Origin of the sequence: Clostridium sp. UBA7791, assembly GCF_002480755.1 — a bacterium.
GTDB lineage: Bacteria > Bacillota > Clostridia > Clostridiales > Clostridiaceae > Clostridium_J > Clostridium_J sulfidigenes.
This window is the reverse complement of the sequence record NZ_DLCT01000003.1, coordinates 703,702-761,372: the sequence shown is the minus strand read 5'-3', so window position 1 is coordinate 761,372 and position 57,671 is coordinate 703,702. Positions and strand designations below refer to the sequence as shown.

41 protein-coding genes, 2 riboswitches and 2 other annotated features (1 of these 45 running past the window's edge) are annotated in these 57,671 nt (G+C 29.1%); of the genes, 13 read left to right on the top strand and 28 right to left on the bottom strand.

Translation table 11 applies throughout. From position 1 onward, the window contains the following. From B3Z56_RS05220 to B3Z56_RS05175, 10 genes are all read right to left on the bottom strand, one after another. Positions 1-465 carry the 5' portion of a GTP pyrophosphokinase gene (locus B3Z56_RS05220; RefSeq protein ID WP_035132458.1) on the bottom strand. Its footprint begins 324 nt before the window's first position, so the window shows 465 of its 789 coding nt (coding positions 1-465); its start codon is at positions 463-465; its stop codon lies beyond the left edge, outside the window. Between the two features lie 102 nt (positions 466-567). Further along, positions 568-1,257 carry a metallophosphoesterase gene (locus B3Z56_RS05215; protein ID WP_346848950.1) on the bottom strand — a complete coding sequence of 230 codons (690 nt, stop codon included), beginning with the start codon at positions 1,255-1,257 and terminating at the stop codon, positions 568-570. A 41-nt stretch (positions 1,258-1,298) separates the two neighbouring features. Then, a complete protein-coding gene (locus B3Z56_RS05210; protein ID WP_346848949.1) occupies positions 1,299-1,565 on the bottom strand; it encodes an EscU/YscU/HrcU family type III secretion system export apparatus switch protein in 267 nt (88 codons plus the stop codon). 16 nt (positions 1,566-1,581) lie between these two features. Next, positions 1,582-3,219 (bottom strand): hypothetical protein, encoded by a 1,638-nt coding sequence (locus B3Z56_RS05205; RefSeq protein ID WP_346878381.1) that lies wholly within the window; start codon positions 3,217-3,219, stop codon positions 1,582-1,584. A 101-nt stretch (positions 3,220-3,320) separates the two neighbouring features. Then, positions 3,321-4,550, bottom strand: coding sequence for a tyrosine--tRNA ligase (gene tyrS, locus B3Z56_RS05200; protein ID WP_346878380.1), 1,230 nt, complete (start codon positions 4,548-4,550; stop codon positions 3,321-3,323). A 103-nt stretch (positions 4,551-4,653) separates the two neighbouring features. Next, positions 4,654-4,878: a binding site (T-box leader), on the bottom strand. A 68-nt stretch (positions 4,879-4,946) separates the two neighbouring features. Further along, positions 4,947-5,357 (bottom strand): hypothetical protein, encoded by a 411-nt coding sequence (locus B3Z56_RS05195; RefSeq protein WP_346848946.1) that lies wholly within the window; start codon positions 5,355-5,357, stop codon positions 4,947-4,949. Between the two features lie 287 nt (positions 5,358-5,644). Next, positions 5,645-5,848: a heavy-metal-associated domain-containing protein gene (locus tag B3Z56_RS05190; RefSeq protein WP_035132469.1), complete on the bottom strand. Its 204-nt coding sequence runs from the start codon at positions 5,846-5,848 to the stop codon at positions 5,645-5,647. 180 nt (positions 5,849-6,028) lie between these two features. Next, a complete protein-coding gene (locus B3Z56_RS05185) occupies positions 6,029-8,464 on the bottom strand; it encodes a heavy metal translocating P-type ATPase (protein ID WP_346848945.1) in 2,436 nt (811 codons plus the stop codon). A gap of 13 nt (positions 8,465-8,477) precedes the next feature. Beyond that, complete coding sequence (locus B3Z56_RS05180; protein ID WP_035132480.1) at positions 8,478-8,744, bottom strand: metal-sensing transcriptional repressor; 267 nt, start codon at positions 8,742-8,744, stop codon at positions 8,478-8,480. Positions 8,745-8,889: 145 nt separating this feature from the next. Then, positions 8,890-9,459 (bottom strand): ECF transporter S component, encoded by a 570-nt coding sequence (locus B3Z56_RS05175; RefSeq protein ID WP_346848944.1) that lies wholly within the window; start codon positions 9,457-9,459, stop codon positions 8,890-8,892. A gap of 248 nt (positions 9,460-9,707) precedes the next feature. Between B3Z56_RS05175 and B3Z56_RS05170 the strand changes: the two genes are divergently transcribed. Continuing rightward, positions 9,708-9,878, top strand: coding sequence for a hypothetical protein (locus B3Z56_RS05170; protein WP_156964319.1), 171 nt, complete (start codon positions 9,708-9,710; stop codon positions 9,876-9,878). A 39-nt stretch (positions 9,879-9,917) separates the two neighbouring features. Here B3Z56_RS05170 and B3Z56_RS05165 read toward each other — a convergent pair whose 3' ends face one another. The 3 genes from B3Z56_RS05165 to trpS all read right to left on the bottom strand — a co-directional run bounded on the left by B3Z56_RS05165 (position 9,918) and on the right by trpS (position 13,714). Next, a complete protein-coding gene (locus B3Z56_RS05165) occupies positions 9,918-11,513 on the bottom strand; it encodes a peptide chain release factor 3 (protein WP_346848943.1) in 1,596 nt (531 codons plus the stop codon). Between the two features lie 290 nt (positions 11,514-11,803). After that, positions 11,804-12,334 carry a hypothetical protein gene (locus tag B3Z56_RS05160; protein ID WP_346848942.1) on the bottom strand — a complete coding sequence of 177 codons (531 nt, stop codon included), beginning with the start codon at positions 12,332-12,334 and terminating at the stop codon, positions 11,804-11,806. Positions 12,335-12,715: 381 nt separating this feature from the next. Continuing rightward, positions 12,716-13,714, bottom strand: a complete 999-nt coding sequence (trpS, locus tag B3Z56_RS05155) for a tryptophan--tRNA ligase (protein ID WP_346848941.1) — start codon at positions 13,712-13,714, stop codon at positions 12,716-12,718. Between the two features lie 67 nt (positions 13,715-13,781). Beyond that, positions 13,782-14,012 (bottom strand) — a binding site (T-box leader). Positions 14,013-14,280: 268 nt separating this feature from the next. Here trpS and B3Z56_RS05150 point away from each other — a divergent pair. After that, positions 14,281-14,547, top strand: a complete 267-nt coding sequence (locus tag B3Z56_RS05150; RefSeq protein WP_051824017.1) for a hypothetical protein — start codon at positions 14,281-14,283, stop codon at positions 14,545-14,547. A gap of 45 nt (positions 14,548-14,592) precedes the next feature. On the opposite strand, the gene B3Z56_RS05145 is transcribed toward B3Z56_RS05150, so the two are convergent. Both B3Z56_RS05145 and B3Z56_RS05140 read right to left on the bottom strand, forming a co-directional pair. Next, positions 14,593-23,208 (bottom strand): GH36-type glycosyl hydrolase domain-containing protein, encoded by an 8,616-nt coding sequence (locus B3Z56_RS05145; RefSeq protein WP_346878379.1) that lies wholly within the window; start codon positions 23,206-23,208, stop codon positions 14,593-14,595. 294 nt (positions 23,209-23,502) lie between these two features. Then, positions 23,503-24,804, bottom strand: coding sequence for a M18 family aminopeptidase (locus tag B3Z56_RS05140; protein ID WP_346848939.1), 1,302 nt, complete (start codon positions 24,802-24,804; stop codon positions 23,503-23,505). 153 nt (positions 24,805-24,957) lie between these two features. Here B3Z56_RS05140 and B3Z56_RS05135 point away from each other — a divergent pair, with 153 nt between their 5' ends. Together B3Z56_RS05135 and B3Z56_RS05130 are read left to right on the top strand one after the other, a co-directional pair. After that, entirely contained in the window at positions 24,958-26,136 is a 1,179-nt protein-coding gene (locus tag B3Z56_RS05135; protein WP_035132558.1) for a cation diffusion facilitator family transporter, read from the top strand. A gap of 75 nt (positions 26,137-26,211) precedes the next feature. Next, positions 26,212-27,300 carry a PRK06851 family protein gene (locus B3Z56_RS05130; RefSeq protein ID WP_346878378.1) on the top strand — a complete coding sequence of 363 codons (1,089 nt, stop codon included), beginning with the start codon at positions 26,212-26,214 and terminating at the stop codon, positions 27,298-27,300. Between the two features lie 46 nt (positions 27,301-27,346). On the opposite strand, the gene B3Z56_RS05125 is transcribed toward B3Z56_RS05130, so the two are convergent. The 5 genes from B3Z56_RS05125 to lepB form a co-directional block, all read right to left on the bottom strand. After that, positions 27,347-29,467: a HelD family protein gene (locus B3Z56_RS05125; RefSeq protein ID WP_346878377.1), complete on the bottom strand. Its 2,121-nt coding sequence runs from the start codon at positions 29,465-29,467 to the stop codon at positions 27,347-27,349. 127 nt (positions 29,468-29,594) lie between these two features. After that, positions 29,595-30,686, bottom strand: coding sequence for a dipeptide epimerase (locus B3Z56_RS05120; RefSeq protein ID WP_035132568.1), 1,092 nt, complete (start codon positions 30,684-30,686; stop codon positions 29,595-29,597). A gap of 247 nt (positions 30,687-30,933) precedes the next feature. Further along, on the bottom strand, positions 30,934-31,308 hold the full coding sequence (locus tag B3Z56_RS05115) for a PqqD family protein (protein WP_346848936.1): 375 nt from the start codon (positions 31,306-31,308) through the stop codon (positions 30,934-30,936). 117 nt (positions 31,309-31,425) lie between these two features. Then, the gene (locus tag B3Z56_RS05110; RefSeq protein ID WP_346878376.1) at positions 31,426-33,351 is read right to left on the bottom strand and encodes an OPT family oligopeptide transporter; all 1,926 of its coding nucleotides are present in this window, start codon (positions 33,349-33,351) and stop codon (positions 31,426-31,428) included. 287 nt (positions 33,352-33,638) lie between these two features. Then, positions 33,639-34,145 (bottom strand): signal peptidase I, encoded by a 507-nt coding sequence (gene lepB, locus B3Z56_RS05105; RefSeq protein ID WP_346848934.1) that lies wholly within the window; start codon positions 34,143-34,145, stop codon positions 33,639-33,641. Positions 34,146-34,400: 255 nt separating this feature from the next. Here lepB and B3Z56_RS05100 point away from each other — a divergent pair, with 255 nt between their 5' ends. Together B3Z56_RS05100 and B3Z56_RS05095 are read left to right on the top strand one after the other, a co-directional pair. Further along, entirely contained in the window at positions 34,401-35,120 is a 720-nt protein-coding gene (locus B3Z56_RS05100; RefSeq protein WP_346878375.1) for a hypothetical protein, read from the top strand. A gap of 205 nt (positions 35,121-35,325) precedes the next feature. Continuing rightward, entirely contained in the window at positions 35,326-36,291 is a 966-nt protein-coding gene (locus B3Z56_RS05095; protein ID WP_346848932.1) for a hypothetical protein, read from the top strand. Between the two features lie 38 nt (positions 36,292-36,329). Here B3Z56_RS05095 and B3Z56_RS05090 read toward each other — a convergent pair whose 3' ends face one another. Next, positions 36,330-37,499, bottom strand: a complete 1,170-nt coding sequence (locus tag B3Z56_RS05090) for a CD0519/CD1768 family membrane protein (RefSeq protein WP_346848931.1) — start codon at positions 37,497-37,499, stop codon at positions 36,330-36,332. A gap of 323 nt (positions 37,500-37,822) precedes the next feature. Continuing rightward, positions 37,823-38,557, bottom strand: coding sequence for an acyl-[acyl-carrier-protein] thioesterase (locus B3Z56_RS05085; protein ID WP_346848930.1), 735 nt, complete (start codon positions 38,555-38,557; stop codon positions 37,823-37,825). Between the two features lie 124 nt (positions 38,558-38,681). Between B3Z56_RS05085 and B3Z56_RS05080 the strand changes: the two genes are divergently transcribed. Beyond that, entirely contained in the window at positions 38,682-39,983 is a 1,302-nt protein-coding gene (locus B3Z56_RS05080) for an ectonucleotide pyrophosphatase/phosphodiesterase (protein WP_346848929.1), read from the top strand. A 72-nt stretch (positions 39,984-40,055) separates the two neighbouring features. Here B3Z56_RS05080 and B3Z56_RS05075 read toward each other — a convergent pair whose 3' ends face one another. Beyond that, positions 40,056-40,571: a phosphatase PAP2 family protein gene (locus tag B3Z56_RS05075; RefSeq protein WP_346848928.1), complete on the bottom strand. Its 516-nt coding sequence runs from the start codon at positions 40,569-40,571 to the stop codon at positions 40,056-40,058. 231 nt (positions 40,572-40,802) lie between these two features. Here B3Z56_RS05075 and B3Z56_RS05070 point away from each other — a divergent pair, with 231 nt between their 5' ends. The 3 genes from B3Z56_RS05070 (at position 40,803) to B3Z56_RS05060 (ending at position 48,061) form a co-directional block, all read left to right on the top strand. Beyond that, positions 40,803-45,656 (top strand): cytidyltransferase, encoded by a 4,854-nt coding sequence (locus B3Z56_RS05070; protein WP_346878374.1) that lies wholly within the window; start codon positions 40,803-40,805, stop codon positions 45,654-45,656. A 14-nt stretch (positions 45,657-45,670) separates the two neighbouring features. Continuing rightward, positions 45,671-46,930, top strand: coding sequence for a lactate/malate family dehydrogenase (locus tag B3Z56_RS05065; RefSeq protein WP_346848926.1), 1,260 nt, complete (start codon positions 45,671-45,673; stop codon positions 46,928-46,930). A gap of 78 nt (positions 46,931-47,008) precedes the next feature. Next, a complete protein-coding gene (locus B3Z56_RS05060) occupies positions 47,009-48,061 on the top strand; it encodes a flavodoxin family protein (RefSeq protein WP_346848997.1) in 1,053 nt (350 codons plus the stop codon). Between the two features lie 71 nt (positions 48,062-48,132). On the opposite strand, the gene B3Z56_RS05055 is transcribed toward B3Z56_RS05060, so the two are convergent. Next, entirely contained in the window at positions 48,133-48,438 is a 306-nt protein-coding gene (locus B3Z56_RS05055; protein WP_051824021.1) for a rhodanese-like domain-containing protein, read from the bottom strand. Between the two features lie 73 nt (positions 48,439-48,511). Then, positions 48,512-49,684: an AI-2E family transporter gene (locus B3Z56_RS05050; RefSeq protein WP_346848925.1), complete on the bottom strand. Its 1,173-nt coding sequence runs from the start codon at positions 49,682-49,684 to the stop codon at positions 48,512-48,514. 235 nt (positions 49,685-49,919) lie between these two features. On the opposite strand from B3Z56_RS05050, the gene B3Z56_RS05045 reads away from it, so the two are divergent. After that, the gene (locus B3Z56_RS05045) at positions 49,920-50,732 is read left to right on the top strand and encodes a DUF368 domain-containing protein (protein ID WP_346848924.1); all 813 of its coding nucleotides are present in this window, start codon (positions 49,920-49,922) and stop codon (positions 50,730-50,732) included. 47 nt (positions 50,733-50,779) lie between these two features. Here B3Z56_RS05045 and B3Z56_RS05040 read toward each other — a convergent pair whose 3' ends face one another. The 3 genes from B3Z56_RS05040 to B3Z56_RS05030 all read right to left on the bottom strand — a co-directional run bounded on the left by B3Z56_RS05040 (position 50,780) and on the right by B3Z56_RS05030 (position 54,039). After that, positions 50,780-51,505, bottom strand: a complete 726-nt coding sequence (locus tag B3Z56_RS05040) for a hypothetical protein (protein ID WP_346878373.1) — start codon at positions 51,503-51,505, stop codon at positions 50,780-50,782. A gap of 280 nt (positions 51,506-51,785) precedes the next feature. Next, entirely contained in the window at positions 51,786-52,949 is a 1,164-nt protein-coding gene (locus tag B3Z56_RS05035; RefSeq protein ID WP_346848922.1) for an iron-containing alcohol dehydrogenase, read from the bottom strand. Positions 52,950-53,034: 85 nt separating this feature from the next. Continuing rightward, positions 53,035-54,039 carry a M42 family metallopeptidase gene (locus tag B3Z56_RS05030; protein ID WP_346878372.1) on the bottom strand — a complete coding sequence of 335 codons (1,005 nt, stop codon included), beginning with the start codon at positions 54,037-54,039 and terminating at the stop codon, positions 53,035-53,037. 161 nt (positions 54,040-54,200) lie between these two features. Then, positions 54,201-54,258, top strand: a riboswitch (Fluoride riboswitch). Between the two features lie 145 nt (positions 54,259-54,403). On the opposite strand from B3Z56_RS05030, the gene B3Z56_RS05025 reads away from it, so the two are divergent. Beyond that, complete coding sequence (locus tag B3Z56_RS05025; RefSeq protein WP_346848920.1) at positions 54,404-55,588, top strand: cation:proton antiporter; 1,185 nt, start codon at positions 54,404-54,406, stop codon at positions 55,586-55,588. Positions 55,589-55,730: 142 nt separating this feature from the next. Continuing rightward, a riboswitch (M-box (ykoK) riboswitch) is annotated at positions 55,731-55,890 on the top strand. Between the two features lie 406 nt (positions 55,891-56,296). Continuing rightward, on the top strand, positions 56,297-57,634 hold the full coding sequence (gene mgtE, locus B3Z56_RS05020) for a magnesium transporter (protein WP_346848919.1): 1,338 nt from the start codon (positions 56,297-56,299) through the stop codon (positions 57,632-57,634). Positions 57,635-57,671: the final 37 nt, after the last annotated feature.

The following is a 57,671-nucleotide window of genomic DNA, read 5'->3' as shown; positions in this document are numbered from 1 at the left end:
TTCCACTGTAGCCCAGAAGTTCATTGCCAAAGTTCTTATTTGAAATTCAGCAAGCACTTCACACATTCCAGATGCCATATTTACTGGATACTTTATAATCATATGATAACTTCTATAACCACTAGATTTTACATTAGTAACATAATCTTTTTCATAAATTATATGCATGTCTTTTCTTTCACGTATTATATTTACTACTTTATCTATATCATCTACAAATTGGCACATGATTCTCAGTCCAGCAATGTCTTCCATTTCATACTGGATTCTATCTAAAGGTATATCAAATTTATTAGCTTTCTCTAGTATACTGGAAACCTCTTTAACCCTACCCGTTACAAATTCAATAGGTGAGTATTCATTTTTCTTTCTTAATTCTCTTCTTATACTTCTAAACTTTACTTTTAATTCCTCTACTGCTTGGTCGTATGGAATTAAAAAACTCTTCCACTCAATAACTGCCATATATGTCATTCCTTTACTAACCAATTCTATTAATCCGTATTTAATTATATCATATAATGGTATTTTTTATGGTATTTTATATGACTTTTATTGAATTTTTTATTAATCTAAAATCTTAATAGGAGCAAAATCTATATAATCACAGGATGTTAAAATATACTCAACCCCATCTTTTTCTCCTTCAAAGACATTTAAAAGTCCTCCACCATGAAGATGTCCATAGATTACCTTATCCACGTTATATTCCTTAAACATTTCTAAAAATTCATTTTCTTGCATATTAGGAAATATAGGTGGATAATGAATCATACATATTATTTTTTTAAAACCACTTTTTATTGCTGCATCTATGGAAAATCTTAATCTTATAAGTTCTCTATCATAGATTTTTTTATCGTGAGAATTAAATTTGGGATTATTCTTTAAAATCCATCCCCGACTTCCACATATAGCATAATCCTCATATACGAAAAAATTATTTTGGATAAACTCCATCCTCTGAAACATAGAATTAAGCTTAGTAATTCCAGTCCACCAATAGTCATGGTTTCCCCTAACAAATATTTTTCTCCCCGGAAGATTATTTATAAATTCTAAATCAGCCTTGCCATTTTCCATATTCATAGACCATGAAATATCCCCTGCTACTAATACTGTATCTTCATCTTTCACAATTCTAATCCAATTTTCTTTTATTTTTTCATCATGATTGCTCCATTTTTCCCCAAATATATCCATAGGCTTTTCTCCTGTGGAGGCTAGATGAAGATCTGAAATTGCATATAATGCCACTTAACCACCTACTATCTATTTCATAATCTTTTTATTTAAATTTATTTGTACTTATTATCTATCTCCATAACATAGGCTATAACCTTTGCCACTACATCATAAAGCTCATAAGGAATTTCACTATCTATATCCACTTTAGTAAGCATATCTGCAAGTTCATCATTATATACAATAGGTACATCACTTTTTTCTGCTTCTTCAAGGATTTTATCAGCTACATTACCCATACCTGCTGCTGTAACCTTTGGAGCATTCTGCCCATATTCATATTTTAAAGCTGCTGCTTTTTTTCTCTTTCTATCTTCCATATAAGCACACTCCTAGCTAAACTCTAGTATTAATTGTAGTGAAATCATCATCTTCAAAGAAACTTCTGCAATTTGAAAAAGAAAAATCATGTTTTTTCTCTTTTATAAAAATATTAAACATATACTTACTATCCATTAAGTCGTTAATTAACTTTCCCTTAAATCTTTCTAATATCTTTACATATGTGGCTTCACTCTCTATTTCAATAGTGGCTGAATTTTTATTAACGGTTAAATAAGCATCTACCTTTTCCATATTTACAGTGGCTACACTAGCCGCTATTTTAATATTTTCAGTATCTAACTTTTTTCCTTTACTTCTTTCATCCTTAATAATCAGCTTACAATCATATTCCTTATCTTTCATATCCAGTGGAACATTAAGAAAATAATAATTATTATTTATTGTATTAAACATTTTAAACTCTTGAAACTTGGTTTCTAAGTTTTGAATCACATTATTAAAAGTACTAGTTTCTTTCTGGGATAACTTAATTAATTCCATTAAATCATTTTTTATAAAGGATATTTTTTCTCTTAATTCATCCTTTACCATATTGCTTGTTATACTTCTATCTACCATGATATCTGATTTAAGCTGCTTAAAGAGTTTATTAGTGCTATCTACTTCGTCATTGCCGTGAGATGCCATTTTCCCCAGTAGATCATCTTCATCATTGACTATTCCTATTGTTCTTTCATTTATAATATCATTAGAATGCTTTACTTCTTTGTTTACCATCTTTTCTGAAGATAATATAGCTTCTTTATTTTCTAAGCTTTCCTTTATTGATACCATAGGTTGAGAACTATCTTTTTCAGAATATATTAATTTATCACCTTCAATGAAAGTTGAATTTCTATTAACAATAGCTTCTCCCTGTGTATCTTTATTAATATTGCCAATAATCTGCTCTTTAATAACATTGGTAGTTTCCTTTATCTCTGGTAAAATACTGTATTCATTAGATATAACCTTTGAAAAAGCTTTGATATTATGTTCATTTAGCTTTATATCTAGAGCTTTCATAACAAATACATCATCTATCTTTAAATTCTTGATTTCATTTAAAACTCTACCTAAAGTTTCTTTTATTTGTTTAGCTTCAGAACTATTATTTTGTATTCCTTTAGCTTCTATAAATTTATCAATGAATTTATTTAACTCCTTAGGAGAATTATTGCTTTGATCTATAAATTCCTTAAGTCCCTTAATTTCTAAAAGATTTTCTTCTGTAATTGGAATATTGTTCTTAAGCATAGATTTTAATATAGGCACATCCTCTTTGCCTACTGGAAAATCTAAATTCTTAAGTAGTTCTTCCATTAATGGATCTTTAATAGCTGAGTCACCATTGTTCCCAAGGCTATCTATAACATTTGATTCTAATATTCTAAGAAGGAATTTTCCTCCTTCAAATCCATCTAGTTGAAATTTAAACATATAATCATCTAAATTTTCTTGAAGTATTTCTCCATCTACCCTTGCCGGAAATACTCTTCCATCAAGTAACTTTATTATAACATCAGTTGTACTTCCCTCTAACCTTAAAATTCTAGCAGAAAATGAATCTCCTTTTTTAAAGGTGAGCTTGTTAAAATCATCTCTTGTTGTATAGTTTTGTACCATATTAATTTTCCATACATTTGACATAGACTTCACCCCCTATTAAACTAATCGTATCATTTTCATTTTAGTGAAGTATATTACAAAAACAATGAGTATACCATTAGGCATACTCATAATTTTTTTTACTAAGCTATCACTAATTTATAGAATTTTTTCTTTCCTCTTTTTATTAAGGCATATCCATCCTTTTCTAGGTAGCTTTCATTAAATATTTCATTAACATCTTCTATTTTTATATCATTTATAGTAAGTCCACCTTGCTCTATAAGTCTTCTTCCTTCTTTCTTAGATGGAACAATACCTGTTTGTGCTATTATATCAAGAATTAAAGCAGATTTCATATCTTCAGCAATTTCTACTGTAGGTACATTGCTCATGTCTACTCCACCACTAAATAGAGCTTCTGCAGCCTTTTTAGCTCCTTCTGCTTCTGCTTCTCCATGGATAAGTTTTGTAACCTCATAAGCAAGAACCTTTTTAGCTTCGTTAATTTCTGCTCCTTCTAAAGCTGAAAGTCTTCTTACTTCATCCATTGGAACAAATGTTAGTAGGCATAGACACTTCTCTACATCTGCATCATCAATGTTTCTCCAGTATTGGTAGAATTCAAATGGTGATGTTTTATTAGGATCAAGCCATACTGCCCCATTGGCTGTTTTACCCATCTTATTTCCTTCACTATTTGTAAGTAGTGAACATGTCATACCATAAGCTGATTTACCTTCTTTTCTTCTGATAAGTTCCATTCCAGCTAAGATATTTGACCACTGATCATCTCCACCTAATTCCATTGTGCAATCATACTTTTTATTCAATACGTAGAAATCATATCCTTGCATTAACATGTAGTTAAACTCTAAGAAGGATAATCCTTTTTCTAATCTTTGTTTAAAGCACTCAGCAGTAAGCATTCTATTAACTGAGAAGTGTGAACCTATATCTCTTATAAAATCCACATAATTTAAATCTAAAAGCCAGTCTGCATTATTTTCTAGGATTGCTTTATCATCACTAAAGTCTATTAGCCTTGAAAGTTGACCTTTTATACAAGATATATTGTGATCAATTTCCTCTTTAGTTAGCATTTTTCTCATATCTGTTCTACCTGATGGATCACCTATCATTGCAGTACCACCACCAACTAAAGCTATGGGTCTATGCCCTGCCTTTTGCATATGAGACATAAACATCATAGCAATAAAATGTCCTATATGAAGACTATCTGCTGTGGGATCAAATCCTATATAAAAAGTTACCTTTTCCTTTGCAAATATTTCTTTCATTTCTTCTTCATGTGTTAATTGCTTTAAAAATCCACGTTCCTTTAAAACGTCATATACATTGTAATTTTCCATAACTTCCTCCAACATCTTATAGTTTTTTTACTTTAATCTTCGGCTATGATTTCAATTTTAACAAATATAATTAAGAAACTAAAAAAGTCCCTAGTATAAAAATACTAGGGACGAAAATTTCCGTGGTACCACCCAAATTTATAATTTAAAATCTTTAAAAACATTTAAATTATTCTCTTCCTTAATAACGTTAGGAAACCGTAACAGCCTACTACTACTTCGACCTAAGACTCTAAAATGTATTTCATTAAAATCCTTTACTGATTTACACCACTCATCAGCTCTCTTTAAAATTCATTTAATTACTTCTTTTCTTCATCGTCTCTTACTATATTCTATTTTAAATACATATTACTATTATTATTATCATTTTTCAAGAGTAAATACTAATTTTCTCTAAACAACATATTTTTTAATAGTATCTGGTATATTATTTTCTTCACAACTAACGTTGGCATAAAAGTCAACTTTAAATTTTTCTGATAAATATTCTAATTTATTTAGTATTGAACCAAAATCATCCGCATCATTACATATGTCACTCAAAATACCGTCTATAAATATACTTTCCACATCATAGTCTTTAGATATTATGCCACATATAAAACCGTAAAAATCTTTGTAATTATGAATATTAAAGTCTTTAGAACATATAAACCTTATGTTCTTATGAATACGTAGGAGTCCTCTTGTGTCATCATCGATATACACTAGATTTCCTTTTGAGCTACTTACCTTTGAATTAGCTAAATTCATTAATGCTTTTGTTTTCCCAGAGCCTTTTTCTTTACAAAATACTTGAATCATTTTAAACGCCCCCAAACTTTTTAATAAAATACATTAACTTTAATAGTTATATTATATAATATTCAGAATATTTAATCAATAGTTCCTATTAACTTATATATTTCTGTTATTTTAATTATATGTGAATAATTATCACATTATTATTATTTTATATACATAATAGATTATTCTTAAATATACCTTCTTAAAACCATAGGTAATAAAAATGCCTTAAAGTTTACTTTCATAAAAATCTAGTAACCTTTAAGACATTTAATTATTTTTCTGTTATATAATTTATGGTAATTTTATTCTATGCCTACTACATCATATCCTTCTTCTTCTATAGTAGCTTTTAAAACATCATTACTTTCAGTAGCTTCTACTAAAGCATATTTCCCCTCTAAATTAACTTCTACTTCTGAAACTCCAGCTAACTCTTCTAGAGCATTTTTTACGTGAGCTACACAGTTTTTACAGCTCATTCCTTCAATTAATATTTTCTTTTTCATCGCTTTCTCCTCCTAAAATATATATTAGTATGATAATTTAATATTATCATTAAAATTATCAAATGCCTTTAAACCCTGATAAACAGAACAAATAGTTTCCTATTTATATAGTTTCCTATTTATATAGTTTCCTATTTATATAGCTTAATATTTATATAGTTTCCTATATAAATAGGAATATTAAGCTTTAAATCTTCTAAGTCTCAATGCATTTAATAATACTGATACTGAACTTAGACTCATAGCTCCTGCAGCTATCATAGGATTTAATAATGGGCCACCAAAAATGTGTAATACTCCCATAGCCACCGGTATTCCTAATACGTTATAACCAAAGGCCCAGAATAAATTTTCCTTTATATTTTTAATAGTTGCTTTGCTTAGTTTTATGGCTGATATTACATCCATTAAATCACTTCTCATAAGAACTATATCTGCTGATTCAATGGCTACATCTGTTCCAGATCCTATTGCTATTCCTATATCAGCCTGGGCAAGGGCTGGAGCATCATTAATACCATCACCAACCATGCCTACTCTATTTCCATCAACTTGAAGCTTTTTCACTTCATTTGCTTTATCCTCTGGTAAAACCTCTGATAATACTATATCTATACCAACTTGTTTTGCAATGGCATCCGCCGTTCTCTTATTATCTCCAGTTATCATAGCTACTTTTATGCCCATTTTGTGCAGACTTTCTATAGCATTTTTACTACTTGCTTTAACAGTATCTGCTACAGCTATAATTCCAGCAGCATTTCCATCTATAGCTATATACATTGGTGTTTTTCCCTCTGAAGCTAATCTATCAGAAGTTTCATCTAAACTTGAAATATTAATGTTTTTTTCCATCATAAGTTTTTTGTTTCCTAGAAGAATAGATTTTTTATCTATTTCTACTTCTATACCATGTCCTGGAATAGCATTAAATTTATCGATTACTTTAAGGCTCAACCCTTTTTCCTCTGCATCTTTAACAATGGCTTCACCAAGTGGATGCTCTGATCCCTTCTCTGCACTAGCTGCTAAAATTAGAATTTCTTCCTCTGATTCACCATTAGTTATAATATCTGTAACCTTAGGTTTTCCCTCTGTTATAGTTCCTGTTTTATCAAATACTATGGTTTTTAATTTATAAGTAGTCTCTAATGGTTCTCCACCTTTAATTAAAACACCATTTTCAGCACCCTTTCCTGTTCCCACCATAATGGCAGTTGGAGTAGCAAGACCTAAAGCACATGGGCAGGCAATAACCAGTACTGCAATAAATATAGTAAGAGAAAATATAGGTGTTTCACCAGCAATCAACCAACCCACTGAAGCAATTACAGCAAGCCCTATAACTACAGGTACAAAGTAGGCTGATATAACATCTGCTAGTTTAGCAATAGGTGCTTTTGAACCTTGAGCATCTTCTACTAGCTTAACTATTTGTGCAAGAGCAGTATCTCTACCAACTCTAGTGGCCTTATACTTAATAAATCCTGTTTTATTAATACTAGCCCCTATTACACTACTTCCCATAGATTTTTCAACGGGTATGCTCTCTCCTGTAAGCATTGATTCATCTATAGATGTATTTCCTTCTATAACTTCTCCATCTACTGGTAACTTTTCACCTGGTTTTACTAGTACTATATCCCCAACTATAACCTCTTCTACAGGTACTACAATTTCTTTGTTATCTCTAATTATAGTTGCTGTTTTAGGAGCTAAACCCATTAAAGCCTTTATAGCTTGAGAGGTTTTACCTTTAGATACCGCTTCTAAATATTTACCTAAGGTTATTAAGGTTAGTATTACTGCAGCAGATTCAAAATATAGATGCATTGCATACTCATGATCCCCTTGCATTATTTTATATATAGCAAATATACCGTATATAAAAGCAGCCAAAGTTCCTATGGATATTAGTGAGTCCATATTAGGACTTAGTTTAACTAAATTTTTAAGTCCTACCTTATAAAACTTATATCCAGCTATCATTACTGGTAAGGTTAGTATCAACTGAATTAATGCAAAGTTTAACGGATTTGTCATAGGATCTATTATAGATGGAAGATGCATCCCTACCATGTGACCCATTGTTATAATTAGTAGTGGAACTGTAAAAATTAGGGAAGATATGAACCTTGTAAGTAATTTACTAGCTTCACTTTTTTCCTCTCCTTGTTTTTCCTTATCTTTTACTTCCTCTTTAATTAACTTATACCCAGCTTTATCTACTGCTGCTTTTATATCACCATAGGATATCTCATCTTCATTTACTTTTATAGTAAGCTTTTCTGTGGCAAAATTTACCGTAGCATTTTCTACTCCATCTAGTTTTTTAGTTACTCTTTCTACTCTATTAGCACAGGCAGAACAAGTCATGCCTTCTACTTTAAAATTGTAGGTTTTTACATTTTTCTTTACGCCATACCCAGCTTTAACTACAGCTTCCTCAATCTTATGAGAATTTAAATTTTCCTTATTAAAATCTACAGTTAAAGTTTCTGTAGCAAAATTTACATTTGCTTTTTCAACCCCCTCTAACTTACTAATTGCTCTCTCTACTCTATTTGCACAAGCAGAACAAGTCATACCTTCTATTTTAAATGATTTATTATCCATGTTTTCACCTTCTTTATTTTGTAATTATCTTTTCTAATATATTATTTATTTCCACAATCTTTTCATCCATATTATTATTTATTGCTGCATCCTTAACACAATGATTTAAGTGTCCTTTTAAAATTTCTAAGTTTGATTTCTTTAATAAAGCTTGTGATGCTAAGATTTGATTAGAAATATCGATACAATACCTCCCCTCTTCTATCATTTTGATAATCCCATCTATCTGACCCCTTGCTGTTTTTAACAATTGCAAAGCTTTTTTTCTTTCTTCACTCATCATTTACCTCCCCTCCCCCCTCAGGGGGTATATCTACATAATAGTACTCCATTTATATATTGTCAATAGGTTAATTTTTTATTTTAATTTAGTTTGCCCCAAAATATAAAAAAATAAAGCACCAACTTTAGTGATGCTCTATCAATTATAAATATTTAGCTAAATATTTTTTTAACGGTATGGAAAGTGGTAATGCTATAGCAATTCCCCCTGCTACTTGAAGTATATTAGCTGGTATATCCTTTAAAGCCACTATAAATCCTTGTCCAATAGTTGGTATTCCATATACAAAGTGATTTAAGCAACCTCCAGCAAAAAAATATCCAAAAATCATAACTATTCCGGCTACAATGAATGCAAATAAGTTATTCCAAACTTTATCTCCTTGATAATCACCTCTATAGGCTATAGCTCCTGCTATATATGCCATAACTCCTTTTATAATAAAGGTAAATGGCGCCCATATATAGTATGGAGAAAACAAATCAAAAAATGTCATACCTATAGCAGCGGCCACAGCTCCTCGTTTTTTTCCTAGTAAGATGGCACATAAAAATAGTACTGCATCACCTATATGTAAAACTGCATTATCTCCCACTGGTATAGCTATAACTGCAGTTGCTATATATGTTAACGCTGCCATAAGTCCTATTTGAACTATTTCAATAATTCTAAAACTATTTCTCGATGCTTTTATTGATGCCTTTTCTTTCATTTTAAGTCCCCCTTTATGATTATGCAATATTGTACCCATACAACAAATTTAGTATCCATACAATTAAATTATACATTAAATCTAAAGAATTTCAACCTTATTTTTTAATATAAAAGAATAATATTAAATATTTTACACAAAATAATTTTAACTTTGACTTTCAGATCTTATAATCCTATATATTTTTGAGAAAATAGTCAAAAGATCTAACTTATTACTTTACTTGGATGTAGAAAGGATTGACATATATGATGTATCTTCGTTGGTTTGGTAGCTTTTTACTATTAGTAGTTTTAATTGGTTTATTTTTTGTTATGGGAGGAAATTTAATTAATTTAATAATTGCAGTAGCTCTTCTAACTATTGCCATGGACTACATAGAAGAATACCTAACTGTAAAAAATAAATTCAATAGTTAAATAAAAAAATTCCTCAAAGAAACTTGAGGAATTTTTCTATTATTCACCTTTACTAATATTAGATAAAACTAAGCCCTTATTGTGATCTAGTGCCCAACTAATACCCCAATCATTTTGGAATATAAGTAAGTCTCTATCTTTAATATCCTTAACAACTTTAGAATCACTTGTTAAACTTAAATCATCAACTTTACCTTCTAAAGCTTCAATCCATCTAATATTTCTATATGGAAGCATATCCATTTTTATATCTACATTATATTCATTTTTTAATCTAAATTCTAAAACTTCAAATTGAAGAACTCCTACAACTCCTACTATAATTTGTTCTGTTCCTATGTGAAGCTCTTTAAATACTTGAATTGCTCCCTCTTGAGCTATCTGTGTTACACCCTTTATAAACTGTTTTCTCTTCATAGTATCTACAGTTCTAACCCTTGCAAAGTGTTCTGGTGCGAAGGTTGGAATTCCTTCAAACTTAAACTTCTTGCTTGGTGAACAAAGTGTATCACCTATACTAAATATACCTGGGTCAAATACTCCTATAATATCTCCAGCATAAGCATTATCAACAATTTCTCTATCTTGAGCTAAAAATTGTTGAGGTTGTGCTAGCTTTATTTTATTTCCACCTTGAACATGATAAACTTCCATACCTTTTTCAAATTGACCTGAACATATTCTCATAAAAGCAATTCTATCTCTATGAGCCTTATTCATATTAGCTTGAATTTTAAATACAAAAGCAGAAAAGTTATCATCTGTTGCCTCTATCTTTCCTATATCAGAATTTCTTCCTAATGGCGCTGTAGTTAACTTTAAGAAGTTCTCTAAAAATGGTTCTACACCAAAATTAGTTAAAGCACTACCGAAAAATACAGGGGTAAGTTCTCCAACTCTCACCTTTTCTTCATCAAAGGCATCTCCAGCTATATCTAATAATTCTATGTCCTCAAGTAATTTTTCATATAGACTATCGGTTATAGCCTCTCTAGCTGCTGATTCATCCTCTAAATCTATAACAGTCTCACTTACTTCTAACTGTCCATGATCTCCAGCTTTAAAAATATGAATTTGTTTATTATTTCTATCATAAACACCTTTAAAGTGCATACCTGTACCTATAGGCCAGTTTATTGGATATGATTTTATACCCAATTCATTTTCTATCTCTTCCATAAGTTCAAAAGGGTCTCTTGTTTCTCTATCCATCTTATTTACAAAAGTAAATATTGGAATATCTCTCATACTACAAACATGAAATAGCTTTCTAGTTTGATCCTCTACCCCTTTTGCTCCATCAATAACCATTACTGCACTATCTGCAGCCATAAGTGTTCTATATGTATCTTCACTAAAGTCCTGGTGTCCTGGAGTATCTAATATGTTTATACAATATCCCTCATATCCAAACTGCATTACTGAAGATGTAACAGAAATTCCTCTCTTCTTCTCAATTTCCATCCAGTCAGAAACAGCATGCTTAGATGTCTTTCTTGCTTTAACAGATCCTGCTAGTCTTATTGCTCCCCCATATAAAAGTAATTTTTCAGTAAGTGTAGTTTTACCTGCATCTGGGTGGGAAATTATAGCAAAGGTTCTTCTTTTCTCTATCTCCTTTATATAATCACTCATTACCTTAACTCCTTTATTTAAATTTAAAATTATCTTCAATTTATATAGTATCTCTTTTTAGCACATTTTATATAATACCATATTAATTAATATAAACACAAATATTATTAATGTTTTTATGTATATCACATTTAAAATTAACACTAAAATTTTAGTTTAAATATCATACTAAATTTATCATTTTCAATTCAATTATACCAAAATAAAGCAGTAAGATATTTGTATCTTACTGCCATTGTAATAAATATTAAAATAATAAAATATAATTCCACAAATATATAATTATAATTTTAGTATGCATAATGGCTTAATAAGCCACTATAAACTACTTGTCCCTTTTCTATTCCATCGAAATCCTCTGGTTTCACTAAAGAAACATCTTTATCAAAGTTTATGATTTTACCTTCTTTTAGTACGTAAGCCACAAATTGTGAGCATAAAAAATGATATCTTCTTTGATAAGGTATGTGTAACATTATAGCTAAAATGCCTAAAAAATTATATTTATATCTATCATGTTCACTTTCAAATCGATCTATAATCTCTTTAACTTCATTATATTCATCTTCTGTAACACTTAATTCATAAACTCTACAGGATGTACTTTTATATAGCTTAAATATTCCTCCATCAATTTGTTCTCTAACAAAACCAGCATGAAGTGGAAAATATATTTTTCTTCTTCCAAAGCTATATAATTGCTTTAATTCTTTATCTAAGGCTATAGATGTATGATTATAATTATATCTAGTATATAGCTTTATAGCTCTTGAAAAAAAAGTTCCTGTCTGTGTCAATACAACATAGATTTTTCTATCCACTTAATCACCCCAATTATTATTATAATAATGTATTAATTCATTATAAATTAAATTATTTAATAAGTATACTATATTTAAAAAATATACTATAGATATATTATAATTTAAAAACCTTACAATTTCATTAAGAAATTATTACAATTTATACATTTTTCCTTTATTTCATTTTAACCATATATGATAATCCAATCTTTTGTTCCTTTGAAAAAGAGGATGCTTCTTAAGATTTTACAAAGGATATACATAGACAAGCTTCTACTATCTTAACCATAAATACTGATGTAGTAACAGATATTAACTTCAAAAAAATTAAAAGATACTTTATATAAACTAATAAATAATAGTTTATATAAAGTACCTTTAGTATTAATACTGATAATATTAATACTGAACTAATCCTATTTTCTTTTGCATCTTTCTTAAAGTCTTTGTAGCTACATAATTTGCCTTTTCTGCCCCAGCTTTGAAGATTTCTTCTAGCTTACCTTTATTATCTAAAAGCTCTTTAACTCTCTTTTGAACTGGTTCAAGCTCCTTAACTACAGCCTCTGCTACATCTAATTTAAATTGGGCATAACCTTGCCCCTTATATCTTTCTTCTATTTCTTCCATAGATATGCCCTCAATAGTGCTTAAAATTGTCATTAAATTTTTAACTCCTGGTTGTTCATCACAGAATTTAACTTCTCCTACACTATCAGTTACAGCTCTGGATATTTTTTTTCTTATGACTTCTGGTGGATCTAATATTAAGATATATCCATTAGGATTTTCTTCCGACTTAGACATCTTCTTTTCTGGATTTTGAAGGTCCATTATTTTTGCTCCAGCCTTACCTACGTATGGTTCAGGTATTTTAAAGGTTGGACTGTATAATTTATTAAATCTGTCAGCTATATCTCTAGCTAATTCTAAATGCTGTACTTGATCTATTCCAACTGGCACTACATCTGTTTGATATAATAATACATCAGCAGCCATTATAACTGGATAACTAAATAATCCTGCCCCTATACTTTCTCCACTATTTTTAGATTTATCCTTATACTGAGTCATTCTACTTAGTTCTCCCATATAGCTATGGCAAGTTAAAAGCCATGCAGCTTCAGAATGAGCTGGTACATGAGATTGTACGAATAGAGTATTTTTTTCTGTATCTATTCCTGCAGCAATATAAATTGCTAGTACTTCTAAAGTTCTCTTTCTAAGTTCAGTTGGTATCTGTCTTACTGTAATTGCATGCAAATCTGCAATAAAGAAATAACATTCATATTCATTTTGTAGTTTCACCCAATTTTTTATAGCTCCTAAATAATTTCCTAGTGTTAAATCCCCAGAAGGCTTAATTCCACTTAACATAACTTTTTTCTTATCTTCCATGTTTTTTCTCCTTTCAATCCGTAAAATTATTCCATTTAGTTATAAATAAAAGCCCTATGGAATAAATCCATAGGGCATAAATCACGCGGTACCACCTATTTTGAGATAATAAAATCTCACCTCTTTCAGATACAAACATATCCTAGCTCTATAACGTGAGCATCCGTGCTAGACTACTTTAAATTCACCCAACATCTCAGCGACCCATTCATATCAAGCATAATTGCGATAATCTCACCATCTATCACTCTCTGAAAATCTGTTTTTAATACTACTTACTTCGCCTCACCGATCAATTAATAATAAAGTTGTTTAATATTACATTAAAGTTATTATAATTCTAATATTATATTATGTCAATATTAGAAATTGTTATTCTATTTTTTAGTTTATCTATCTCTAACCTTACTATATGATTATTTTTATTTAAATTAGAACTATATAAAAGCCCATAAATTTCTAGTATTTATTTACTGTATTGAAGCAAACTAAACATATTAAATACATTTCAGTATTTTAATATAATTTTAAAATATATCACCACTTACTTTAAGGAGGTATTTTATATGGATTCAAAAAACAATTCTAGTAAGTCTAATGGTGCAAAACCTTATGGTCCTAATGAAAGAGACTTTTTAGATGCTAGTACCAAACCTGTAAAAGCACATTCTCTTGAAGACTATGTACTGCTTCCAAATCATGTTGTAGATCCAATTGTGGCAAACAACATCTCTAATGCAGAATTTGATTATACCTATAACGAGGAATCGGATCTTCTAGGTTTTGAAGATCAACCCTTAGCATCAATAAATAAAAACACTCCAACTAAATAGTAAAAAATATAGGAATTGCTTTAATGGCAATTCCTATATTTTTTATTAAATATTTATTTTTACTTCATGTTCTCCATCAGAGGTAACAGGTATTATATCTCCTTCTATAACATTTCCATCTAAAGTTATGGTAGAATTACCACTTCTAATTACTTTGATATGATATACAGCATTTCCATATACATAGTCTATAGAGTATTCTTTAAAGTCTTTAGGTACACATGGTTTAATTTTAAACCCTTTTCCCTCTATTAATCTAAAACCCAATATGTGTTCTAATGCGATAGTATACATCCAACCTGAGCTTCCAGTATACCAACTCCATCCGCCTCTTCCTTCATGAGGTTCCACCGAATATATATCTGCAGCCATAACATAAGGCTCTGTCTTAAATACATTTGCTTCCTCTATGTTTAAACTATGATTTATAGGATTTAGCATGGAATATATGTTATATGCTTCTTCTCCTCTTCCTAGTTTTGCAAGAGCTAAAGCTACCCACGCAACTCCATGGGTATATTGTCCTCCATTTTCCCTTACTCCAGGTACATATCCTTTTATATATCCTGGTTTTAAATCTGATTTATCAAAAGGTGGGCTCAATAGTAATATAATTTTTTCTTTAGGCTTTACTAAATATTTTTCTAAAGAACTCATAGCTATATTAGCTCTTTCCTTATCTCCTGCTTCTGATATTACAGACCAACATTGTGATAGGGCATCTATTTTACATTCCTGATTTTCATGAGATCCTAGTGGAGTGCCATCATCAAAGTAAGCACGTTTATACCAACTTCCATCCCATCCATGAATCTCTAGATTTTCTTTAATAAAATCCATAGTCTTAATATATTTTTCATAATTATCCTCATCCCTTTTATATATGCATAGATCCTTAAAATCTTTTAATATAGCATATAGGAACCAGCCAAGCCAGATACTCTCTCCCTTACCTTTATTTCCTACAGTGCTCATTCCATCATTCCAATCTCCACTTCCCATGAGAGGAATATTATGGGAACCAAACTTTAAGCTTCTATTTATAGCTCTTATACAGTGATTGTATAAGGACTCTTTTAAATCTGATTTTGATGATACATTATACCTTTCATCTTCTCCTTCTCTTAAAGGCTCATCCTTTAAATATCCAATCTCTTCATCTAAAATCTTATAATCTCCAGTGGTTTTAACATATATACAAGTAACATAAGGTAACCATAATAAATCATCACTAAATCTAGTTCTTATTCCACTATTTACAACTGGATGCCACCAATGTTGCACATCTCCTTCTTCAAATTGTCTAGTAGCACTATAAAGAATTTGATTTCTAGCAATTTCAGGCTGTATATAAATCATTGGAATGGAGTCTTGTAATTGATCTCTAAATCCATAAGCTCCTCCACATTGATAAAATGCTGTTCTTGAAAATAATCTACAACTGATAGTTTCATAAGGAAGCCAACCATTAATCATGAAATCTAAAGCTTTATCCTCTGTTTTTATCTTTATCTTAGTTAAAAGCCTTTCCCAATAGCCTTTTACCATTTCTAACTCTTTCTCAACTCTAGTTATATCTGAAAACTCTTCAAGGGAATTTTGAATTCCTTCAATACTGTCTTCTGCTCCTAAGACAATTACCAGTGATTTTTCTTCATTAGCTCCTAATCTTAAGTAAACTTTCTCACTAAGTACTGGTTCTAATCCTGAACCACACCTTCCTGATAAGCTTATAGTGTTCTGTTCAGGTAAAGAATCCATATATTCTTTACTTACAATAAAATCTCTTTCATCTCCACTAAAACTTTCATTTTTTCCTCCACTTATTTTTAAATAAACATGACTAGATGAAAAATCACTACTATATGGATTGATTCCATATATGTATTTGTTTTCTTTATCTATTACAGTGTAAATCTTCTTATAATTGTTTTCTCTTAAATCTCCTAGACACAATCTTGCAATATAAGTAATTGCTATATTTCTCTCCTTATCTACTAAGTTATTTAAGCTAACCTTAATAAGCTTTGCACTTCTCTCCTTTGAAGGAAATACAGTAATTTCCCCCAGTATTCCACTTTTACAATGAGTAAATTTGGAATATCCAAATCCATGAGTTATTACATACTCTCCTTTATCTCTTATTGGTTCAGGAGTTATTGACCAAAGTTTATCCCCTTCTTCTAGGTATAAAACTTCACTAGGGGTATCTTCAATGAAATCATTATTCCAAGGAGTAATTTTAAATTCTCTACTATTTTTATACCAAGTATAGCTACTACCAGACTCACTTATATTAAATCCAAATCTATTATTATTGGCTATAACATTTATCCAAGGAGCTGGTGTAGACATTCCGTCCTTTAGTATAATTGTATATTCTCCCTCATTATTAAAACCTCCATATCCATTAAAAAAACTTAACTCTGAAGTTTCTACTTTAGGGATATTACTATCACTATAACTTAAATTAGCTTCTTTTAGTTCACTCATTTCCCAGATATACTTTCTTGAGTCATATGGATAATCTTCATTTTTCATGGCTTTTTCAATTTGTTTTAATAAAGGCCCTTCTGATCCGTCTACGATTATTGCTGCAATAGAATAAAGCAAATTCAAATCTTCTTTAGACATTTTTTCATTATTAATTATAAATATGCCACCTGAAGTATTTTCTCGTCCATTTAAAGAGCTATTCAATATTATTCTTTTTAGTGCATTATCTAGAGGCTTTTCATAGCTTATTTCCTCTTCATTAATGACTACAATATCAAACTTTAATCCCTTTTCTTCTAAATATCCATGGCAATTTATAAGCTGTCTTAAGATATCACTTTCCTTTTCCTTGTTAATAGTTAACAATACAATAGGTAAATCTCCTGAAATTCCATAGGCCCAGAGATTTCTTTGACTTCTACTTAGATTAATTAGGTTGTTTATTCTCTTTGTATAACTAAAGTTATTAAATAATATACTACTTGCAAACCGCTCATAAATAATCCCTTGTGTTGGTTTTATTCCTTTATTAATAAGACTTTTTTCTACACTTAAAGCAGATCTTAGGGCACTTTCCTCTAGAATATTACTATCTTGATAATTTCTTGAATTATTTAATACATCCTCCCTAGAGTTTCCTGTAATTGTTATATATTTTATAGATTTGCTTTCACCTTTAGGAATTTTTATTATTCTTTTAATTGCAATTATAGGATCTAATACATTGCCTACATTATTTTTTAAAGGTTCATTTTCTTCTAAAGCTATAGGATTTTCTTTTGAATGATTTCTTCCTATAAAACTTAGCCTTGCCGTATCATACTCTGTTTTAAATCCCTCTTCACCTAGTGTACTTTCAAGAGTATATATGTCCCTGTCTTTTTCGCTACGAGGTCTGCGTTTTGCAAGTATTCCACTTAATTCATCTATATACTCTGTAGTAATAAATAAATTCCCAAAAGTAGGATGTGATATATCTCCACTGTATCCTTGTAAAACTACTTCACTATAGCTAATAACTTCTATGATTTTTTCTTCACTACCATTATTTTTTATATCAATAGTCCTAATTTCACAATTATCTTCAGGAATTACTTGAACTATAGTATTTATTTCTAGATCTCTCCAGTATTTTATGAATTCTGCCTTATACAAATAGAAATTAACTTCATATTTATCTCCTTGCTCTTTACAAGGTTCATAGGTAGAAGATGTATATTCATTAGAATTAGTGTCTTTAATATAAAAAAACTTTCCCCAACTACTACGAATCAAATCTTCTTTCCATCTATATACCATTACATTTTTAAACTTAGAGTAGCCACCACCTGCCGTATTTAATAGGATGTTATAATTTTTATTCCCCAGAAGTATGGTTTGGGGATACTTACTTTCTCCAAATTTAAATGTTCTATGGATGGAATATTGCCTTTGCACTTCTTTCACTTCTTGTAAATTATCTTCTTTTCTATCATAGACCACATTCTTACTTATCTTCTCTTGAAGCAATATATCTACAGCTCTGATCATGGGAATTCTATGAAATCTTCTTTGAATAATATTATTATTCATAACATTATCTAAAGCCAACAAACTCATTCCTAAATGATGTATCATATAGCATTTTACTATTTCAAACTTTTTATTTTTTATCCTTTTATCTGTATAATCTATAGCTTCATAAAATCCATATTTTCCATAACATTCAAGTTTTAATAGACTTCTTATATTTGCCATAGACTTAGGTATATTTTCCATAAGCCCCATGATAGTAGAATATGGTGATACTACTAACTCTTCTTCTAATCCTCTTTTTATACCAATTTTAGGTACACCGAAGGCTTTATATTGATAATTTAAATCTACATCAAATTTATAGTAGGCACTTTCTGAAATACCAAAAGGAACCTTCCTCTTATCTCCATATCTTATTTGACCTTCCATTACAGACCTATAAGTTTCATCTAACATAGAATTCCTATAATTTTTCATTAAAATCCTTGGCATAAAGTATTCAAACATGGTTCCACTCCAGCTAGCCAATCCTTTTCTACCATACATTAAAGTTAATGATCTATTTAAAGCAAACCAATGAGATGTTGGAACTATTCCCTTAGCCACTGCAATAAAACTTGTTGTTCTAGCTTCTGATGCCAATAAGTCATAGTAATTACTACTTAATGATTCATTGTCTACATCATAGCCTATATGAAATAACTTTCTTTCATCATTATACAAAAATTTAAAATCTGTATTATCTATAATTCTATTTATTTCGGCTTCAATTTTTGTAAATTGTTTTAATAGTGTTCCTACTCTTTCTTTACATAAATCTATATTCTTATTTATTCTTTCTAATTGAAATTCATTTAAATTATTAGATATAAAATTAAACCCTTTTATAATATCATATATATGCCCTAAACTATCACTACTAATAATTCTAATTATATTTTCATACTTGCTTCTAGGTAATAGCTTTATATCATCTATGAATGGAAATAAAAATTTAATTTCACTTAAATAGTCTTTTATATTATCTAATAGTTTTTTATTCCAATAAGTACTATCTATATTTTCTATATCTTCCTGTACAATATCTTCAAAGTTATTTAACATATTATAAAAAGTTAATATATCTTTTCCTTCTCTTTTTATTCTTTCAATAACATTAAGGTACATATATTTTTTTCTTTCATCTTCCAGCTCTTCCATGGCAAGATAAACAGTATCCTCTATGCCTTCAACTCTATTATTAAAGTAAGGTGTGTTTCTTAATTCTTTTAGTGCTTCTTCTATGGTATATAAATAAGATACTAGATTTCCACTATCTACTGTAGAAACATATTTAGGTAATAGAGGACTAAGTGTCTCCACATCATACCAATTATAAAAATGCCCTTTACAGGTTTCTAGCCTTTTCAAAGTATCTATGGTTTTACCCAAGTTTTCTATACCTTTAACCGTCCCAATGTACCCCATATCTATAGCAACAATATTGGAAATTAAAGTCATACCAATATTAGTAGGAGAAGTTCTCATAGCTAATCCTCTATATGGTTCTTCCTGATAATTATCCCCGCCAAGATAGTTAGTATCCTCAGTGACAAAGTCTTCAAAATATGCCCAAATCCTTCTAGTTAACCTTTTTAAAACCTTATTATCGTCTTCACTTAATTTTACTGTTTCATCATTAATATTCTGACCTATAATATAAGCTATTATTGGACTAATAACCCATATAATACAACTTGGTATCATTACATAAAAGGTATCCAAGCCACTTCTCCATGCTACCACCATAATACATAAAGCTATTACTATCTCTTGCCACATGTATTTAAAATAACTTATAAAGTCTTTTCCTGAAGACCTTTCTGCTTCCTCAGCCGTTTGCCATTGTAATAAGTTTTTTTTACTTATTATTAATCTGTATAGTGTTCTTATAATAGCATCTACCATTAAATATGCTTTAAAAGGAAGAAAAGCATATATAAAAAATACTTGCTTTAAAGCCATTTGGAAATTCTGAACTTTTCCACTTAGACTTATTCCATTTATAGGCGAAACTATATTTTCTGACATATTAAATAGAATAGGTGTTATTAAAGCAATGAAAGCTGACATATACCACTTATCTATACCATCAGGAAGGATTCCTGCTAAAGAGCAAAGTAATAAAATTAACATAGAAGGAGCCATTAAGCTTCTTCTTAAATTATCTATCATCTTCCACTTAGATAATCTATTTAATTTATTTTTCTTTAATATGTATGGTAATAGTTGCCAATCACCTCTCACCCATCTATGAAGTCTTTTACAACTTGCAATAAAGTTAGAAGGATATCCATCTACTAACTCCACATCTGTAAGCAAAGCCGTTCTTGCCAAAGATCCTTCTAATAAATCATGACTTAGAACTTGATTTTCTTCAATTACTCCATGAGTTACCTTTGTAAATACATCCACATCATATATGGCCTTACCAGTAAAAATACCCTCTCCAAATAAGTCTTGATATACATCAGATATTGCAAATGTATATATATCAATACCAGCTTCTCCTGAAAATACTTTAGAAAAATAAGTTTTATTAGCACTTTCTAAATCTATACCAACTTTAGGTTGTATTACTCCATACCCTCTCCAAACAGTTCCATCTTCCTTTGTATAAGCTCTATTTAACGGGTGAAGCATTGCTCCAATTAAAATCTTTGCTGATTCTCTTGGAAGTATGGTATCTCCGTCTAAAGTTATAACATACTTTACTTTAAAAAGTTTTTCCACACCTTCACTTAAAACACTATAAGTGGTATTTTTATCTCCTCTTATAAACTTATTAAACTCTTCTAGTTTTCCTCTTTTTCGCTCCCAACCTAGCCACTTATTCTCCTTTTCATTAAACCTTCTATGTCTGCATAAAAAGAAAAAACGACCACTATCTTCATTATACTTTGTATTTAACTTATTAATTTCTTCTAAACAAAATTTAGATATCACTTCGTCTTCTGCTTCTTTTTCTCTATGACTATCTATAAAATCTCCCAAGATAGCAAAATATAGATTTTCATCATTATTTCCTAAATAATAAGTTTCTAAATTACTCATTAAACTTTCAGCTTTCTCTATACTTTCTATTAGAGTAGGAACTACTACACAGGTGATTCCTTCTTTAGGAATTCTATCGGATATATTAATTTTAGGTAATACATTAGGTGTGCTTAAATTAGTAATACTCCAATTTAAGATGGATACCACAACCTCACTGAGCGGTATAATAGTAACTATTCCAGATAAAATATATTTAGATATTGATATATTTGTATCATTTATATAGCTCCAAGTTATAAATCCTCCCGATAGTATGCCTGTAAGAATAACAATAGTTCCTATATAAATACCAACAGCTCTTCCCTTTATCATATTTTTTAACTTTTCAAATCCTTTAAAATCAATATTCAAAATATGATTTAGCTTTTCTCTACCACTATCAGTTAGATAATATCCCACATGATTTTCAAATTCTTTATCATTATTTACTTCTGCACACTGTAGTACTTTTCTAGCAACAAATGTCTCAGAAATTTTATTTTGTCTAGCTATTTTTTCTAAAACATGTCTATAATAGTCCTTGGAATAAAAATCCATAGTACTATAAACCATAGCAGGATCTTTACTTAATATTTCTTCTACTTTATTGCTAATATTAAATACTTCTTCCCAATTTATATCATCTAAATTTCTTAAGCCATTAATGCTACTACTAATGGCTATAGAATAGATACCATCACTTTTATTAGAATCTATAATAATTTTATCTAAAGTAATTTCATTTTCGCTTAATTTATCTTCTATCCATAAATTTAATTCATCGTAATTTACTCCATTATCTCTTAAAACTCTTATTAATGCATCCGCAAAGTATTCTGTAAATTTAATATTGTTCTCAGATATGAAATCCATAGCTCTCTTCATATTTTCTTCATTATAATACTTAATAATCCTATCAGCTAATCTTTCTCCTCTATGTCTATCATTAGCTTTATCCACTATCAATACTGAGCTTTTTCCTATTATCTCTAAATAGGCTATTTTAAGCATTATAGGTAAAGCCCATAATTCTCCCATGGTTAATATGGTTGTTTCTTGATATCTTTTTAAAAACTTATTAATATTATCCCTAGTTAGCTTATCCCTATAAATTCCCAATATTTCTCTTGATACAGCATAAATTCTAGGATATCCTTTTAATGCTCCACTTTTTAGTATAGGTAGTGATTTTAAATATTTCTTTGATAAATGTTTTTTTATAAATTTATATTCTTTTTCAATAACATAGATATTATCTAATATCCATTGTGTTCCTTTTATCTTGAAATACTCTCTATTTTCATCCACTTTAAACAAATTATGGCACCCCAATATATTATTAAAATGCTTATCTAAATTGGAAATTAAATCATTCCTACTTATTTTTTCAATTTCTCTATGGTCTCTGGCTATATCATCAATAGCATCTTCCAATTTTTCTTTATTTTCTGCTAAAAAACTATTGTCACTAATCTTAATATAGGCTCTTCTCTTATTTCTATTTTTGATTACGTACATAAGAAGAACTATACTTAGTATAAGTATTAAATTTACTAAAATAAATATGTGCTCCATGGTGCTATCCCCTTTCAATGATGCTCAACTATTATTATTACCAAATTAACTTAAATCTATAATAGTAAATATTTTCCTATCCTATAGATTAGCTTTCTCCTATAGCTAAATAAAAGCCATCTAAGAAAAGTAACTTTATATCTTACTTATCTTAAATGGCTTCTTTATATATGCTATTGTGAACTACCTTTAGTTAATCCTCTATAACTACCTGGTTGCACATTAAATTTTACTTCTTTCCCATCACTAGTTTCAATAATTATTCCTTTGTTACAAGGAGTTTCTATAATTATATTATATTTTGTAAAACTCTACAAAGGATTTTGCTACATAACTATGATCCTTAACTCCTGCAAACTCTCTTATAGAATGCATAGCAAGGGTTGGATTTCCAATATCTACAGAACGTATATTCAAATGGGTTGAAGAAATTGGTCCTATGGTTGAACCACCTCTTAAGTCTGAACGATTCACAAACTTTTGTACTGGTACCCCTGCTTTATTACAAATAGATTCATATACAGCAGAAGAATCTGAATCACTAGTATATGCACAATTCGCATTTATCTTTATAACAGGACCTTTATTTACAATTGGTCTATTAGTCGGATCTGCCTTTTCTGGACTATTAGGATGAACTGCGTGAGCATTATCTGCCGAAATAATAAAGGATCTGCTAAGTGCTCTAAAGAACTCTTCTCTCCCTTTTCCAAGACAAAGAGCAATTCTTTCTAAAATATTTGCTAACATATCAGAATCGGCTCCTTGTTTTGTAGAGCTTCCAACTTCTTCATTATCAAAACATACCATTACATTTATGCCCTCAGTTATTGGAGCTTCTTTTAGTGCCTCAATTCCAGCATGAACCATTTGAAGATCATCTAATCTACCTGAAGATATAAATTCATCTTTTAATCCAACAATACATCCCTTTTCAAATTCATAAAGGAATAAATCAAAATCTATAATATCCTCTTTATTTACCTTCATTTCCTCAGCTAATATGTTTATTAATGCATTATCCTTTTCTAATTCTTCAGTTACCATTGCAAGTAGTGGAAGAGTATCTTTTTGTGGATTTAATTCTCCTCCAGAATTGGCTTCCCTATTCATATGAATTGCTAAGCTAGGTATTATTAATATTGGTTTCTTTATGTTAACTAACCTTAACTCTGGATTAAGTAAATTTTCACCTTTTAAAGCAACTCTTCCTGCTACAGCTAGTGGTCTATCCATCCATGTACTTCTTATTAAACCACCATAAACCTCAGTATTTAATTTAATATAATTATTTTCTGATATAATTTCACTATTTGGTTTTATTCTAAATGTAGGTGAATCTGTATGAGCACCTATAATTTTAAATCCATGGTTCTCAACCTCACCATTACCTACAGTAAATGCAATTAATGCAGAACCATTTTTAGTAGTATAATATTTACCACCCTTTTCTAATATCCATTTATCCTCTTCATTTAATTCCTTAAAATCACAACCTTCAAGAGAATCTTTAACATTTTTCACTGCATGAAAAGCAGTAGGGCTTTCATACAAAAAATCTATAAGTTCTTTAGCAAACTTCAATTCTTTTGACATAATTAATCCCCTCCTTAAAACGAAATACTAGTAATAGTATACCAAACTTTTACTACATTTCCTATGAATTTTGTGATTTTCCCTAATTTATAACATGCTCTCGTGTTATACTATAGTTATGAGAAAAAATATATTGATAAAGAGGTGTAATAATTGATTTCTCAAAAACTTATAACAAAATTTATTAAAAATAGTGAAGATATAAAAAATAAAAAAGTCAGAGAACGCTATGGATATCTTGGTGGAGTTGTTGGTATTTTAGTAAATCTAGTTTTATTTTTAATTAAAATCACTGCTGGACTTTTAGTTAATAGTATTGCTGTAATTGCTGATGCTTTTAATAATCTCTCCGATGTTGGTGCTTCATTAGTAACCATCTTTGGCTTTAAACTTTCAAGCAAACCAGCGGATAAAGAACATCCCTTTGGACATGGACGAATTGAGTACATTTCTGGTCTTATAGTTGCATTTTTAGTAATATTAGTTGGCTTTGAATTCATAAAAAGCTCTTTTGAGAGAATTAAAAATCCTGTTCCTGTAGAATTTTCACTACTTCCATTTATTCTTTTAATCATATCTATATCATTTAAAGTATGGTTAAGTAGGTTCTATAGAGGTATAGGTAACAAAATAAATTCTTCCGCTCTTAAAGCTTCTTCTGTAGACTCAATAAGTGATGTAATATCTTCTTCTACTGTAGTTATATCACTACTAATCTCAAAATTCACATCACTTCCTATAGACGGATATATTGGTTTAGTTGTTTCCTTAGTAATTCTTTATGCAGGATATAACCTAATTAAAGATACTTTAAACCCATTACTTGGAGTTGCTCCTGATAATGATTTAGTAGAAGATATTCAAAAAATGTTATTATCCTATGAACATATAGATGGTGTTCATGACTTGCTAGTTCATAATTATGGTCCTGGAAGAATAATTGCTTCTATTCACGCTGAAGTTCCTCTTGATATTTCTGTTGTTGCTGCTCATGAGGTTATAGATAGAGCTGAAAAGGAAATTTCTTCTGAACTGGGTATATATCTGCTAATTCATATGGATCCAGTAACTACAAAGGATGAAGAGATTCTTAGTGCAAAAAGAGAATTGGAAGAAGTTTTAAATAAAATTCCTCATATATCTTCTTTTCATGATTTTAGAGTAGTAGGTGAAGGTGACTATAAAAACCTAATATTTGATGTAGTAGTTAAGGATGATTTTATAATAACTAAAGAATCAGAACTTAAATTACAAAAACAAATAAATGAGGAAATTAAGAAAGTTTCTCCAAATCACAACGCAATAATTACCGTAGATGCATCTTTTATCTAATTAATTTGAATTTTTATTAACCATTTTTAACTTATATAATATTATGATAGTGTAGAAATCATTGGAGGATTAATTATGACTGGAATATCCACTCACTATTTTTTAGGTGGCAATACCGGAAAAGGCTTTTACTCTTACTTTAATTATATTATTTCCCAAAAGGATGCAACTAGAATTATTTGCTTAAAGGGAGGTCCTGGTACAGGAAAATCTTCCCTTATGAAAAAAATTGGAAAACACTACATTGATAGAGGATATGATGTAGAATTTCATCATTGTTCTTCTGATAGTGATTCTTTAGATGGAGTTCTAATTAAAGAATTAAAAGTAGCTATGCTTGATGGCACATCTCCCCATATGATAGACCCTATTACTCCTGGTGCTGTAGATGATATAGTAAATATGGGCATATGTTTAAAAGAAGAGAATTTTAAGAACATAAAATTTAACATTCTAGCTGTGAATAAAGAAATTGGAAATTCCTTTAGAAGAGCTTACAGATTTTTTGCTGCGGCTAAATCTATTTATGATGATTGGTATACCTTTAATAATGAAGCTTTAAATCTTTATGAACTTAATATTTTAAAAGAAAATTTGAAGAATAGAATTCTTCCTAATACATTCTCATCACTGGGTAAAAAACGCCACTTATTTGCAACAGGATTTACTCCAAAGGGAGTTATAACTTATATTCATAATATAGTAGAAGACATGTCCAGTGTTTATGTACTTAAAGGCTCTCCTGGAACTGGCAAAACTCGTGTTCTTGAATATATTGCAGATGAAGCTACTCGAAGGGGTCTAGATGTAGAGATTCTACACACTCCACTAAATCCTGAAAAAATTGAACATTTATTAATTCCTGAATTAAATGTTGCTCTAGTAACATCAAATGAAATTACCAAAATAGAATTTCATGGCGAGGAATATGATATGGATAGTCTATTAGATGCAAATTATATTGAAAAAAAACAAGATGATATAGACGATATTTCTTCCATTTTTTACATCCTACTTCAAAAAGGTCTTGATTGTATAAAAATAGCTAAAGATTTACATGATGAATTAGAGGAATTCTATGTTCCTAATATGGATTTTAATAAGGCTGACCAAATATATGAAGAAGTATTAAATAAAATTCAAGGATATGAAGATAGCTTATAATATATTAAAAATAAAAAGTAATAGCACCCTGTGATGCTATTACTTTTTATTTCTTAATAACTATTAAATTATGAAGTGCTCTTGTACACATTATATACATTAGATTGTCCTTGTATCTTTCTTGGATGTCCTCTTCAATTATAATAGCTCCATCAAATTCTAAGCCTTTTGCATAATAACTAGGCATAATCATAGTTCCCTCAGCAATATGAAGATTCTCTTTATCTATAAGCTTTAATGAAATATCTTCTTTTAACAAATCATATATATACTTAGATTGAGATAAATTTTTAGTTATAATAGCTATATTTTCAAGTTTTTTTTTCTTTAAGCTAGTTGCTAGCTCTATAATATATTCTTTTATCTCTTTCTCATCCTTTACTAATATCTCATTAACAGAATCTCCAGTTCTAACCATAGGTACTATGGAAATATCATCTATATATATATTACTATATTCCATGATTTCTTTAGTTGAACGATAACTTTTATTTAACTTAAACATTTCAACTGAATCCTCACTAAATATATCTTTAATACTACTTAAAGAAGAATTATTTTCAATAGGTATTAATTGCTGATTACTATCTCCAACTATAGTCATCGATTTAGTATTTACAAGTTCTTTTAACACTATAAATTGTAGTGGTGAATAATCTTGAGCCTCGTCGATTACTAAATGTTTAATTTCTCTATTAAGCCTTAAGCCCATGAGTTTAGCTTTTAAGTATAATATAGCAACCAAGTCTTCTTCTGTATATTCTTTATCACCATTAAATTCTTCATATATATTTTCTATATTTTTTCCATCTAAATAACTTAATGTAGCTTTTACTTCTATTACATCTCTTACTAATTCTCTTATTTCTAATTTTCTTTTGAATTCTAAATCATTTATATGAAGTATTAATTCTTCAGGGGTAAACTCTTTCTTTTTCTCTTTATACTTCATTTCAATAAATCTAAATTCTTCATCTCTCGCATCACTAATTCTAGAGAATAAAATTCTTTTAATTTTTTTACTTCTTCTAAATAACGGTAGTGAAGTAAAGTCTTTTGTAAACATGGTTTTTATTTCTTCTTTAGTTGCTATAACTTTATCTCTAAAGAAAACTCCATGGCTAAAATAACTATCTTCTTCTAGTTTAATAACAAGTCTATCTAGATCCTCCATAAACTTTAAGGACCTCTTATAAATAATTTTTTTCTCAAAACCTTTATCTTTATTAAGAATTCTTTCCATAACATCTTTAATATCTATAACATCATCTACATCTACTAAATCTAAAGCTAAATCTAAAAATGTAGTTTGAAACACTCCTGTTTCTCCTAAAGTTGGAAGAACATTTGAAATATAATCTATAAATATTCTATTAGGCCCTAAAATTAAAACCTTATTTTCTAAAAGATTTCTGTAATTATAAATTAAATAAGCAACTCTATGAAGTGCAATAGTAGTTTTACCACTTCCAGCTACACCATCTACAACTAGTATCTTATTCTTATCTTGTCTTATAATCTCATTTTGTTCTTGTTGTATAGTCATAACTATGTCTTTAAGCTTATCTGAAGAGTTTTTGCTTAATACCATTTGAAGAATATCATCTTTTATATCGATATTAGAATTAAATAATCCCTCTAATTTACCTCTCTTTATGATATATTGAACCCTTTCTAAAATAGAAGCTGTAATTTCTCCTTCAGGTGAATTATACTGACCAATATTTCCTGAATTATTATAAAAAAGCGCTGAAATTGGAGCTCTCCAATCTATAATTAGTGGTTCAAAGGTTTCCTCTAAAGTTACTCCAAACCTTCCAATGTATATATCTTCTATCCCATAATCTTCTTCTCTAAAAGTAACCTTACCAAAATAAGGAGAAGATTTTAACACTGTTAGTTCTTTTAATTTTCTATCAGTACTTTTAAAATTTTCTTCTTTTACGTAGTTTTCATGGTCAAAATACTCTATTATCTTATCTTCATCATCTTTAAATTCTTCTAAAACATTTTTTCTGTATTCTAATATGGCATTGGTTATATGCTTTCTTTTCTCTATACACTTAAGAATTTCATCATTTATTATTTTTATAACATGTTCTAATCTTTCTTCTTCTATGGCAACCTCTAACTGTTTCTTTAATTGGTCTTTAAGATCATTTGACATAAAACCACTTCCTTTATTAGATTCTTATAATGAATTTTCATAGTAACTTATTATAAGTTCTATATATTAATCTTAAACCCTTTCATCTATGCAAAATTAATATAATATATAGATGGATAAAGTTTACTTATACTATTTCTTCCCAACCTCTTATATCAGTAATTCCAAGACCAGGTTCATCGGACAAAGTGATTTTATTTCCTTCAAAGATTGCTCCTCCAACTATAGGGTCCTCTGCAAAGTATATCATTGTATCTAAATCTGCTGTTATCATATTTCCTCTTGAAGCTGCAAAGCTTGCTGCTGCTGTGATTCCAATTTTACTCTCTAACATACAACCAACCATACACCTTATACCCATGGTATCTGCCATATTGTAAATTCTTATGGCATTTTGTATTCCTCCACATTTCATCAGTTTTATATTGATTAAGTCACAAGCTCTATTCTGAATTACCTTAAAGGCCTCTGGGGATCCAAACACTGATTCGTCAGCTAAAATCATAGTATCCACATTATCTTTAATAAATTTTAATCCTTCGATATCCCAACCTTTAACTGGTTGTTCTACAAACTCTATGTCTAAATCTAATTGCTCTATCTTCTTAATTATCTTTATTGCATCTTTAGGTGACCAGCCTTGATTACCATCAACTCTTACTTTTATTCCTTTTCTAATAGCACGTCTAATAAATTTCACTTTTTCAAAGTCTGATTCTACATTATTTCCAAGTTTTATCTTTATATTAGTATAGCCATCTCTAGTAGCTTCATAGGCTGCATTTATCATATTTTCCATCTTATCATCATCTTGTATAGTTATATCTGTAAGTACCGTTGAATTGAATCCTCCTAATAACTTATACAAAGGAGTATTTACTCCTTTACTCCAAAGATCATATATAGCAATTTCTACAGCTGCTTTTGCACTATTATTTCCTTTAATGCATTCATCCATAACTTTAAAAATGCATTGAAGACACGTAAGATCCATTCCCTTAATAAATGTAGTAATATGTTTAATAGCACCTACAATTGAACTTTCTGTCTCCCCTGTCACTCTTGGTGCTGGAGCTGCACTTCCTATTCCCACATCTCCATTTTCCGTAAAAATCTTTACAACTACTTCGTTAGAATAATTATAAACTCCGTTTTTAGTTACGAATGGTTTTTTTAATGGCATTGTAATTCTACCAACTTTAACATCTGCAATAATCATCTTTATACCCCTACTACTTATAAATTTATATTTTTAATATTATTAATCTATCCGAATTTTATTCATATAAAATATGCTTAAAATAAAATATGATAGATTTTTTACATTTCCGTAAAAATTTCTATCTAGTCAAGTCATAATTATACACCAAAGCCTAAAGTAGTCAAGCTATATAGTAGGTTGTTTTTGTTCAATTTATTTATTTAAATAGTAGATATTACTCTCAATGTCTACATATTTCCTAATATCAACCCTGGTTATGTTTTATTCCTATGAATTTTATCCACCTTTTTTTAGCAATATATCTTATGTACATTACAAGCCTCTCTATAGCTACTTCTTCCGTATCACCTAATCTCCTTGCCATCTCAAGTGCAATGTCATATATACTTCTTTTACCATCTATTAAAGCCCACGCCAGCGATGATTTATCATCAAAAACTATATCACTAAGATTATTTTTTTTCACTAACCATCTTGCGAACTTTTCTATAGGTTTGTTATGTTCAAAGTATAAAGTAACTATATTATTATCATTAATTTTATAGTTATCATGTTCAATTTGGGGAATATATAAAAGAAAATTCTTTTCTTCTTTATTTTGTGTTTTTTTACCTTTCATACAAATCACCTACAAATTAGTTAAGAGCCTCAATGGCTCTTAACTTTAATATTATTCATAATTATATCCATATTTTTTAATATTATAAGAAATATTATCAATAATCATAATTTACCTTTAAGTTCTTTCATTATCTCCACTACAAGAAATAAGATAAATAATTACTCCAAGAATTATAAATATACCTGTTGAGAATATAGAATTTTGGGTTAACCCTTCAAAATTAAGTCCAAAGGCCACATTAAGTCCTAAAGTAGCAAACCCTGCAACTACTATACCCATTAATGCATCTCCAGCAACTAATCCAGAAGATATAAGAATACCTCTCTCTACTTTTTCTTTCATAAGGGATTCATTTTTCTTAAATTTCTTCTCAACAAATATTCTAATTATACCACCTGATAATATACCTGCATTTAAATGTATAGGTAAGTATAAACCAAGCGCAACTGGTAGTACTGGTAGACCAGATATTTCTGAAAATATAGCTATAGATACTCCCACAAACACAAGTACCCAAGGTAATTCACCAGTCATAACACCTTCTATAACCATTGACATAAGAGTAGCTTGTGGTGCTGGCACTGCTTCTGAACCAATTCCATATGTATTATGAAGCATTAATAATACATACCCAGAAACTACAGCACCAAATATTAACCCTAAATACATTCCAATTTGTACTTTCTTTGGAGAACCACCAATTACAAATGTAGTCTTTAAACTTTGAGCTGTACCACCAGCAACAGCTATAGCTACACATACTATACCACCTACCATAACAGCTGTAATCATTCCCTCTTGCCCTATATTGCCAGTTATCTTTAATATGGCTGTAACAAATAGTAAAGTAGCAATAGTCATACCCGATACAGGATTATTTGATGCACCAATTATACCAACCATTCTTGCAGAAACTACTGCAAAGAAGAATGAAAATACTACTGCCATTAGTGAGCCAATTATTCCTACTCTAATTTGTGGCAATAACCATGCAAGAACAAATACCAATATTGCTGAAGCTATCACCCAAACAATTGGCGGATCTTCATTTATTCTAGTAGTTGCACCACTTTCCTTTTTACCTATACCTGACATGGCTTCTTTAAAAGATCTAATAATGGTTGGTGCAGATTTTCCTAAAGAAATAAATCCTCCTGCGGCAACAGCTCCCGCTCCTATATATCTTATATACTTACTCCATATATCTGAAGCTCCCATCTCAGAGATTAACATAGTTGAAGGAAATAAAGGTTCTGGAACTGTACTACCTATATATTTAATAAGTGGTATTAATCCAAGCCAAGCTACAAGAGATCCTCCAAACATAAATGCCGATGCTTTTGTACCTACAATAAAGCCGACCCCTAGAAGTGAAGCTAATGTATCTATTCCAAATACGGAATTTTGATATGCAGGTATAACCCATTCTGGTCTTTCACTCCAAAGAGCAAATCCTCCAGAAGCTAACTTATAACCTCCACCAATTCCGAGACCCATTAAAACCATTTTAAATCCACTACCACCTTCACTTCCATTAACTAAAACTTCAGCTGCAGCCATAGATTCTGGATATACTAAATTTCCATGCTCCTCAACTATTAAAAATTTTCTTAAAGGAGTAACAAAAAATATACCTACTATCCCTCCTAGAAGAGTAACAATAACTATTGTAGAAACCCTTAATGTAATTCCCCATAAAATAATTGCTGGTAGTATAAATATAATTCCACCTGCTATAGATTCTCCAACTGCTGCAATTGAAGCAACCATATTAGCCTCTAATATATTGTTTCTTTTAAACAATCCTTTTAAAATCCCTGTGGCAAGTATTGCCCCAGGAATACCTGCTGAAATTGTAAGACCAACCTTTAATCCTAAATAAGTGTTTGCAGCAGCAAATATCATTGTAAATACTGCACCCATTAGAATAGAATAAACACTTGATTCAGGCATTGCCGTTGTAGTTGATATAAAAGGCATATAATCATCACCTTTTATACCACCATAGGCAGTATGGGATAATCTCTTATTATCTTTCATTTATAATTCCTCCTTTGTAAAATATATTAGTCACATTGATTATGCATCTTTTGACTTATTTTTAATATTTACTTTTCCCCTCATTCCATTACTTACCACTTTATTTTATTGCTGATTTTAGTTATTGTTAAATTCCCTTATACCTTTAAATATATTTTATGGATATGAATTTATCTTTCCCTAAATATAGTTTAATTATTATTGTATTTAGCATAAATTAAAATAAAAAAATGGTGAAATAAATTTCACCACTTCAATACTTCTTTAACATTTTACTTACTTATACACTATTTTAGTTTACCAAACCTATCAAAAGGAAATATAATAAATTTTCCTTCTCCCTGTATGTCTTCAAAAGATATATAAGGATTTTCCCATAATCGTGCATCAATAGAATTTCCTCTATTATCTCCCAAAAATAAATAACAACCTTCTGGTACATTAAAAGAACCTGTAGTATCACTAAAACTACTTACATAACTCTCCTCTAGAAACTCACCATTTATATATACACTTCCATCTGATTGAATTTCTACATTCTCTCCTGGAAGACCTACTACTCTTTTAATCAAGTCTTTATTTAGCTCATCAGAATGAAATACTAAAATATCTCCTCTTTTAATAGATGATGGTTTATAAGTTCTCAATGAAAATATTCTATCTCCTGGTGTAATAGTGGGATACATAGATTTAGTTGGAACATTTACATTGAAAAAAATAAACTTATTTATTAAAAATCCTAAAATTATAGCAATTAATGCTGGTATTATCCATTCTTTAAGAAATTTTATCACTAATTATTCCCCCCAAAGTCATTTTAAGTTTTTTATATTACTATATTACCACATTTTAAACAATAAATATCATCTTATCATATATTCTTTTATTATCTAATTTATTCCCACTTATTAATTTATTTAATAGTAGGTGAAAAACATACCTACTATTAAATTATAAAAACTGCAAATACTAATATCGTAGAATAATTTTATATTTATTAAAATTATTTGATCATATAAACATTTAATTATATAGTGGGAGGTAATATTTTGATTAATAGAAGAATTGTTACTTATAATCAAGAAGAAGATTTTTCTTATTTAAAAACTACTTCTAATCTTTCTACTTCTATTGAAAATATGGATTCAGAACTTTGCATCAAAGAACTAAAAAATATTACCTTAGTTCCTAGAAGTGGAACTCATAATAATTTTAAAATAGGAGAAGAATTTATTATGTATGTAATCTCCGGTGAATTACTATATAGCGATAACATAGGAAATTTAGAAACCCTTTCATCTGGAAATTTTCTTTATATTAATTCTATGGATGGGATAACTTATGATATTTTTAATAGTGGTATTGATTTTCTAGATATTATTGAAATAACCTTATACACCAATAATAACTCTTATATTCAAAAAAAGAATAGTAAATCTCCTATATTAAATAAATATGACTTTAAAAATTCTATTGAAAATCAGTGGATATATGCTATTAGTCCTTTAAATGGTCTGGCTCCTATTAAATCTAATTGTGATATCAATATTTATTTTGCATTACTACATCCTAACAAGGATTTAACTTTTACAATTAACAAAGATAGACAAGGCTATTTATTTCAATGTTATGGAGAAACTGAAATTTGTGCAAGTAATTCTGATAATATTACCTTAACAGGCTCTGACAGCGCTTATATTTCCAATGAAACTTTTGAAGTAAAAGCAAATATTCCTAGCAATATACTTCTCATTGAAACTGCAACTTAGTAAATATTATGGCTATGTGAAATTTATTAGAAATTTTAGCTCTGTAGATTTTTTCTTATACATAGCCTTAATATTTTTTTCTTATCATATCTTCTTTAAAAACTCTTTCTTTAAATTTCAATAGTCTAATATATTTATTATGTGATATTTTATTATTTTTATCGTATAAATAATAAAAGAGTTTTTTGGGGAGGTATCAAGTATTATGAATATTATTGCTATTATAGATATTGGTTCAAATACGGTTCACCTACTAATTGTTAATATAGATGATAAGTCCAATCCAAAGATTATAGATGAAGATAAAGAACATTTAAGACTTGGAGCTACCTTAGCTACCAATAAAATTGTAAGTTCTGAAAAAACCATTCATGTAATAACAGTTTTAAAAAAATTTTTACGTTCTTGTATTATAAATAAAGTTTCTAAAATCATATGTGTAGCTACGGAAGCTTTAAGAGTAGCTGAAAATAGTAACTATGTTCTTGATTTAATAAAAGCTCATACTGGAATTTTAGTTCAGGTTTTATCACCTAAAGAAGAAGCCTATTTATCTTACCTTGGAGTTTTTTCTACTTGTAATCTAGATAAAGGTATAATAATGGACACTGGTGGAAATAGTACAGAATTAATTTTTGTAGAAGAGGGTAAATTTACAAATTACACTAGTATTCCTCTAGGTTCTATAAACATAACTGAGAAAATAAAAGTTAATAAGCGTGGCAGATACTTGAGCTGTGACTACAACGAGGACTTTTTCTATAAGCTATTTTCTAATATACCTTGGATTGAAAGCTTTTATGGAAGCTCTTTAGTTGGCATTGGCGGAACTTTTAAGAATCTCGGAAAGATATATTCTAATTATTTAACAAATTCATGTTCATCTACTAACACAATAGAATTTTCCAACCCTCATGAACTAAAAACTCTTTGTGAAAGCCTTAAAGTTATAAGTTTAAAAGAGAGAGAAAACTTACAAGGTCTTTCAAAAAAACGTGCTGATATTATATTAGGTGGATGTGAAATAATAACTCATATTGTAAACTATTGTAACTTCTATAACATTATTATATGTAGTGAAGGCTTAAGGACTGGTATATTAAATAATTATTTAAATTCCACTAATCAACCCATTGAAGCGCATATAAATGCATATGTATGTCCATTATAATAAAAATAAAAACCACTCTAAAAAGGTGGTTTTTATTTTTATATGAATTTTGATATAAGTAAATATATAAAGTGAGCTGACATACCTGCTATTAATCCACCAAAGGTATGACTAACAATAGCTTTACCTGTTAATTCTCTACACTTTAAACCATCCATCATCGCAACGTGAGTACTTAAATATCCACTCCAACACATCCCCATAGCTGTAAATACTGCAATTTCATTACCACCTATTAATCCATTTTGTAACATTTCCGGTACTAAACCAATTGCAGCTCCTGCTGCCCCTAAAGATGTTATCGGGAAAGCTATAGCTTCAGGACTTTGGAAACCAAATAACGGAACTAATATAAATTGTAGTTTTTCCCCAATCCAAGGTAAGAGTGCGATACCTTCTGATGCAGCTCCAGTGTAAGCTCCAGATGCAGATGGTCCATTAGTAAGCATTAAAACTAAAGTACAAATTATTAAAACTCCTGGAATTATAGCAAGTCCCATTTGTACTCCTGAAGCTCCTCCTTCAAGCATAGCACCAATAAATCTTTCTCCAACACTTCCATCTCTAATTTCTCTATAGTTCATCATGTCAAAACCAGTATCATTGTCTTGTACACACATTTCTTCTTTTCCATAAATTTTCGCGGTTTGTCTAAGCATTAATCTAGTACTTATAATACTTCCTATTACAGCTCCTACATTACCTATTATAGCTGGCAGTATAAAACTTTCTCCTATAGGTGACTTTTGTCCCATCATATAGGTAGTAATAATCAACCCCATTCCAAAGGCTGTTCCTAAATTAGTTAAAGCTGGCAACTGATATTTTTTAAAATATCTTCTAAATCCTTTATCATCTGCTAAAGTAAGTATAGCAGGATTATCAGACAGATAGGTGGTTAAAACTCCTATAGCACTAGCACCAGGCAAATCATAAAGTGGCTTCATTAATGGTGATAACAATTTGTTAATTAAAGATACCACTCCAAATTCTGATAGAAGTGCAGATATAGCTCCTGCCAATACCGCAATAGCCATTATATAAAAAACTGTTTTCATTAATAAGCTATACGCAGTTTCCATTAGGGTATTAAACATATTTATGGTTCCCATAACGCTTCCCATACCTATGAAAAAACCTAAAAATAAAATTAGAAATATAATACCTTCTTTGCTAACGGCCTTTTTCAAACCCTTCTTATGCGTCAATTATTGCTCCCCCTTATTTTAAATTTTAAATCTTTTATGAATATTCCATATTTATTATGAATTATTTACCCATTAATGTCAATGGTTATTATTCGTAAATTTTTTTCACTTTTTATTTCATATTTATAAATATTTTTAAATTAAATTTTATATGTGATTGTTTTCTAAATTTAATTTTCACTTTAATAAATTATATTCTTACATTATGTATTCCTTTACAGTTTTTTATTTATACTATATTAGTTATTTCTTAAAATAAAAGGTATCTAAAAATTTTATTATTTAGATACCTTTATCTTAATGACTTTTCAATACACATTTGTTTAAAACTTTAACCTACATTGAAAAAATTCTTGTTCTGAAATTTCTGAAATTCCATTAATGCAAAAACTATTACTTTCTTTATCCTCAATAAATTTATTCATTATTAACGAATCATCAAATTTAATTTCCTTAATAAAGTTAAGTTGCATATAAGATATTTTCTTTACTCTATGCCAATCTAAAGAAAAGAAATCTTCTATAAAAGAAATATATTTAGCATTATTAACATGATTATTTATATCTATATCATTGTAATATAACTTCCTATTGACAGTTTCTATAGCCTCACCTGGCATCTTTATCTTGTTAAGCTTATTATCAATGACATCCCCTACATTAATATTTATATCTACTGGGCACATGGACGGCTTTTGTGGAAGTCTAGTTTCAATATCTACAATTAAATAATATATCAAAACTCTACCAATAACTTGTCCATCCTTATCCTTAATCTTAAATCTTCTTTTCATAAAAACTTTTTCACGGCCACCTAAACAAGTTTCTACTGTTATATCTTCTCCAACCTTAGGATATCTTTCCATTGTAATTTCAACTCTAGATACTACCCAAAATAATCCTTTATTCATCATAGACTGAAAATCCACCCCCAAAATTTGAGAATGACTTTCTGAAACTTGTTGAACATAATCCATTATTGTAAATAATTTAACATTTCCCTTAAAGTCTCCTTCATGAAACTTTATAGTGAATTGTTCTTTATAATTTAGCTCCAAAATTACACCTTCTTACGCCACTTTTCTTCTTTATTCCTTATTTATATTATCTTACTATGTAGATTTAATAACAAAATTAGTATATCATAATTTATATATAACATAAAGTTAAGGAGAATAAGTTATGAATAATTTAACAAATAAGCACTTGGTTGTTATTTCAATTGATGGATTAAAAGCAGCTGATTTTGATATAATAAGTAACTTACCAACTTTTTCACAATGCATTCAAAAGGGGTCAGTAGTTAGAAATGTTAAATCTATATATCCATCATTAACATATCCAGCTCACACTACCATAGTTACAGGTAAGTATCCTAAAAACCATGGGGTTGTAAACAATAAATTATTAGAACCTGAAAAAGCTGCTCCAGATTGGTTTTGGTTCAGAAAATATGTAAATGGTCCAACACTATATGATATGGCAAAAAGTAGAGGGCTTACTGTAGGATCTATATTTTGGCCTGTTACTGGTAAATCTTCTATAAAATATAATATGCCTGAAATTTTCTCTAACAATAAATATATATCTCAAGAAATGGCATCACTTCTAGGTGGAAGCCCTATATACCAATTCAATTTAAACAGAAAATTCAAACATCTCCTTGATGGTATAAAGGAGCCTAACTTAGATAATTTTGCTACTGCTTGTGCTATAGAAACCATTAAAAAGTATAAACCTAACTTACTTTTACTACATCTCTTAGACCTAGACAGTCAACGTCATGGTTATGGTACTGATTCTAAAGAAGCTGTAGATTCACTTCATCGCCATGATGGAAGATTAGCTGATGTAATAAAAGCTCTGAAAGAAGCTGGTATATATAATAATTCTTCTATAGTTATTTTAGGTGATCATGGATTTCAAGACTTTAATAAAGTTATTACCTTAAACACCCTATTTAAAAATCAAGGGTTAATAAGCATGGGTGATGATAACAGACTTAATTCTTGGAGAGTATATGTAAAATCTTGTGATGGAAGTGCCTATGTATATGTTAAGGATGACTTTAATAAAAATCTCTCCTCAAAAGTTTATAATATTTTAAAAGCCTTATCTCTTGATGAATCTAAGGGAATTGCAAAGATATATAGAAATGATGAGATAATAGATTTAGGTGGTGATCCTAAGGCTACATTTATGATTGAAGCTAAAAGAGGTTTTATTTTTATAGATAAATTTAATGGTACTATAGTGACTTCAACCACTCCTAAAGAGGGAAAATCTAACGGAAATCATGGTTATCATCCTAATAGTCCTGATATCCATACTCTCTTTATTGGATGTGGTGAAGAGTTTAAAGAAAACTTTTTTATGAATAATATGAATTTAGTGGACATAGCCCCTACCCTCTCAAAAGTTTTAGGTATTAAATTTCCAAAATGTGATGGAAGGGTAATTGATGAAATATTGACTATCCATTAATTCTTTAAGAATAATCTATGATGTAATAAAGAGATAAGAATCTAAATTAAATTCTTATCTCTTTCCTAATTATTATACTATCATATGCATACAAAGGGCACTCAAAGTTCCAACTACAACTCCTGCACCTACATCTGTTGGATAATGTACACCAAGATAAACCCTTGAAAATCCCACAAGACTAGCAATTACTATAGATACTACTGCTAATCCAGTAAAGCTTAGTGCAATACTAACTCCAATTGAAAAAGCTGCAGTGGTGTGACCCGATGGAAAGGAATAATCATCTACACCTATCTTCTTTATGTTTAGCGTTGGAAACTTTATATATGGTCGTATCCTATTTTTTACTCTCTTTAAAAAGTGAGTAATACCGCCAGAAGTAATAATTGATAAAGATGCTAGAAATCCTAGGTTCTTAATTTCTTTACTTTTAGACATAACAGTCATCACAACAAAAACCATACAAAATGTGGCAGATCCTAAAAATGTTATATATGGCATAATTTTATCTAAAAACTTGCATCGTAATTTTTTATTTATAAACTGCAATAGTGTTATATCCACTTTTTTTATTAATTCTATCATAGATCCTCCTAAAAACATCATAAATAGATTATATATAAAAATAAGATAAAATAAAAGTTTTTCATTTAATTCTTTCTTATTTCTCTTTTATAATAAATAATTAGATTTTATGAATATATTATTTAGATTATTATTATAGTATATTTATTAGGATAAATGCAGTTTAAATGATAAAATATTTATAAGAAATATGTTTTATACATGTTATATATTGATGTTTAGGAGGTCTCTATGGAAATTTTACAATTAAAAGAAATAAAGAAAAAAATTTTAAGAAAGCTTTATAACTCTCATTTCTTAAAATCTGAAAATATATCACAAAAATTTCTTGATAAGCATATAAACTCACCAGTTTTTTTATACACACTCCAAGACATTTTAGTGGAAAAAGATTTTTCTCCATCTAAAGTTCTTTATCTATGTACTCCTTTATTAAATGATTTATATGAAGATGGTCCTAATGAATGGTTAGTATATTTATATAATTATGCCTTAAGCAAGAATTTTAAAGATGCAGTAACTATAGAATTAGATTCAAAATTAACTTCAGGATGTGAAATATTCCTTAGAATTTATAAGGTTCTATGTAATATAGAAAAATCCATATCTGATTCAGATTGTTGGCAAGCAAACTATCCTTTAATAACTTTAACAGATAGTGAAATTGAAGAACTAGAAAGAAAAGATGAATATTTAAAATTCATTAAAGCCTTTGACCGTGACTATGTATATGAAATGATGAAGCTTAATGGAGAAATATTTAAGTATAATACTTTAGATCACATCTGTGGTGTACATTACCTAGCTATGTTTTTAGCACGCCAACTTAAAACTAAAGGGTTACCTATAGATTTAGGAAGAGTCTCTGGAGCTGCTGCCGGACATGACATTGGAAAATATGGATGTAAAGGTGAAGAGCTAAAACGCGTTCCACATCTCCACTACTATTACACAGACCAATGGTTTAGAAACCACAATATAAATTATATTAGAAATATCGCTATAAATCATTCTACTTGGGATTTAGAACTTGAAAATCTATCTTTAGAATCATTAATACTCATCTATTGTGATTTTAGAGTTAAAAATGCATTTACTAATTCATATCCTACTATGCATATTTTTTCTTTAGAAAACTCTTTTAAAGTAATTCTTCAAAAACTAGAAAATGTTGATGCTAAAAAGGAATCTCGTTATAAAAAAGTATATGGCAAGTTAAAAGACTTCGAAGATTACATAAAGAGTATTGGTGTAAATGTTGATTTAGATTTTAAAGAAGACAATTTAACTTCTGCAAACCCTCCAATATATTCTTTGCTTAGAGGAAAAGAAATAACTGATAGTATGAAACATTTAGCAATAAATCACAATATAAATCTTATGTACTTATTACGTGATGAATATTCGTTAAATACTATATTAGAACAGGCTCGAAGTGAGAATAACTGGAAAAATCTTCGCCAATATATAAGAGTATTAGAAGAATATTGTACTTACTTTACTCAAAAACAAAAGCTACAAACTCTAGAATTTCTTTATGACAATTTAGCTCATAGAGAAGATGACATTCGCCGTCACTGTGCATATCTAATAGGAAAATTAATAGCTATTTTTGATGAAGATTATAGTAAAGAATTACCTAAAAACGTATCTATAGATAAACCTAACATAAATAGTTATCAATTATTTGAAGAGTATATTTCATTAATGCTTTATCCTAGCGGTAAACTAGTAAATGCTCATAAAAACTGGATTGGCTATAATACTAAAATCATGGTTAACTCTGTTTTTATAAATTCCAGAAAAATTTTTATGAAAATATATAGAAGTATTCTCTTGAAACATTATATGTCTCAAAATATAACTTCTTTTGAAACTCAGCTGTATTTACTCTATACCGCAAAGTATATATCTTTTGAGTCCTATGATGAAACTTTAGATTCACTCATAGAATTCATTATTGATAAAGTAAAAAAAAGAAATGTAGTTATAAGATTAGCTGCTCTTGAAAGTTTAAACGATATAATTCCTAAAATACCACCTACTCATTCTATACTTGATTATATGATTAAAAATCTTGGAGAAATTAAAACTAGAAGGAAAAATTCATCTGAAAATTATTTATACTTAAAAATTTTCACAACTCTTAATATGGATGACCATATATTTCTTTTTAAAACTTACTGTAAGGAAGATTATAATAAAATCCCAGATATCCTCCTTAGCAACTTAAAAACAGCTACTAATTGGGTAGTAAAAAAACATCAGATAGATATACTTCTTAATTATACACTCTATATTGCGCCAACTACAGGACTTCATACTTGCATTCACTTTTGTAATATGTTAAAAGTTAGTGCTATGGAAAGTGTTAGAAATAGTGCAGGCTCTTCAATACTTAAAATTATGCCTAACCTAAATGATTCAGAAAGAAATGAAGTAGCTATAGAGCTTTTACGTGGACTAGAAATTGAAGGCCAGAAATTCACAGAATATATATCACCTTTCTTAGGTCAGATAATCTTATGGCTAGCACCTAATGAATTAGATGAAATTATTGATGATTTAAAAAGCAAAATCAAAACTTCAAATGAAGATGTTAAGATACTAATTCTTAAAGCTATAGGAATCTCCTTGTCTAACTATGATGTATATAAATCTCGTTATAATGAAAATGAAAAAATTTATAATGAAAGATTAAAATCAATGTTATCTATTATTTTAAATGGTATAGGTGATTATAAGGATAAGGTTAAACAAGCAGCCATAATCACTCTTGGCAAGGATATATTTGGAAGTTCAACAATTTCTATAAATGATAAGTTATATGTTTTCAAATTAGTAGCTAAAAAAATTCTTACTCTTGTAGGTAATGATGACAATAATAGATTACTTTTACTAACCAATGCAGCTGCTCTAAATCACATCTATAGATTCATAGCAGACTATACTTTTTTAAATGGCGATATTCTTATAGATATACCTAAGAAAATAGCATTTTTCCCTGGTACCTTTGACCCTTTCTCTTTAGGACATAAGAATATTTCTAAAGCAATTCGTGATTTAGGTTATGAAGTATACTTAGCCGTGGATGAATTTTCTTGGTCTAAAAAAACCTTACCTAATCTTTTAAGAAAAATATTAATTAATTTATCAATTTGTGATGAATTTAATATTTATATATACCCTGAAACTATACAAGTGAATATATCTAATACTGATGATTTAAGAATGCTTAAGGAATCATTTTCAGATTCTCAAATATTCTTTGTTTCAGGTAGCGATGTACTTTTAAATGCCTCTTGCTATCGTAATCCTGTGGAAGAGGATTCCATTCATACTTTTAATCACATAATTTTTGAAAGAGGTAATTCAAAAAAACTTTTAGCTGCTAAATCTCTCATAAATGGCACTGTAGAAGTATTAAAACTTCCAGCTAAATACTCTACCATAAGCTCTAGTCAAATCAGAAACTATATAGATAGAAATAGAGATATTTCAACCTTAGTAGATCCTTTAGTTTCTCAATATATTAATGAAAATGGTTTTTACCAACGAGAACCCCTAGATAAGCTATCTCTAAATGAAAGTCACTTAGATTTTGAATTTGTTGATGAAGTTACTGATAATATAATATTAAAATTATTTTCTCATTTAAACCTTAGTAATGAAATGAAATCTATCTTATCAGAACTTAAAGATAAGGAAGCTCCTAAACTAGTAATGATTAAAGATTCTAAAAAAAGTAAAATTCTAGCTATTGCCGCAATGCATTGGGTTCGTTCAAATAATCTTTACGATGAAGTTAAAGATGAGAATATTTCTAGAGCACTTCGTTCCCTATCTACAGGAAGAATGATATTTATAGATGGAATTTATGTTACTGATAGAGAAAAATATAAATTTCTTGAGCAAATTATTTTAACTGAGGCTTTAGCTTATGCTATTTCTAAAGATTATGAATACGCTGTTTTTAATCCATGCCATAGTTCATTATCTAGCTCAACCTTAGTAGAAATAATGCTATCCCAAGGTTTTGTAAATATTGGCTCTGAAAATAAGGAGTCTCCTGTATTAGCAGTTAATATGACTAGTCCATGTATTTTGAACTTAGATGTAGAAAATATTTTAAAAGAACCTTTTAGAAGTAACTCTAAAATTAAGAATGTAATTAATTATAGAAGAAAATTATTGCAAGGTGCTCTTTCAAAATTATATCCTAATGAACTTTTACTTTGCTTTAATAGTGAAGTACTTCATCAAAAAATGATAAGAAATATTTGTGATGAAAATAGTATTTCTACTTATGTAAAAGCATCTAAGGAATATGGTGAAGCTATGTGTGTACCTTATGGTGATATTTTAGATAGAGATTTAGTACCAAATACTGTTACCAAATCCCTTCATACAGAAAAATATTATTATGGTGATATGAAGAACTTCTTTATAGGCGAATCTCCCTATTACCTATCTTTAAATAACCAGATGAAAATGATAAAGTCCTTTAATCGACCAATTTTTTTAGTAGATAACATTCTCCATAAGGGGTATAGAATGAGAGCCTTAGACCCTATACTAATTAATCAAGAAATTAATGTAAAAAAAATCCACTGTGGTATTCTCTCTGGTAGAGGAAAAGATTTAATGGATATGCAAAATAGGCAAGTTTCTAGCGTATACTTCATACCTAGACTCAAAATTTGGTTTAATGAGAATTCTTTATATCCATTTTTAGGTGGAGATGCTATATGGAGAGGAGAATTTCCTAAACGAAACTTAATTCCATCAATTAATAGTATATTACCATACACTTACCCAGTATTTATAAAAAATACTTCCCACGAAAATGTTTATAATTTTTCTAAGGTTTGTCTTGAAAATTCTATAGAAATACTAAAAATACTTGAAAGAGAATATCATAACATATATGGGAGAAATCTAACCCTTTCATCACTAGGCGAAGTTATAACTACTCCTCGAAGTCCAGATATTGGAAAAGGAATTGAATATGATTTATCATCTACTCCATCAGCCCTAGTTGAAAAGGATTTAGAACTACTTACCAGACTTGAAAATATGCTATAAAAGGAGAACTATACATGTTTTACTATATATTTAATAATAATTTAATTATAACTAATGAATTTATAACACGAGATGACTTTATCTCTACAGATGAAAATTTCTGTAAAAACTATACTGGTAAGATCTTTGCTTTAACTTCTATAAATTGTGAAAATTCTAGAAGATCCTTTATAGTCTCTACTGAAAATCTTTTGTTTTTAGAAAAAGAGGATTTAAGTATACTTAACTCCTCTTATAAAATAAATAAAACAATACCTATCTGGCTTAAAAATGCCATTAATGAAAAAAGAGTTATTTCCTTAAATACTAATTATCCAAACTTTCTAGATGTGATAGTCTATTCTACCCCTCTAAAGTGGAAAGTAAATGTAGTTGGTTTAGGAGATGTAGGTGCAACTCTTTTAACCGGCCTTAAACTTCTAGGTAATGATGTAATATCTAGTTTAGGTATTTATGATAAGGATTTTAAAAAAGTGAATCGACTTAACCTTGAATTATCTCAAATTTTATCTTGCGATGGTAAAGAAAACAATCTACAAATTCTTCCCTTAAGGGAAGAAGATTTGTTCAACTGTGATATGTTTGTATTTTGTGTATCTGTAGGTATTCCTCCTATAGGAAAAGAAGAAAAAGATGTAAGACTTGTTCAGTTTGATGGTAACAGAAAAATCCTTAAAGTATATGGACAAATGGCAAGAGATGCAAAATTCAAAGGAATCTTTGCAGTAGTATCTGATCCTGTAGATTTATTATGCAAATCTCTTTTTATTGATAGCAATAAAAATAAGGATAATACCCTTGATTTTCAAGGTCTTGCTCCAGAGCAGATTCGCGGATATGGATTGGGGGTTATGAATGGTAGAGCAGCTTATTATAGTAGTTTAAGGGAAGATACTGCGAATTATTTACAAGAAGGTAGAGCTTTTGGTCCCCATGGTGAAGGATTAATAATTGCTAATAGTATTGAAAACTTCAATGAGTCTGCCTCGGATTTTCTTACTGAAAAGGCTAAAACTGCAAATTTGGAAGTTCGTGCTACCGGATTTAAACCATATATAGCTCCAGCCCTATCTTCTGGTGCTCTCAGCATCCTTGATACAATTAAAGGTAACTTCCACTATTCTTCAAACTTTATTGGTGGTACCTATATGGGGTGCAAAAATAAATTTCTAAATGGATGTACAGAAAACGAAACATTAGATTTACCTTTAGAATTAATGAATAGATTAAAAAATACCTATAATCTTTTAAATGAATTGTATAATAAAAAATAATAAGAATAAACTGTTTATATATCTAATATTTTTTATAACAAAAATGTTATTAATAATACTTTGTTAGGAGGGATAATAATAGAAACTTTATATGTGATATTACCAAATAAAAATACATCTCCTATATTGAATACTATGGTGTCTCATTCACTTAAAAATATACATCATGTAATAATAGATGATGTATGTAATCTTCCTGATTTATCCTATAAAAAATTACTTTTTGTAGCTCAGGTTGAGGATGTTGGTTTTGATATCCCTATGATTAACCTTCTATCAAAACTTCTAGAGAAAGGTAAAGACACCTTACTTGGATCTACCGGTGCTATTCTTATATATAGTATTGATGACCATGGTACAAAACGTTTTGCTCAAGATATTGTATATATTGCTAATAATATGGGATGTGCTTTTATAGGCCATCCTCTAGTAGAAGCCACTAGTTCTTTAAAAAATTTTTTAACGTGGCAAAAGACTATGGATATGTCATTGAATGATATTTGTTATGATCTCTGTAGGAAACTAGTCAATCGCCTTGTAAAGGATAATCCTAAGACTCTTCAAAGTGGAAAGATTTCTGTTATATACTCTAGTCCACATAAATCATCTAATACCTTAGACCTATGGCACCTAGTATCTGATCATATTAATTATTTTCAAATTAATGAAATACAAATTGAAAGAGGAGAAGTGCTAGATTGTATAGGATGTCCTTATAAACTTTGTCTTCATTATGGAAAGAAAAAAGGTTGTTTCTATGGAGGTATTATGACAGAAAATGTTCTTCCCGCCATTGAAGAAAGTGATGCAGTAATTTGGCTATGCCCTAACTATAACGATGCTATAGCAGCTAATTTAACAGCTGTAATAAACCGTCTTACAGCACTATATAGAAGATGTAACTTTTATAATAAATCCATCTTTGCTGTAATAGTATCTGGAAATTCTGGTAGTGATTCTATTGCTAAACAATTAATAGGTGCTCTTAATATAAATAAAGGATTTAGGCTTCCACCTTATTTCTCTATTCGTGCCATAGCTAATGATCCTAAAACGATTTTTTATGTAGAAAATATAAAGATGAAAAGTGAAGATTTCGGTAAAATAATTATAAATAATATAAAGGTGTAGAGATTGCTCTCATACACCTTTATATTATTATTATTTTTATTTACTTACTAGCTACTTTAAATAAATTGAAGCTATTTTTTAAGATCATAACTCCAATTTGTAATACCACCTAAATCACACACATTAGAATAATCTAAGTATTCTAGCATCATTGCAGCTCTAGCACTTTTATTGCCGCTATAGCAATATACACATACAGTTTCATCTTTATTCTGAACTATATCTTCAATGTCATGAGAAATATCACTTAAAGAAATCAATATGGCCCCTTCTATATGTCCTTCTCTGTAAGCCTGTTCATCTCTTAAATCTAGTATAACTAATTTCTCATTGCCATCCATTTTTCTCCTTAATTCTTCTGCTGAAATTTTTCCCATACTTATTATCCTCTCTTTTGCTTCTATTTACAGTACCTACCCTTATATTCATAACTAAATCAGTTTTATTATACTATATAATTGACTTTTTTTTATAAATTCTGTGAACATATACACTTAGTATAGCTGCAATAGGTACTGCCACTATCATTCCAATAGCTCCTGCGTACCCTCCTCCAATGGTTAAAGCAATTAAAGTCCAAACAGCTGGAAGTCCTACACTACCACCTACCACCTTAGGTTGTATAATATTACCATCAATTTGTTGATATATAATTAAAAGTATGAATCCCCAAATTCCAAGTGTAATACTAGAAAACATCCCCAATATAAATGCTACTACTGCTCCTATAGCGGGTCCTATATAAGGAATTACATTGCTTATACCTGCAATTACTCCAACAAGTACAGCAAATGGATGATGAATCATTAACATAAGTATAGATGAAACTATACCTACAATAAGGGCATCAAGTAAAACTCCTCTTACAAATCCTCCTACAACTTCATCTAAATCTATAATAAATTGCTTAAGTACTGTTCCTAACTTTCCTGGTATAAAAGCTCTCCCAAATCTCCTAATAGTTTTAAATAACATCTCTTTATCTTTTAAGAAATAAAATGTAAATATTATACTTAAAACAAAATCTATCATAAATGAACCAAATCCATAAATGCTATTTGTAATTATATTAACTATCTCTTGACCAATAACTGCAAATGCTGCTGTTACCTTATCAATATAAGTACTAATTTGCTGATAATTTATATCTAAAGTAGCAAAATACGAATTCAAGTTATTTATTCCATTCCTTACTACACTCTCATATTGTGGAATATTATTTATTAATGATTTTGCATTCTCTAAAAGAGGTGGAATTATAAAATTAAATATTAATACTACTGATAGTATTATTATAAAAAAAACTAATACGATACTTATAATTCTATATATCCAATTAAATTTATTATTTTCCTTTACACTAACACATTTCTTAATAAAGATTTCAATACGTCTTACTAAAGGAAATAATAAATATGAAATTATAGCTCCTATTATTATGGGTCTTATTACACTTAAAAATCCTAATATTGCATTTTTAATTATATTAATAAAAGTACCACTTCTACTTACTATTTCATAGCCTATAAATAAGGCAATTCCAGCAATAACAGCTACAACTCCAATATTTATATACTTTCTATCTATATCTAACTTTTTATCTATTCTAAACCTATCCCACATATGATTTGCTCCTTTATAAAGCTTGTTTTTATGTTGATTTAATAATATTAAAATTTAAATAATCCATCATATCTGCATTATAACACGAATAACCTAAAATTAACAAAAAATAAATATATTATTAACTTTTAAATAATTAATTTGCAAATTAAAAGAGTTCTCAATATAATTAGAGTAGTTATTTATAACCTTAGTTTAAATTAACTACAAATTTAATTATATGAGGAGATAAAGTATGGAAAATATATTTGTTATTTTAAAAGGAATGGTTATTGGTGTCTCCAATGTTATTCCTGGTGTTAGCGGAGGAACTATGGCGGTAGTTCTAGGTATTTATGATAAACTTATATCTGCTGTAAATAGCTTTTTTAAAGATTGGAAAAAAAATATTTTCTTTCTTGGTGAAATAGCTATAGGTGCAGGCTTAGGTATAATACTATTTAGTAAATTAATTACAAATCTATTAACAAATCACCCTGAGCCAACCAATTTCTTTTTTATAGGATTGATTTTAGGTTCATTTCCTATGCTATATAAAAGAGCAACAAAGGGAAAAGTAAAAAAAATAAATTATCTTTGGTTTCTCTTAACTTTCACATTAATGGTAATTATGTCTATATTTAGTGATGTAGAAGTTAGCACTATAGCTATGACTAGTTTAAGTGTAAAATCTTTTATATCCCTATTCCTAGCAGGATTCATTGCAGCTGCCACTATGATTCTTCCAGGGGTAAGTGGTTCTTTAGTACTTTTGATTATTGGACTATATACTACTTTTACTAATGCAGTTTCTACCTTTAATATTCCTTTACTTATTCCTGGTGGTTTGGGTGTTCTTGTCGGTATATTGACTATGACAAAGCTCATAGAATCCTTTATGAGTAAATATCCTCAACCTGCATATTTTGCTATTTGTGGATTAATTTTAGGTTCTGTCTTTCCAGTATATCCTGGTTTTACTTTTAATTTATCAGGAATGCTATCAATTATAACTTTTTTAATTGGTTTTATACTTACATATATACTTGGGAAAAAAGAAAATAATTAGAACATAAAAAGTAAAGACTGTTTCTAAATTGAAACGGTCTTTATTTTCTATGATAGATTATTTTCGTCCTTTAACCAAATTTTCCATTGAACTTCAAAGTCATCAATAGAACACTTTAATATATTAAAAATATCATCTACATCATAGTTTCTTATAATTTTATTTATTGTTTCCTTACCATAGTTTTCTTCTATATACTTGACTATAGTCCATGCCCATATCTTATATAGACTTTCATTTTCTTGAATTTCATTTAATTGTGGTATCATGTCTTTCTTTATAGCTTCATTTATTACTTTTTTTACTTCACCCTCTTTCCATAATCCAGATAAATACATAGCTATTCCTTGTCCTATCCATGTAGATGAAACTTCTGAATTTAAAGATAGAAATTCATGAAATATATGAACTACCTGACTGTAAATTACTTTTTTAAGCTTATACTCATCATAAGTATAAGTAGATTCTTCTTCATATGCAAAAGGTGATAATATCAACAGATCATTTTTAGATGTAATAGCTACTTGACTTTTCTTAGATTCATTATTCCCCCTAAGTTTTAAAATCATTTTACTTATATAATTATATTCTCTTCTGTTCATAGCTATAATAGCCCTTATAGAAAATCCTTTATCTATTAAATGAAAATAATTTTCTAATTCTTTATATGCATAAAGTATTTCCTCTTTAACTTCTACTACAAATCTCATATCATTTCCAATATAATAAACCGTTATATTTTCATTTTGTACATACCTATAACTTTCTAACATTAATCTACTCCCCCAAACTCCAGTAATATACCCCATTTTTTCTTATATATTCTATAAATACGTTACTATTCCTTTTTATTTTTATAAAATATCTTTAATTAGTATATTATTAAATTTATTAACATTAAATTATACTTTAATTTTGTAAACTATCTTCTGATATACTTATAATTCTTTTAAAATATTTTATAATATAAAATAAAAAACATCACATTAAATAAACTAAGATTCATTTAATGTGATGTTTACTTTAAGTTAATAATATTGTATTCTTATAAGCTTATTCAAAAGCAATTTCTAATATATTATAGATATCATCTCTTTTTAAAGGTTTAAGTGTTCCAATAGGTGCAAGGATTGCAGCATTATCAGCTATAAAATCTAATTCTTCTCTCTTAACTCCCACTTCTTTTAAAGTTATAGGTGCTCCTATCTCCTTATAGAAATCTCTCAGCGCCTCAATACCTTTTAGGGCCTTTTCTTCGTCACTACCTTCATTTATAGTAAATACATGACATGCAAATTTCGCAAATTTCTTAGCATCTTCTTTATAAACATATTTCATCCATGCTGGCATTATAATAGCAAGACCTGAACCATGGGCAATATCATTAAGTACTGAAAGAGAATGTTCTATAGAATGAGATGCCCAATCACCTTTCCTTCCAACTCCATTCAATCCATTTAAGGCTAAAGTTGCTGCAAAAGCAAGTTCACTTCGTGATTTATAATTGTTGCTATCTTTTAATAACTCTCTAGTATGTGTAATTACAGTTCTTATAATACCTTCTGAAAGTTCATCAAGCATATCAGTACTTTCTGTTCCACCATAATAAGCTTCAAATACGTGACTTATAGCATCTATTGCTCCATTAGCCGTTTGATTGGATGGAAGAGATCTTTGAACTGAAGGATCTAAAATAGATACTTTAGGATATAATAAAGGTGAACCAAAGCTCCACTTTTTACCTTCATCTTCATTAGTTACTACACCACCTGAATTCATCTCAGATCCTGTTGCTGATAGAGTCAATATAGTAAATAGAGGTAGTGCTTTTTTAACACTTCCTTTACCTTCAAATAACTCCCATACATTGCCCTCATAGCATACTCCCGCAGCTATAGCTTTAGACGAATCTATTACACTTCCTCCACCTACAGCTAAAACTCCATCTACCTCATTTTCTTTAGCTAACTTTATGCCTTCTTGAACCTTTGATAATACTGGATTAGGCTTAACTCCTGATAATTTAATATAATCTATGTTATTATTCTCTAAAGATTCTACAACAGTATCATAAACTCCATTTTTCATTATGGAGCCTTTTCCATATACTATTAATACCTTTCTAATTCCACTCTTAACTAAATGTTCTCCTATAGTTTCTATTGTACTTTCTCCAAATACTAATTTAGTTGGATTATAAAGTGTAAAGTTTAACATATGCTTTCCTCCTCTTATACTTATATTGTTTGTAACAAACATCTCTTTATTTAATTCTATCGTAAATTAAACTTTATATTTAATTCTATTCTTCGTCAAAGTTAAATTCTCTATTTACATAATTCACTAAAAGATCTATGGATGCATTTGTATCATCCATACTTAGTAACGCATTAGGTCCATGTACATATCTAGTTGCTACTGATATACCTGTGGCCCTAACTCCAAAGTTGGATTTATTGATAGCTCCTGCATCTGTACCACCACCATCAATAACATCCAATTGATATTTAATGTTATTTTCCTTAGCACAATTGACCATCTCTTCTACTAAATATTCATTGCATATAACTGAACCATCTGAAACCTTAATCGCAGTTCCTTCCCCAACTTTATTGCTACCTTCTGGGCAATTAGGAAAATCATGCGCAGTTGTAACATCTAGAGCTATTCCTAAGTCTGGATTAATTCTATTAGCTGCAACAGTAGCTCCTCTAAGACCAACTTCTTCTTGTGTTGAAAATACAAAGTATAAATCATTATACGGCTTATTGATTTTCTTTAAAGCTTCCACTAATATATAGCATCCAATTCTATCATCTAGCGCTTTACCTGTTATATTGTTTTCCTTAAGCTCTGCATAATCTCCAACATATGCTGCTACATCTCCAACTTTAAGATATTTTTCTGCTTCTTCCTTACTACTAGCTCCAATATCGATATACAATTTTTTAGTATCTGTGGTTAATTCTTTTTCCTTAATTGTGCTAGCTACTAGTCCAATTATTCCATTTCTAAACTTAACTCTATTCATAGATGTACCAATAACCGGGATTCCACCTAATGCTCTAACTCTAATATTCCCCTTATCTTCTATTTTTACAACTTGAAATCCTATCTCATCCATGTGAGCAGAGGCCATAATTTTCTTCTTATTTTCTCCAACTCCTGATTTATAAACTATTAAATTTCCAAGGGCGTCTACAGTAATTTCATCTGCTAACTCCTTAATCTCTTCTCTTATTACGCTTCTTATGTCTTTTTCATATCCACTAACACCAAAGGCATTGATTAATTTTTCTAATAACATAATATTTCCTCCTTATATATGTAAATTTATTCTATATTTATTATGTTATCATAATATTCTATGAAATTCTATAATAATTTCGTATATCGAAATTTTAATTCCCATAAAATTTTATACTTTTAAATATTGATTTTATTTTTAAACATTGATATACTCAAAATATAATTTATGGTGATGGAGTTCACCTTAATCGCAATTGCTAATGACTCCTACAGACAACGCTATGAGTATGTCTGTAGGAGATTTTTATGTGTAAAATAACTAAATTATTAACACCAAATAAATTCTTTCAATATTTTGTGTTAATAATTTATGGTCTTAATCTTGGCATTGTAAAGCTTTAATTTAAAAGGAGGGCTATTTTATGGCTACAAGTATAGCAATTATTATATTACTTGCTATTGTTTCTAACTTTATATTTGAAAAAATTAAACTTCCTGGACTTTTAGGTATGTTAATTTTAGGAATCACTATAGGTCCCTATGGATTTAATTTGGTTCATGGAGATTTACTAAATATCTCTTCTGATTTGCGTAAAATAGCACTTATTGTTATCTTATTAAGAGCTGGGATGGGTATAAAAACGTCCGATTTAAAGAAAATTGGAAAACCTGCAATAAAAATGAGTTGTATACCTGGAATATTAGAAGGTTTTTTTATAGCCTTTATTTCTACTAAATTACTAGGATTCACCTTTATCCAGGGAGGAATCCTTGGATTTATAATTGCTGCCGTATCTCCTGCTGTAGTTGTACCTCAAATGATTAGCCTTATAGATAAAAAAATTGGCACTAATAAGAGCATCCCTACTTTAATATTAGCTGGTGCTTCTATTGATGATGTATTTGCAATTACAATATTAACTAGCTTTCTTGCCTTATATTCTGGTAAGAACGTTAATATCGCTTCCCAACTTTTACAAATACCACTTTCCATAATATTAGGAATAGTACTAGGATTAATATTAGGCTTTGTAATTATATATTTATTTAAAAAGTGTAGTATTAATGATGTAAAAAAGATACTAATTGTGCTAGCTATTTCTATACTTTTAACTACCTTAGAAACTATCTTTAAAGATAAATTATTAATTGCAAGCCTTTTAGGTGTTATGACTATTGGCTTTGTTCTTACTGAGAAACTTCCTAATGTTGCTGCTCCCCTTTCTCAAGGACTTAATACATTATGGATATTTGCAGAAATTCTACTCTTTGTTTTAGTGGGCGCTCAAGTAAACATATCTGTAGCATTCACCTCAGGCGCAATAGGTATAATAATTATTTTTATAGGACTAGTAGGTAGAAGTATTGGAGTTATAATTTCACTTATAGGTACTAATTTAAACGTAAAGGAAAGGATTTTCTGTGTCATCTCCTATATACCTAAAGCTACAGTTCAAGCAGCCATGGGGGCCTTGCCTCTGTCTCTAGGTGTTGTTTCTGGAGATTTTATTCTAGCAATATCTGTATTATCCATTTTAATAACTGCACCTTTAGGTGCTATTGGAATAAAGGTTTCAAGTAAATTCTTATTACACGTTGAGAACTAAAAATGCAATAATACATAATATAGGACTATTTCTTTTAAAATAAATAGTCCTATATTTTATCAAATGAAATGATTTAAAAAAATTCACCTTTTACTGTTGACTTATTTTAAATAAAGTAATATAATTATTTAGTGGAAAATTTTATATACCTCGGTAGGTGAGGTTACTACAAGGATACGGGTTGCTACCGTAAAAGAGTGGAAACACTCTTAACTGGTTAGCAGATTTTGCCGAACAAAGAAGGCTTAATCTAACGCAATTTCATTGCCTTGCAGAGCTAAAACTTGAACGAGACATACTATTATTAGTATTTGCCTGCGTTTTAGTTTACGGAGGTTTTTTTATTTGATAAACTTTAGGAGGTGTAAGAAGCATGGACGATGGTAGTAGTAATATTGACAATGAAGATTTAATAAGTTTATTGTTTAATCCAAAAATAAAACTCTATGTAACTTCTTACCCTCTTTATGGCATAATTTAATTTTACTTTAACTTTTTCAAAGTTAAATCTATCATTAAGAATTTTATGTCCATAAACAGATAGAAATATTACATAGTTATTTATCAAGGCATTAAACATGAGGTTTAATGCTTTTTTATGTCTTCATTGTTTTTTACCCACTACAACCTAGAAATTATAATTTTTCAATTTTAGTCAATACTTATTTTGAACGTTCATAATGTATTGAATTAATAGGAGGGGTAACAATGGAAAACACAATAAAACTAATCAATGAAAAAAAATTCATTGATGCAAGAAAAACTCTTGAAAAAAAGAATGTAGTAGATATAGCTACTTTATTAGGTGAAATGGATAAAGAATCTGTAGTTAAAATTTTTAGAGTACTTCCTAAAGACAAAGCTGCACATGTATTTTCTTATCTAGACCACGAGGAAAGACTATTTATAATTGACTCTATTACCGATAGTGAAATTTCAAATATTATAGATGATTTATTCATTGATGATACTATAGACTTTCTAGAAGAACTACCTGCTAATGTGGTTAAAAAAGTTTTAAAAAATACAGATGAAAATACTCGTAAGATTATAAATCAATTCTTAAAATATCCTGAAAGTTCAGCTGGAAGTATAATGACTATAGAATTTGCTGATTTAAAAAAGCATATGTCTGTAAATGAAGCTATTGCTCATATAAAGAAAACAGGCATAGATAAGGAAACTATTCACACTTGCTATGTTTTAGGCGATAACAGAGAGCTAGAAGGTATTGTTTCTTTAAGAAAACTTATTTTAAGTGATGAAAATATGCTAATAGAAAATTTAATGAAAACTGAATTTATACATGTTAATACTTTAGATGATCAAGAGAATGTAGCTCAACTATTTAAAAAGTATGACTTGTTATCTATCCCAGTTACTGATAATGAAAAAAAATTAGTTGGAATAATCACCATAGATGATATAGTAGATATTATAGACCAAGAAAACACAGAAGACTTCCAAAAAATGGCCGCTATGGAGCCAAATGAAGAAGAATACTTAAAGACCAGTGTTTGGACTCTTTCTAAGCATAGAATAGTTTGGCTTCTTGTATTAATGATTTCAGCAACTTTTACAGGAAACATTATAAGAAAATTCGAAGATGTCCTATCCTCAGTAGTTATTCTTGCTTCCTTCATTCCAATGTTAATGGATACAGGCGGCAATGCCGGATCTCAATCTTCAACTCTTATCATAAGAGGTCTTGCCTTAGGAGATATAAAATTATCTGATGGATTTAAAGTTATATTTAAAGAACTAAGAGTTAGTATCATTACAGGTTCCGTTCTTGCCATAGTAAATTTTATAAGAATATATTATTTTGAAAAAATTAACCTTTTAATTTCTTTCACTGTATGTATAAGCTTATTCTGTACTGTTGTTGTAGCTAAAATAGTAGGTGGTATACTACCCATCTTAGCAAAAAAATTAAAATTAGATCCTGCTATTATGGCAAGCCCATTAATCACAACTATAGTAGATGCGGTTGCACTAACTCTATACTTTACATTATCCGTAAATCTACTACACCTAGCAGTTTAATTTATATTTTAATATAATAAAGGACTATTCTAAGGCA

Bases quoted from the DNA above. Each gene is read 5' to 3' on its own strand.
- B3Z56_RS05115 (WP_346848936.1), bottom strand. From the start codon at position 31,308: ATGAAAGGTAAAAAAACACAAAATAAAGAAGAAAAGAATTTTCTTTTA.
- B3Z56_RS05175 (WP_346848944.1), bottom strand. From the start codon at position 9,459: ATGAAAGAAAAGGCATCAATAAAAGCATCGAGAAATAGTTTTAGAATT.
- B3Z56_RS05205 (WP_346878381.1), bottom strand. From the start codon at position 3,219: ATGTCAAATGTATGGAAAATTAATATGGTACAAAACTATACAACAAGA.
- B3Z56_RS05145 (WP_346878379.1), bottom strand. From the start codon at position 23,208: ATGGAGCACATATTTATTTTAGTAAATTTAATACTTATACTAAGTATA.
- mgtE (WP_346848919.1), top strand. From the start codon at position 56,297: ATGGAAAACACAATAAAACTAATCAATGAAAAAAAATTCATTGATGCA.
- B3Z56_RS05185 (WP_346848945.1), bottom strand. From the start codon at position 8,464: ATGGATAATAAATCATTTAAAATAGAAGGTATGACTTGTTCTGCTTGT.
- B3Z56_RS05195 (WP_346848946.1), bottom strand. From the start codon at position 5,357: ATGATTCAAGTATTTTGTAAAGAAAAAGGCTCTGGGAAAACAAAAGCA.
- B3Z56_RS05065 (WP_346848926.1), top strand. From the start codon at position 45,671: ATGTTTTACTATATATTTAATAATAATTTAATTATAACTAATGAATTT.
- B3Z56_RS05035 (WP_346848922.1), bottom strand. From the start codon at position 52,949: ATGTTAAACTTTACACTTTATAATCCAACTAAATTAGTATTTGGAGAA.
- B3Z56_RS05130 (WP_346878378.1), top strand. From the start codon at position 26,212: ATGACTGGAATATCCACTCACTATTTTTTAGGTGGCAATACCGGAAAA.
- B3Z56_RS05050 (WP_346848925.1), bottom strand. From the start codon at position 49,684: ATGTGGGATAGGTTTAGAATAGATAAAAAGTTAGATATAGATAGAAAG.
- B3Z56_RS05150 (WP_051824017.1), top strand. From the start codon at position 14,281: ATGGATTCAAAAAACAATTCTAGTAAGTCTAATGGTGCAAAACCTTAT.
- B3Z56_RS05190 (WP_035132469.1), bottom strand. From the start codon at position 5,848: ATGAAAAAGAAAATATTAATTGAAGGAATGAGCTGTAAAAACTGTGTA.
- B3Z56_RS05040 (WP_346878373.1), bottom strand. From the start codon at position 51,505: ATGTTAGAAAGTTATAGGTATGTACAAAATGAAAATATAACGGTTTAT.
- B3Z56_RS05180 (WP_035132480.1), bottom strand. From the start codon at position 8,744: ATGAGTGAAGAAAGAAAAAAAGCTTTGCAATTGTTAAAAACAGCAAGG.
- trpS (WP_346848941.1), bottom strand. From the start codon at position 13,714: ATGGAAGATAAGAAAAAAGTTATGTTAAGTGGAATTAAGCCTTCTGGG.
- B3Z56_RS05165 (WP_346848943.1), bottom strand. From the start codon at position 11,513: ATGAGTGATTATATAAAGGAGATAGAGAAAAGAAGAACCTTTGCTATA.
- B3Z56_RS05125 (WP_346878377.1), bottom strand. From the start codon at position 29,467: ATGTCAAATGATCTTAAAGACCAATTAAAGAAACAGTTAGAGGTTGCC.
- B3Z56_RS05055 (WP_051824021.1), bottom strand. From the start codon at position 48,438: ATGGGAAAAATTTCAGCAGAAGAATTAAGGAGAAAAATGGATGGCAAT.
- B3Z56_RS05070 (WP_346878374.1), top strand. From the start codon at position 40,803: ATGGAAATTTTACAATTAAAAGAAATAAAGAAAAAAATTTTAAGAAAG.
- B3Z56_RS05025 (WP_346848920.1), top strand. From the start codon at position 54,404: ATGGCTACAAGTATAGCAATTATTATATTACTTGCTATTGTTTCTAAC.
- tyrS (WP_346878380.1), bottom strand. From the start codon at position 4,550: ATGGAAAATTACAATGTATATGACGTTTTAAAGGAACGTGGATTTTTA.
- B3Z56_RS05140 (WP_346848939.1), bottom strand. From the start codon at position 24,804: ATGTCAAAAGAATTGAAGTTTGCTAAAGAACTTATAGATTTTTTGTAT.
- B3Z56_RS05095 (WP_346848932.1), top strand. From the start codon at position 35,326: ATGAATATTATTGCTATTATAGATATTGGTTCAAATACGGTTCACCTA.
- B3Z56_RS05030 (WP_346878372.1), bottom strand. From the start codon at position 54,039: ATGTTATTAGAAAAATTAATCAATGCCTTTGGTGTTAGTGGATATGAA.
- B3Z56_RS05120 (WP_035132568.1), bottom strand. From the start codon at position 30,686: ATGATTATTGCAGATGTTAAAGTTGGTAGAATTACAATGCCATTAAAA.
- B3Z56_RS05075 (WP_346848928.1), bottom strand. From the start codon at position 40,571: ATGATAGAATTAATAAAAAAAGTGGATATAACACTATTGCAGTTTATA.
- B3Z56_RS05210 (WP_346848949.1), bottom strand. From the start codon at position 1,565: ATGGAAGATAGAAAGAGAAAAAAAGCAGCAGCTTTAAAATATGAATAT.
- B3Z56_RS05045 (WP_346848924.1), top strand. From the start codon at position 49,920: ATGGAAAATATATTTGTTATTTTAAAAGGAATGGTTATTGGTGTCTCC.
- B3Z56_RS05080 (WP_346848929.1), top strand. From the start codon at position 38,682: ATGAATAATTTAACAAATAAGCACTTGGTTGTTATTTCAATTGATGGA.
- B3Z56_RS05110 (WP_346878376.1), bottom strand. From the start codon at position 33,351: ATGAAAGATAATAAGAGATTATCCCATACTGCCTATGGTGGTATAAAA.
- B3Z56_RS05170 (WP_156964319.1), top strand. From the start codon at position 9,708: ATGATGTATCTTCGTTGGTTTGGTAGCTTTTTACTATTAGTAGTTTTA.